Origin of the sequence: Nostoc sp. NMS7 (genome assembly GCF_017115085.1) — a bacterium.
In the GTDB taxonomy this organism is placed as follows: Bacteria; Cyanobacteriota; Cyanobacteriia; order Cyanobacteriales; family Nostocaceae; genus Nostoc.
In genome coordinates, this window is record NZ_JABXKJ010000238.1 from 1 (window position 1) to 57671 (window position 57671).

A 57671-nucleotide genomic window follows, 5' to 3' on the forward strand; every position below is an offset into this window, starting at 1 on the left:
GTCGCGTGTCAAGGCTGCGCCCTGCCCGCTATTTGTGCCAGTTGCGTAAGTCCTGTCTTATTGATGAAGTAGAATTTGATAGCTTTGACAAAATAATAGTTTATCCTGTGGGTTCATCACAAAATAATCTATCCCTAAATTCAATAAATGGATTGAGATTCATTCATAATAAGTACCAAAATTTGAAAAATTTTTGTGAGTATATATATAGTTATGCTTGGAATGAAGAAAATCGGCTTCAATTAATACGTAAAGTAATTGGAGAGGCGCAAACTGTTTATCAGGAAATAGATCCTAATAAAACTGAGCATCTTGCCCTTACTTTAGATGCTACAGGATTATTTGCTATTGGTTTAGCTGAGTGTGTGGGCATGATTTTTAACCAGTATTTACAACCTAAAACACTTAACGAACTTGACAACGCTCTAAAGATTATAATTTGGGGTGGAAAATCACAATACGACTTATTCGCTAAACTTAGGCACGAAATATTAATTACTAAAGGACGACAGCCAGGACCGGAAGGCGCACTTTCTCTTCCATTTTGGGATCGTTTTCTGAATCTTGTTAGAAATATGCTGGAAAATCCTCGTCTTTGTTTTTATATACCTCAAATAATGAGAGAAGCAGCACTTGATGTATATCATGGCAGAGATTTTTTAGCTAATAGAACAAAGGAAGATTTACTTCTTATAAAATTTGCTATGTTAGTATCTAATTATTTTTGTAAAGCAGTAAGTTTTCCTTCTCAAACAAATGAAATGCTTGAAAAAAAATTCATTAAAAAACAGTCAGATTTAATACACAAAGCTGATTAATAAAAACAATTATTACTTAATAATATTCCTTTTATTGCTGGAACTAGCATTGGCGCTCTTAACGGTGTTGTCTTGTCATCCTATCGCCCGTTTCCATATACAGTAGGTAGGGGTAGTAATATTCAGGCTATTGCACGATAATAGCATCAGGTAGAGTATACTCTACGTACCTCTGCGGTTAAAAAATTACTCTGTTTCCAAAATTGTCAAGTAGCGCTACCCTAATCTGGTAGCGATCGAGTTACGATCTTGTCATACCCTTTTTTTGATTTGAGAACTCCTATTCCAGAATTTTCTGGTTAAAATAGTATATCTGTTCTACTCAAACTCCCAAAGCAACACTCCTTAAAACCATATATTTAGAGGCATTAGAAGCAGGAATGGCTATCAACACCGATACTTCAGGCAAGCAAAAAGCGCTGACTATGGTGCTTAACCAGATTGAGCGCAGCTTTGGTAAAGGAGCAATCATGCGCCTGGGCGATGCTACCCGGATGCGGGTGGAGACAATTTCTAGTGGGGCGCTCACCTTGGATTTAGCATTGGGTGGTGGTTTACCCAAGGGGCGGGTAATTGAAATTTATGGGCCGGAAAGTTCCGGGAAGACTACAGTAGCGCTACATGCACTCGCCGAAGTGCAAAGAAATGGCGGAATTGCTGCCTTTGTTGATGCTGAACACGCCCTTGATCCCACCTATGCTGCGGCATTGGGTGTAGATATTGACAACTTGCTAATTTCCCAACCTGACACTGGCGAATCAGCTTTAGAAATTGTCGATCAGCTTGTTCGCTCTGCTGCGGTTGATATTGTAGTAATTGACTCAGTAGCAGCACTAGTTCCTCGTGCTGAAATTGAAGGCGATATGGGTGATATCCACGTTGGTCTTCAGGCGCGGTTGATGAGCCAAGCCCTACGTAAAATTACTGGTAACATTGGTAAATCTGGTTGTACAGTAATTTTCATCAACCAGTTGCGGCAAAAAATTGGTGTTACTTACGGTAGTCCAGAAACCACAACTGGCGGTAACGCATTGAAGTTCTACGCTTCGGTGCGCTTGGATATTCGCCGGATTCAAACCTTAAAAAAAGGTACAGAAGAATTTGGGAACCGCGTTAAAGTCAAAGTCGCCAAAAATAAAGTAGCTCCGCCTTTTAGGATTGCGGAATTTGACATTATTTTTGGCAAAGGAATTTCTACCTTGGGTTGTATTGTAGACTTGGCAGAAGAAACTGGCGTGCTTGTCCGCAAGGGAGCTTGGTACAGCTACAATGGCGACAACATTTCTCAAGGACGAGACAACGCCATTAAGTATCTAGAAGAAAAGCCTGAATTTGCGGAACAAATTAAGCAACTGGTGCGTGAAAAGCTAGATAAAGGCGCTGTTGTTTCTGCTAACTCTGTAGCTAAACCCAGTGAAGAAGATGAAGAAGAAGTGGATTTAGAGCCAGAAGAATAAGGAATGTGGATTTATTAATCTGCAACTTTTAATCTGTAGTGGGTTACAAAGACAGTTAACCCACCTTTTTCAAGGTATTGATGAAGTTACAGCAAGCCATAAAAATGATTGCTTCTGTATGACGAGCAATCATTTTTATGGCTTTTTTAGTTGGAATCAGATAATTTTCAATTTTTTAGCTGGGATTCTATTGTATTTGTCTGCTAAAAAAGTGGTCTAAAATTTCTGATTTCAGTTTTGAAGTGAAGTTGTGATAAATTTTAGCTTTAACTTGTCACGAATGATTGCCTAGACGGATGCGATCGCCATTTACAAACAAGCCAATAGTACTGTTGAAATCAAGATGTTGAATAGCATAGCTCCGAAATCCCAACTTTCAACTTACAACAAGCCTCGTTTACCATTGGGGCGGATGGTCATCCAATTTGTTTTTGCTAGCGCTAGCTGCTCATCAGAAATTTTGGCACTGGTGAGATTAGCACCACACAGATTAGCTCCTCGCAGGTTAGCATTGCTGAAATAAGCATTGCTAAGGTCTGCACCTCGCAGGTCTGCCCCTTCTAAATCAGCATGGTTAAAGTATGCTTTGGTTAAATTAGCATCCTTGAGATTTGCTCGAGTCAGACTGGCTCTGCCAAAGTCACTATTTTGGAGATTAGCTCCCTGGAGATTGGTTTTTTGCAATTGAGCGGAATGGAAATTTGTTTGCGATAAGTCAGCACCTTGCAGGTTCAGCAAATTTAAATTGTGTAGGGCAAAATCCCGTCTTCCTTTGAGATAGGCTGTTAATAAACCTTGGGTATCTAACTTCCTCTGAATTTGAGAATTTTGAACTTGGGAACTATTGCTGTTGCTGTTAGCTAGAATTGTTGATTTGGTCATCCCAGAACCTTGCTGTAATCCGGCAACTTCCGCTGCCTTGGCTCGTCTAGCGCGAATTGCTGCTGCTACCTGTGCCACTCCTACACCGGTAACACCAGTAGAAGGGTTGTTAGATAAAACAGCAGAATTTTCCCGGTGGTTGTGTGTTCGCTCTTTAGATCGACTATCAGATTTAGTCAGTAAACCCTTTGCTAAACTATCTAAATATGGTTCTATTTCCAATGCTCTGAGAACTTCTGCTGCTGATTGATAGCGATTACGTACAGACACCTCTAACATTTTTCGCAATACCTTGGTCAAGTGGTCACTCACTTGCACAAGCTGTTCCCACATCATCTCGCCAGTATTGGGATTGTAATCTAAATCTTTAGGAGTTTTGGTAGTCAATAAATAAATGCATGTCACCCCCAGTGCATAGATATCACTGGCGTAAACTGGACGCATAGCCATTTGCTCTGGAGGTGCAAAACCAGGAGTACCAATCGCATAGGCAGTTAATGCTGTCTGTCCTGATTGACTTGCCGCAGCTTGGCTTACTTGGTCTTTGACGGCACCAAAGTCGATGAGTACCATTCTGGCATCTTGAGTGCGGCGAATTAAGTTGGCTGGCTTGATATCACGGTGAATCACCTTTTGCTCATGGATGTATTGCAGCAATGGCAGAGTCTCGCTCAAAAATTGCTTGACTCCAGTTTCGCTCAAGATGCCGTTAAGTTTGACCTCCTCCTGCAAAGTATCACCACTGATGTATTCTTGAACTAAATAGAATTGTTCATGATCTTCAAAATAGTCTAACAATCTTGGTACTTGGGGATGATTGCCAATCTTACCTAAAGTTTTGGCTTCTCGCTCAAAGAGTTCTCTAGCCATCTTTAAAACTTGTGGGGTGCTTCCTGATGGCCGTAATTGCTTGATTACGCAACTCGGTTCTCCGGGTAAGCCTTGATCATTGGCTAAGAAGGTTGCTCCAAAGCCACCCTGACCTAATGGTTTGATCACCTGATAGCGATCGCGCAATAGTAGTTGGGAGCCACAAGACTGACACCTTTGGCTATTTACCAAATTTTCTGGATTGGGACAGATAGGATTTAAGCAGTAGCTCATGCACTCTCAACTCGCTGCACGAATAATCACCGGGAGTGTTATACTCTCTTTCTGTTATACTCTGTTTCAATTATTTAAATATTAATCAACTCTTGCAAGGTAATTTTTGCTGGAAATCTTTGAAGATTTTATAAAGTTTAACTGAGATTATGTCAAGCGATCGCCACAACAAGATGATTTATTATACTTAACATTCTCAAGTAGTATTTAGTTTACTTTATACCAATTCGTAATTCGTAATGACGCTATCTTAACCGAGGTTTGACTCTCACCCCCAGCCCCTCTCCCAATTTTGGGAGAGGGGAGCGAATTATCTAGTTCCCTGAATCCCAACTTGGGATTTGGGGTTAGGGGATGAGGGCAAAACGTCTTCTCAAAGCAGATTTTTTCTGAAGTTGACACCAATGATTGATGAATTGCCCCTACCGCGTGTAGTTTTGCGTAAGTCCTATGTAGTCTTATTTTGGAGAATTGGTATTTAAAAGTATTGGAGGGCAGTGCCCAACGCCAGTTGCTCTACTTGAGGTTTCCCTAAGTAGAGCAACTGGCTCCCCTACAGAAAATCGCTGTAGGATTTTGGATGCCCAAATTTGGAGGCAATTTAAAATCATCTCCATTACTCGTTAAGAGATTATTAGCTGGCTTTCATGTTCACACTAATCAGCTGTTCGATAAGTGCAACAACATCACTGCGGCTGAGTTTCTCTTTACCATTAGCAAGAGCATCAAGAGTGCCACTAGCTAAGGTTAAGGGAATTTGGCAAAAATCTAAGGCAGGTCCTGTAGGAAGGTCTTTGGTGTAAGCTTCTGCCAGGGCTAGATTGCGCCGCGCATACTCTTGCATATTTGCTGCACTCCAACCCTCTGGGAAAAAGTCTACCCCACGCCCTAAATCTTCAGTATGGTTACGCAGGATATTAACTGCTTGTAAACCCCGACCAAACCCAATTGCCTGGGTACGGTTAGTTTGGGTTCCATCATACCAAGTCCATAAGTCCGATAGTAACAATCCCACTGCACCTGCAACCCCAAAGGTATAACGATCCAAATCGGATTCTGTGTAAATTTTCCAGTTATTTTCTGCCCAGTAAGCCATCCGGTCTGCCATTGCAGCAGTGGCATCCCAAATTCGAGGTGCAATGGTCTCTGGTGCTAGCAGCGACCATTCTCTAATCCTCACAGTGACTTCTTCTAACGTATTCTCATACCCGCTAAATCCCGCAAAGAAAGCATCTACCGCGAAGCCATCAACTCCTGTCTGTAACGTCAGGCTAATCGCTCTTAACAGCTTTGCTTTGGTAGCGTTATCTAGTTCAGGATGATCTTCAATTTCATCAATGGCACGCATACACAAATATGCTGATGCTACTGCTTCTTGCAATCCTGGCGGTAAAAGACTAATTGGAATATAAAAAGTTCGGCTAGTTTCTTTGAGGATTTGCAATGCATCTCTACGTAAATTCATGTTTTCACTCCCCACTTGATTTTTGCACCACATGAAGTTTGCAGTTTTTTGATGATACTGGATATAGTTTTGACTAAACCTTAAAAACTATAGACCATAAGATACGCTAGTATTTCATCTAAAAATTAATAGTTTTTGGTGTTGCAATTAACAAAACTCTCAAATTTATCAAAGTCTAATCTAGTATATAGGTTTTTGGTTGCAAAAATGCGCCAGGTGTTGTTTGATATAGCTTTCATCAACTTTTAGTTTATATATAAAGACTTCTGCTAATATTTGGTTGATTACCGCGAAATTTTTCTCTGAGCAAACATCCATTTTCGGGATTTGAAAGCGTTTTAAGTCTGCGTTAATCTGACTAACAAAGTCTAATTATTGTATATATAATGACAATTTAGCAGAAGCTGGTAACGGATAACAGTAACTATACGCACCTTTAGATGCGAACGGCGGCTTGCCGAAGAGTTAAGGCCAGTTAAATTGGACATAGAGGGCTGCAATACTTGGGTTGGGTTACGCCGGAGCTTGAACGGTTACAGTGGAAGCCGGATTGCTGTTTCAGGTGACATAAAGTGACCATAACCTAGAACAAGAAGTTCCCGTATATTTACGAGATTGACAACTCAACAAAATATTTGTGAATATTTGACCTCTCACGGGTCTCAAGATATGGAAATTCAAGTAGTTGTTTCGAGCAGCTAAAGCTATAGTCTTCACTTTTTACTTGTTTTCCACTGATGTCAGCCCATTAATCACTGTGCTATTGATTACCTGTGCCTGCGTTATCAAACCGCGAACCGTGACAGGGGCAATTCCAGGTCTTTTCTGAGGAATTCCAGGCGACGATACAGTTGAGGTGAGTACAGATTGCAGAATATTCGTGCAGTGTGCCGTTTTCATCTCGGTAAGCTGCGACTTTTGTTAAACCACACTGCACCACTGCACCTCTACCGGGAGCAGCTTTTTCAACGGAATCAACATCTCCTGGTGTCACCCAATTTAATCAAATCTTTTGCTAGAGAGATATACAATATTACTAATCGCTACTGCTGCAGAAGCCGGATCTATTCAGGGCTTTCAACTAATCATTTGGTTGCTACTTTGGAAAGGAACATTTGGATTAATTGAAAACGGTATTTCTTTATTCGGATTAATTACTATGCATCAGATAATTTATTCTTTGGTATTTCTTTAGTGTGGTAAGAACAGCTTGTGCGTTCATAACCACAGAACTTGGTGTAGTAACGACAGCTTGTGCGTTCATAATGACAGAAATCTGTGTGGTAACGACAGCTTATGCGTTCATAATGACAGAAATCTGTGTGGTAACAACAGCTTGTGCATTACCAGAACTACTCTTGCTAAAAAAATATCTGCTAATCTTTCACCCAACTTCTAGCGAAAGAAAGAGTTTTAGGCTGAGTATCTCTGTAATCATGAATGCTGACAAGTGTTAACTGCTTAATAAATGATATGCCGCAATATTTCGGAAAATTACCCACTACTAACCAACCTTGGACAAGTGTTAGCAATGTAAAAGCTGTAACCTGGGACAATAATATTATTAATTTTGACTGTGGCGACTCACGCCTCATCATCAGTGTACTTGCTCCCAATTTAATCCGCGTGCGTTTTGCACCAACTGGGGAATTTATGCCTCGCCGTTCTTGGGCAGTGACACTGGATGATGCAGAATGGGCAATAACACCTTTTGCGGTGCGGGAAACTGAAGCAACGGTAGAAATTGAAACAGCACAGATTCGTGTATGTGTTCAGCGAGAAAAGTCTCGCATCGCCTGTTTTGACAAAGCTAATCGTCCTTTTGCCCAAGATGCAGAGATGGGGATGGGTTGGCGGATGGGCGCAGTTGCGGGGTGGAAGGAAATTGCAGCCGACGAACATTTCTATGGCTTTGGTGAACGCACAGGCTTTCTAGATAAACTCAGCGAGGTAAAAAGCAACTGGACAACGGATGCCTTAGATTATGATGCACTGACTGATGAAATGTACCAAGCAATTCCATTTTTTATGGCTTTGCGCCCAGAGGTAAGCTATGGCATCTTTTTCAATACCACTTTTTGGAGTCAGTTCGATATCGGTGCTGAACAACCGGGGGTTTGGAAGATGGAAACTCGCGGCGATGAATTAGATTATTACATTATCTATGGTTCCGAACCTGCCCAAATCCTGGAAACTTACACTCAGCTAACTGGGAGAATGCCATTACCGCCGAAATGGGCGCTAGGTTATCATCAATGTCGCTGGAGTTACGAATCAGAAACTGTTGTGCGGGAACTAGCAAAGGAATTTCGTCAGCGCCGCATTCCCTGCGATGTTATTCACCTCGATATTGACTATATGCGGGGTTATCGGGTGTTTACTTGGAGTCCTCAACGCTTCCCCAACCCGGCAAAACTTATAAGTGATTTAGCAGAAAATGGTTTCAAAACAGTCACGATCATTGATCCTGGTGTGAAGTATGAACCAGAAGCCAATTATGATGTTTTTGACCAAGGAATAGAAAACGACTATTTTGTGCGTAAAGCTGATGGTGCGTTGTTCCACGGTTATGTGTGGCCTGAGAAAGCTGTTTTTCCTGACTTTTTGCGTCCTGATGTGGGTGTTTGGTGGGCTGATTTACACAAAAGCTTAACTGATATTGGTGTGGCAGGAATTTGGAATGATATGAATGAACCTGCCATAAACGATCGCCCTTTCGGCGATGATGGTGAAAAGATTTGGTTTCCCCTAGATGCACCGCAGGGGTATGAGGGGGATGAGGGGGATATTCCTGCATCTTCTTCTACTCATAGAGAAGTGCATAATTTGTATGGGTTGATGATGGCTAAAGCTTGTTATGAAGGCTTGCAACGGCATCGAGGCTCAGAGCGATCGTTTGTGTTAACGCGATCGGGTTATGCTGGTGTGCAACGCTGGTCTTCTGTATGGATGGGAGATAACCAATCGTTGTGGGAGCATTTAGAAATGTCTCTGCCGATGCTTTGCAATATGGGACTTTCGGGTGTGGGGTTTGTGGGTTGCGATATTGGCGGGTTTGCTGGTAACGCCACAGCAGAATTATTTGCTCGCTGGATGCAGGTAGGAATGCTTTACCCGTTGATGCGCGGACATTCGGCAATGTCTACTGCTCGTCATGAACCTTGGGTATTTGGCGATCGCGTTGAAAATATCTGTCGAGAATATATTAACCTACGTTATCAACTACTTCCCTACATTTATAATCTTTTTTGGGAAGCGGCAACAACAGGCGCACCGATTTTAAGACCATTATTATACCATTTCCCCAACGATCCGAAAACTTACACTCTCTACGATCAAGTATTGCTAGGTGCGTCGCTGATGGCTGCACCAATTTACCGCCCTGGAGTTGAGCATCGATCTGTCTATTTACCGCTTGGCACTTGGTATGATTGGTGGAGTGGCGATCGCTATGAAGGCCCGATTCATATTCTGGCTCATGCACCATTGGAAAGAATGCCACTGTATGTCCGTAGTGGTGCGATCGTTCCGATGCAACCTGTCAGCCAATACGTTGATCAAGCCCCGCTCGACGAGATTCGATTACGGATTTGGCCTGGTAATAATAAATATCAGCTATTTGAAGATGATGGACACACAAACGAGTATCAAGATAAAAACTTTTCGTTAGTAAATATCAGCGTATTTACTGATAAAAATCAAACAGTAGTAGAAATTGAAGCAAGAGTTGGGGAATGGACACCTTCACCGCGTCAAGTGATTGTAGAACTTGTTGGTATTGGAGAGCAACGTTTCCAAGATGATGGTAAGCAACGTAGCCTGCAATTCTGAAATACTCACAAAGCTGGCTTATTGAGCCACCATTATCTATTACTCTAAATTGTGCAACAAAAAATATGCAGGGGGACAAGGGGGACAAGTCTCTCCTTTGTCTCCCCCATCTTCCTTGTCTCCCTTGTCTCTTCTTCATCGTAAATCAAAGGGTTTAAGACCCCTACCTATATAGGTAGCGCCAGTTTCAGTCCTTAGAAGGCGGGACGCTACGCGAACGACAGGCTCAGGAACCATCGGGGTTAAAATCGAACGTAGTTGCCACAACTCTTGGAAAATACGCAAGGCACTTCTCTTCTCTACGAGACGCTACGCGAAGGTCTGAAAATGTCTAAAATGTTTGAATTTTGTTAGCGTAGCGTTAGCGAGTCCGCGTACTCTGTAAGAGTTGCAAGCTACGCTTTTAGCGTCTCGTAGAGAGCGTCATTTTGAATTTTGAATTGTTAAGCCCCATGCCCTCGGATATTTTTATTTCAAGATGAATAATTATTGTGTATTGGGGCGATGTTTTAACTACCGGGACTCAGGAGTTTGTTGCAGACGTAATAGGCTATCGTAAACCTGCCGTTTTAACATATTGTTATTTTGTAGTTCTAGAGTAATTTTGTTGAACTGATCAAAGCTCAAACCATTATCTGCGACAATTTTTTGAGCGCGAGTACAGTAATTGACTGCAATATCTTGAGCTTTCTTTGGAAGACCATTAAAGCTGTTAGAATCGTTACAAACAATCTTGGGAATTTCTCCATTGCCAATAAGTTTTTTAATTTCTTCAAAAGCATTTTGACGTGCTGGCTCCATTGCTAGCACGGCTTGAGCGTAACTATCAATTTCAGTATTGTTAACTATTGGTAATGGAGTTTGACCATCAGCTTTTAAACTCAATGAAAAAGCGTTTAAAATCACACCTGCAGTAGCGATCGCGCCCAAAAAGAATGATTGGGAAAGGATTCGCTTTCGGCTATGTCGGGAAAATAAATCGGAAATTTTCTTCATATAGTGTGTGACACAAAACTACATCAGGATATTTATAAGAACTTTGAATTATTTTCAGAGTTGGAAGTTCCAGCAACTACTCAATACAACATCAAGCTTTTATATTTGATTGTCAATTGCCTCGACATACTTGACAAAGTTCGATTATTTTAGTCTGGAGTGTTGACATATCTGATGCTCCTTGCTTGAGGCTGACTTCCAACTCCAGTAGTAGGGGTAAGCAAGAGATTAACTGTTGCACAGAAAGCAGCCTGATTTCTTGTTGTAAGAAGTAGATCCGTTTAGGATTACCGATATCAGCAGCTTGAGCGATCGCTTGTTGATTGCGCTCACCACTTTCGATCATAATCTTTACCCATAGCCAGGTGCGAAATTGTCCAATCAGTGTGGCAACTATCCGTAATCCCGGCTCAGAAGCATTGATCAGATCCGCCAAGGTTGTCAAAGCTTTAGCTGTATCTCCTGTTCTGATTGCTGCTGCTAATTGTAAGCTATTTTGAGTAGTATTTCTGACTAACTTTGTAACAGTATCTATATCTAAAGGCTTATTGCTACCTTGGGCATATAGCCGCAATTTCTCTAACTCATTGTAGAGAAGCCGTGTATCATTTCCTACGGATTCTGCCAACAACTGGGCAGTATTGGCAGTCAGTTTTACGCCCACAGTCTGGGCTGCTTGATTAACAGATTGCACCAGCAATTCTGTTTTCCAAGGGGGAATGAGCGGAAATTCTTGGAACTCGGTAGCAAACTGTTTTAACAATTTCGTGGATTTAAGGCGTTCATCTGGCTTATTACGGCTGGTGAGCAATAAAAATGAGTTTTCGGGGGTGACAGGTAGCGATCGCACCAATTCTGCTAATACATTCTCTGGACAGTGCTGAAACAGAGTAGTATTTATCAGCCATACCAAGCGCCCACCAGCGCCAAAAGTGGGTGTCATCACCTGATTTAAGCCCTGAATCGCAGCATCAGCTTGATCTGGGGGGAATGAAGAGTAGTTAAAACTAATCCATTGGGGATCGAGGATGCGATCGCGCAGCATAGCGATCGCCTTTTCGATAGCAAAATCATCCTCACCCCAGTAAACATAGATTGGCATAGACAAACCTCTTACTGGGACATTGGGCATGGGGCATGAAGAAGAGACAAGGGAGACAAGGGAGACAAGGAAGAGGGGGGGAGACAAAGGAGAGACTTGTTCAATAATTCCCCCTTGTCCCCCCACTCCCCACTCCTAAAAACTAAATACTTTTGAAATCATTCTGTTAATCGGGATAATTTTCCCTAAAATCTATCAAGTGAGAGCGTGAGGCTATAAAGATTGGACGACAACTATCAAACTTACTTAAATCGGTTAGCACGACTAACGCTGCCAGAAGCCTACAGATCGCAAGTTCAGCATATTCAGGAATCTTCTAAATTTCAGCCAGATTCTGGGTTAATACAAGCAACAGCCTTTCCTGGCTATACGCTAATTACCCCGCCTGCGGCAGAAGAAGAATCACAAAACTCTGCTTTCTATGCCAAATTACAGACTTACCAACAGGAACTTTTACAGTTGCCTGTAAACCGTAATTTGATTGTACCTGTACCTCCTGCTAGCTTCCATCTAACTTTAGCGGATTTAATTTGGGACAATGCTTACCTTGATGCCTACGAAAAAAATCCCAAATTTGACGAGGAGTTACACTCTTGTTTAGCCGAAATGTTTCAGCAATATCAACAATTGATGACAAACAGGAGTCATCCGATTAAATGGCAAATCTTGGGACTAATACTGATGCCAAGAGCTGTAGCCGTTTGTTTAGTACCCAAGGATGAAAGCTGCTACGAGGAAATTAGTAAATTTCGCCGAACAATTTATCAGAACCCCAAGTTAATTGCTTTGGGTATTGAGCAGCATTATCACTTTACAGCCCATATTACATTAGCGTATTTTGGGGAGGTTTCATCTGACTTAGACCGCACAAGTTTCAGCACAATGCTTTCTCAATTGAATGAACAATGGCTGTTAGATTTGCCAGAAATTTTAATTCATCGCGTCGAATTACGGAAGTTTAATGACATGACCCGCTATTATCGTGAACCAGACTGGCCAGTTTTAGATTTTTGATCTGATCCGCATATCATTTGAGCAACATTAAATTTGGATTTGCTAATATAGCGGTTCTCAGTTGAGTCTAATATAGACCTAACCCCCAACCCCTTCCCTACAAGAGAAGGGGAGTAAAATTCAAAGCCTCTCTCCTTTTAGGAGAGAGGTCAAAGTCTATTCCATACTAACGAGAAGCGCTACCGAGAACGGCTACTTGGCAAGAACAATAAGATTTCCAACCTTTTAGAAAAATCGGTAATCTAAGCCTTTAATTTTTCACAAATCCAACAGGAATTTTATAGTTTATTTGCATTTAAAATTCCGGTTGTTGATAACCAAGGTAAACAGCTTCTAAAAATACATCAGGTGTAATACCTTCTGGCAACTTTTTTAAATTAATAATAGCTACAACTTGCTCGGCTAACTTTAAAGATAATGAGGCTTTTGCTTTTAAGGACATTGCACCACGTCGCTGCAAATACTCACGAATAACAGCAAAATCATCAGGCATCAATGGTGATAAATCGGTAATTTGGATTAACTGTTCATGAAGTACCTTAGCCTGTTCTGAAATTATTAATGTTGCTGATGCAGTCGGTGTTTGGGCTTGAATCACAATTGTCCCAGCTGCCAAATCACCTAAGCGCTTTTCTCGACGGCCAAACATAATTAAAAATGCGCCAATAAACAAAGTTTCATCAAAGGGTCGCAGTAAGGCACGTAGAGTTGCTTGTTGTAGCCCGATGAGTCTACCATCATCTCGAACTACGCGAATTTTAGCAACCCGTTTACCAGGGGTTTGCCCAAACCATAAGGTTTCAAAAAATACAAAATAGCCGATGTAAATTGCAAAAGCGATAATGAATAAAATTGCTATTAACCAAATTGCTAAATTCCGAGCCTCAAAAAAATTGAACAGTTGCGTCGAAAAGAGAGTCCAGCAAAGGAAAAACACAAGTAAGGTTACAGTCAAAACTGTATAGTCAATCAGCAGTGCCAAAGCTCGATTGCCGATTCCCGCTAGAGTAAATTCCAGTTCTACACTTTCTGGAGTCTGGAATGTGATGCGATTAAAAAAGCGCATATTTTAACTAATTCAAAATTAATAGAGTTAAATTAAGGTGTTGAGTTAACGAAAATCCTGCAAGGGAGGTTCTCGTAATTGCAAACCTAGACCTTCGCGCCGACTACGCAAGTCAAAATATAAAACAGCTTTTAGTGCTTGCCAGAATGGCATCACAAAAACTCCACCTACTAAGCCGCTGATCAAAGAAATAACATATACAATTCCGTAGATAGTAGAACCTCGCTCAAGCTTTATTAGGAATAGTTGGGGTATATAGTTAAATACAAATACTAACGGAAATGTAACGACACAGGCAACTAAAACAACGCCCTGAATGCGAAGTACTGAAGCTTTAGTTAAGTCCCAACTTCTGGCAACACTTTCGCCACCATTGATATTTTCCTCAACAGCTAGCGGTACCTCAGCTACTACCCAACGCGAGTAGAACCAAGTTAGTCCCAACAGCATAATAACTACCGTTACAATAATTGCCAATGTAGTTGCAACTATAACACCTGTAGTACCTAGTATCCCTCCTAATACTACTCCCAGCAAGCCACCCACGATACCACCCGCGATCGCTAGTCCCAAATAAATTACAAGTATAGATATTCCTACTTGGAAAGCAACTCTTAAAAATGACCAAAGACGTGGATTAATATGGCTACTAGCAGTTTGGACATTTTCAGGTTGGTAAACCAATTCTCCAAAAGCCAAGCGTGAAATTAGTCCAGAGATAGCTGCACATTTTGCCCAGCCGTAGATCGGAACTATAACCCACAAGTGAGCAATTAAAGCCAGTTTTAGATAAGTCTTCAGATGAGAACGATACAATCGTACCGCAGCACTGACAACATTCCCAACACTCAGTGGTTGTATGGAACTGGAAGATCCAAAGTTTTCAGACATAATAGTAAATTTCCCATGAAACTACGGAGATGAAGTTGAGGCTATCTTAAGCTAAGTTAAACTCAGTGTTCCCAAAATTCATGAATATTCAACGTTGGATTGCGCGACGAGAACCGAATTGGCAACGTCTGGATGCCCTATTAAGGCAGATAGAAAAAAAAGGGTTAAAATCCTTACGAGCAGCAGAAATTAGAGAGTTAGCGAGTTTGTATCGTTCAGTGGCGGCTGATTTAGCTCGTGCCCGCACACAACAAATCGGCAATACTTTAATCCAAAGTTTACAATCTTTAACAACTCGTGCTTATACGCAGATTTACCAAGGTTCGCGCCGACAGGAATGGCAGGCAATTCTGGAATTTTACCGATGGGGATTACCATCTGTAGTTCAGAAAACATTTGCATATATTGCTGCTGCAACGGCGCTGTTTCTACTGGGGGCGCTAGTGGCTTGGTGGTATTCCTGGCAAAATCCTAGTTTTATGTCCTTGATAGTACCTGAAAGTTTGATTACCAAGGTGCGAGATGAGCATAAATTGTGGATGGGGTCAATTGTCGGCGTTGAACCTCTGGCATCCAGCAGTATTATGATCAATAACCTGTCGGTGTGTTTTGGGGCTGTTGCTGGTGGCATGACGGCTGGAGCATATACAACTTATTTGATGGTATTTAATGGCTTATTGATTGGTGCTGTTGGTACTTTGGTGGGTCAAAATAATCTGGCTTATCCTTTTTGGGCGTTTGTGTTTGGGCATGGTTCTTTGGAATTACCCGCGATCTTTTTTGCTGGGGGTGCAGGATTTTTATTAGCAAGAGCAATTTTATTTCCTGGTAAATATCGCCGTGGGGATGCACTGAAATTGTATGGTTCGCAGGCGGTGCAGCTAGTATTTGGGATTGTACCAATGTTGATTATTGCTGGTGCGATCGAAGGCTTTTTTTCTCCTAATCCCAGCATACCTGAACCGATTAAATATCTGGTCGGAATGGCATTGTTTGTCCTTTTGGTGCTGTATTGTAGTCGCAAGCAAACATCAAATAATTTAGATGGCGGCTGATTGGTAAATTTAAAAAATATTTGTCCTTGGCTTACCTCACCTTCAATTCCTCTCCTTATAAAGGAGAGGGAAGCTAGATCAAGATGAAGTTTTGCATTTTATTTAACTCACGTTCCTTACTATTCTTACACTGAAGTATAATTTTGAAATTGGGTTATTTTTTCAATTTTAATTATTTAAATTTTTCATCAGCATATTTTTGCTAAAGTAATCTAGTTAATGAAATATCAATAAACAAAAGATTAAGGAATGTTTAAAAGCAAGATTTAATCAGCTATTAATCTTTTGTTTATTCATCCTTAACCATAAAAAATGTAAGTTATTTGAATGCTGAAATTACAGCATAAAAGTATTCCTTTAATTAGAGGTAATATGATTTTTTCGACTACCATTTTGAATCGTGTCATTGCTACTTCAGTGATGACAACTTCTGTTGCACTTAGTCCATTTTCTGGTGCGATCGCACATGCTGAAACTCTCAATGGTGCAGGAGCAACTTTTCCGGCTCCACTTTACGAACGCTATGCTCGTGAAGTGAAGAAGAAATATCCCGACTTAAAAATTAACTACCAAGCAATTGGTAGCGGCGGCGGTATTCGTCAAGTCATCGCTGGAACTGTTGACTTTGGTGGTAGTGATGCTGCAATGAAAGATGATGAAATTGCTAAAGTCAAGAACGGTGTAATCTTAGTACCTACAGCAGGCGGTGCCGTTTCTGTTGTTTACAATCTTCCTGGGGTTAATAATCTTAAATTGTCCCGCGCTACACTACCAGCAATTTTCTCAGGTCAAATTACCAAATGGGATGACCAAAAAATTAAAGCTGATAATCCGGGCGTAAATCTACCAAATCAATCAATTAAATTTGTTGTTCGCGCTGATGGTAGCGGTACAACTTTCATTTTCACCAATCACTTGAGTGCTACCAGTGGTTATTTTAAAGGCAGAGTTGGAACTAACACTGCTCCCAAATGGAATCTGCCAAACGTCCTCAAAGGTAAAGGCAATCCAGGTGTAGCTGCTTTAGTATCTCGTACTTCCGGTTCTATTGGTTATGTAGAATATAGCTACGCTGTCCAAAATAACCTGAAATCAGCACTGGTACAAAATAAGAAAGGAGAATTTGTTGCTCCTTCTTTAGAATCTGCAAATGCAGCTTTATCAACTGTGAATTTCCCCGAAAACTACCGCGTTTTCGTCGGAGAACCAGCACAGGGTTATCCAATTGTAGGTCTTACTTGGATGTTGGTTTACAAACAGTATGCTAATGCTTCCAAAGCTGATGCTGTCAAGAAATGGATCAATTGGGTATTGAAAGACGGGCAACAATATAACGATGACCTCAACTACACCAAAATTCCATCTGATGTGGTAAATCGGGTGCTTCAGACAGTAAATAGCTCTGTCAAGCCTTAATTTGCAATCTTATCGAAAGAGTGCTGAGTAAAAAACAATATAGCAGTTATCGAACCTTGTGATTGATGTACAAGAACCCCACCCCCAACCCCCTCCCCGCCTGCGAGGAGGGGGCTATGATATATCTCATGTGATTAGGAAAGGCTATTATAATTTCACTCAGCACTGATGAATACTTTCCTCTGATAATAGAGTGAGTTATTAATTCACTCTATTAGTAATAAAAAAATCTATTTTATTGATTTGTAATGGCAAATTCATCTGAACCAGCCGACAGAAATTCATCAGATAATTCAAATCTAGGCGATGAAAATTTCAATTTAACAGCTATCGGCGGCACAAATTTATGGTTTGACCAAGGTTTTACACGGCTAGTATACTTTTTTGCCGTGATTACTGTTGCAGTCCTATTTATGATGAGTTGGGTAATTTCACACGAAGCTCTGCCAGCCATTAAACAGTTTGGGCTGGGGTTTTTATGGGGTCAAGATTGGGATACAGGTAATCAGATTTTTGGTGCATTACCTTATATTTATGGAAGTTTGGTGAGTAGTGCGATCGCTATTTTATTCGCTGTCCCAGTGGGAATAGCAGTAGCCTTAGTCACGAGTGAAAATTTCTTACCTTCATCGCTACGAACAACTTTAGCATTTGTTGTTGAATTAATTGCAGCAATTCCCAGTGTGATTATTGGTTTATGGGCAATTTTTGTTTTTATTCCAGTTCTAGAACCTCTACAAAAGTTGCTCTCGAGCACATTGAAATGGATACCTCTGTTTAATACAGAAGACCCTTCGGGGACTAATATGTTGACTGCTGGAATTATTCTAGCGATCATGATTTTGCCGACAATGGCAGCAATTACTCGTGATGTCTTAATGGCTATTCCTAAAGAATTACGTAGCGCATCTATGGCTTTGGGTGGCACCCGTTGGGAAACAATTTTTCGAGTCTTGCTACCAGCTGGATTTTCTGGAATGGTGAGTGCAGCAATGCTAGCCTTAGGACGTGCTTTGGGCGAAACAATGGCTGTGACTATGGTAATTGGTAACTCGGCTCAAATCAGTGCTTCTTTACTCGATCCAGGTTATACAATTCCCTCTGTATTAGCTAATGAATTTGCTGAAGCTGAACCGGGATTGCATATAGGCGCTCTCAGCTATTTGGCATTGATTTTGTTTGGCGTAACTCTAGCTGTAAATATTGGCGCTGTACTCTTGGTGAGGTGGGTTGGCAGGAAAAATAAATAATCCTATTTCAGTTTAATGTTGCTACAAATATTTCCATCTCAATGTAGCAAGACGTTTATCAATCAAAATTTGTAAAAAATATGAGTGGTTCCATCCAGTCTGAAACTGATGAATTGGCGACAGAATTATGCAGTCCTCTGCCAAGAGAGCGAGTAATATTTACTTATGCAATGAATGCGATCGCCTTTGCTTTGACAGGTTTAGCATTGATTCCTTTATTATCAATTTTATGGGAAATTCTCGTCCGGGGAATATCTGGACTGAAATCAGATATGTTTGTCAAAGCAGTGATTGATAATGGCTTTGGCAATGCCATACTGGGAACCATAATCATGGTATTAATTGGTGCTATTTTAAGCATTCCCACAGGGATAATGACAGGAATTTTCTTGGCAGAATTTAGTCAAACCAACCCAATTACTGAGCTTGTTCGTTTTATCAGCAGTATTTTAACAGGCGTGCCTTCAATTGTTGTAGGCGTATTCGCTTACGGTGTGATAGTTTTGGTAACTAAAGGATTTAGTGCGATCGCAGGTGGTTTTGCTTTAGCCGTGATTATGCTACCTGTGATTATACTGACAACAGAAGAATCTTTAAAACTTATTCCCATATCTCAACGCCTTGCCTCGGCTGCTTTAGGTGGAACTCGCTTCCAAACTATTTTTCGCATCGTTGTAACTGCTGCAATTCCCGGAATTACTACAGGCATTTTATTAGCTGTAGCTCGTGCGGCTGGTGAAACAGCACCCTTAATTTTTACTGCTTTATTTAGTCTAGATTGGTCAGAAGAATTCTTAAGTCCAACAGCTTCCTTACCAGTATTAATTTTTAACCTCTACAACGACCCCGACCCGGAAAAAAGCCAATTAGTATGGACTACTTCTATAGTTCTACTCTGCTTAATTTTATGTGTCAGTATTCTGTCTCGCTTAGTTATTAGACAGAGAAGAATAAACTAAAAATAAATTTTTGTTTTGTTTCGCACCTTGGGCAAGTATGAATAACCTAATTCCAGCTATCAAAGTTAAAAATATCAGCTTTTACTATGGCACAATCAAGGCGATCGAAGGGGTATCAATAGATATTTGTCAGAATCAAGTAACCGCAATTATTGGCCCTAGTGGTTGTGGTAAATCTACCTTTATCAAAATTCTGAATCGGATTAGCGAATTAGAAGGGCCTGTGAAAGTTGAAGGAGATGTAGAATTTTTTGGTCAGAATATTTATGCTCCTCGTGTCAACATCAATCGCTTACGCCGCCAAATTGGTATGGTCTTTCAAAAACCGAATCCTTTTCCCCTGAGTATTTACGAAAATGTCGCCTACGGTATGAGGATAGCAGGCAGGTATTCCAAAGTAGAATTAGATGAAATTGTCGAATCTGCCCTCAAAGGTGCTGCTCTTTGGAATGAAGTCAAAGATAAGTTGGATAAATCCGGTTTAGGGCTTTCTGGTGGTCAACAACAAAGATTATGTATTGCCCGTGCTTTAGCAGTCAAGCCGAAAGTTCTGCTGATGGATGAGCCTTGCTCGGCTCTTGACCCGATCGCTACGATGAAAGTTGAGGAACTGCTCCATAGTTTGAAGTCTCAGTTGACAATTGCGATCGTTACCCACAATATGCAGCAAGCCGCTCGCGTTTCTGATTTTACGGCTTTCTTCAGCACAGATGAAAGTCGGATTGGTCAAATGGTTGAATTTGGCGCTACAGAGCAAATCTTTAACAACCCATTAGACCCCCGCACCCGCGACTACATTTCCGGGCGTTTCGGTTAAAGTATGTCCTAGCGTGAAGTCTTAATATCCTGTTTGCACAGGTTCCCAGATTCAATACGTTTGCTCTTACACGTTAATTGCGATCGCTATGTCCGCGTGCAAATGGCGCAGATGGATTACCAAGAGCGATCGCAAAAAGAACACTATCAACTCCTAGATGCTTTTTCACTCTGATAGTCATTACTCTCCATATTAGGGGCATGAATCGGTTAGTGATCTACTAGAACAGACTAAACGGGAAACTTATATTATTCTCTTTCTGAGAGAATAGGTATGGTCGTCTATGAAAAAACTGATCCAGCGTATTAAGGCATTGCTCCAACGTATCCTCAAGAGGTTTGCATCCAATTCTCAGCAGACATCGCCCTTAATAAATTTTCGCCGGTTAGACACATCTATTCCTAGTGTTTTTCCCCGATGGGAGTCTGGTTTGGTGCTTGTGTGTTCCCAATGTGCAAACGAGCAACCAAATAGTTTTCATCCAACTAGCAGAAGCTCAACAGCTTGCGAAGACTTAGAGAATTGGTTGAAATCGCGTTTAAAATTTGAGGGATTATGGGGTGAATTTCGGGTCGTTAGCACCAGTTGTTTAGGGGTTTGTCCACAGATGGGCATTACTGTTGTTGTTGTAAGTAATGGAAGTCACGGGAATAGTCCATGCTTAATTGTAAATCCTCAGAACGATCGCGAACTTCTCTACTCATACATCAAACAGAATAAAGGGTGACTTCAAAGCTTTGCTAACGCTTAGTACAGAATTTTATCGGAAATCAAAGGGTGTAAGACCCCAACTCTTGGAGACGCTGCGCGTAGCTTGCTTCCCTGTAAGGGTACAATTTTGAATTTTGAATTTTGAATTGTTATCAGTCGTCTTGAGACGACTTTAGCTATTAGCCTCAGAATTCATTCTGAGGCGGTTATTGGAACTGGTGTAAGATATTTAGTTGTAACAGAAACCAGTGGCTGAAACCCGACTGTAACTTTTACGCTAACCGCAGATAAGGACACTTTTCTAAAAACCCAGATGCCTTATTCTGTCCATCTAAATTATGAGTATGTGCTGGCGTAGGTCGAATAATGCCACCAAACAAGTCATCCAACCCATAGGGAGTGAAAAATTGCCATTGGCCTTGTGTATCTTGTCGAACTCCCACAGCAGTAGCAGTGTGCAGCCAATCTGCGATCGCATCCTCTGTACTAGTGTAAGGTCTGCTGCCAACACGCCAACGAGCAAAACTAGCTTGATTTTTGACATCAAATTGGTCATGAGGAAATTGTTCTGTGAGAGTCGCCTTTGCTGCTAGTTCTTGGGAACGGTTCCCCTCTATATCAAAGAATGCAATATCAAAATCTTTAATACCCAACCGACAATTCTCGCCAAAAATTGAATGCCAAACGGTGTTTCGGACTGCACCTCCGGCTAACCACCAGTTCGGTAGATTTAGTTGGGCGATCGCTCTTAATACTATATCAATACGTGTATCAGCTAAAATCATTTGTAAACGAGTGTTACTATTCATATCAAATTCCTGGGATTGTCAAGTAGAAGGTGAAAATATTATCATTCACATTTCATTAAGCTTAGGGTGTTGATAGTCCTGCGGTGACACTTGGCGGGTCGATGTTTTTTAGTTTTGCGGAAGGTTAAATTGTGAATTTAGAATTTAGAACTTTTATTTATGGAAGATTTATTTGCGCGGCTAGAACGCACACTCAATCCTGAACTGCCTTCCCTAACAGAGTCACAACAACAACTTTTACAAGAACTCAGTATTGATCAAAATCAACCCGGTACGATTGGGCATAACTTTCAAACTCTGATAGATTTTTTACAACCAAATGGAGTGGAAGTTAGTAGTGTTAATAACCTTCTACCCCTAAAAGTACTATCAGAACTTAATTCTCGGTTAAGTCATCCAATTGAAACTAAACTCAAACGCCCTGTACAGAAATCATACCCCTATATTAATGGGTTATATCTGTTATTACGCAGTTCTGGGATAGCCCAAATTAGATCCCAAGGTAAGAAGCAAATTTTAGTATTAGACGCAGCCACCTTAGAATCATGGTCAAATCTCAACCCAACAGAACGCTATTTCAACTTATTAGAAGCTTGGTTAATTTGGGGAAATAACGAAATTTTGGGTGAACATCAAGACTCATTCGGGAATTTATTTAGATGCATTCAACTTTGGACTCGCGTCCCAGATAAAGGTTTAAAATTTCCTAAATATGAAGACCAACACGATATTAGTTATTACCCTGGTCTACATAACGTTGCCCTATTAGAGTTATTTGGATTGTTATCTATCAAACATGGAAAACCACAAGAAGGCAAGGGCTGGCGCATTACTAGTTTACAACGCTTGCCCTTTGGTGATGCTCTGTTGCAATTACTCTTTCCATTGGGTATACGAGGAGAATTACAGGATGAGGTAAATGTGATTTTTGGAAAATTGCAGCCACATTTTCAACCATTTTTTCCAGAATGGGAGCATAATTTATTTGTTCCAAGCCAAGGCTTCACTGATGGTATTTATATTTTTAAAGTGTCCATTTCTCAGGCTTGGAGACGCATTGCCATACCAGCAAAAAAACCATTAGGCTGGCTAGCAGAGACAATTCTTGATGCTTTTGACTTTGATTACGATCACCTGTATGAGTTTAGTTATAAAGACCATTTTGGCCGCATAATCAAAATCGGTCATCCCTATATGGAAACACCCCCATTTGCAGACCAAGTGCAAATTGGTGATTTGTCTCTCAAACCGGGTACTAAAATGACTTATCTTTATGATTTTGGTGACAACTGGAAATTTGATGTGCAGTTAGAAGCAATTAATCCACCTGATAACAAAATCAAAAAAGCAAAAATTTTAGAAGTTCACGGAAATGCACCTCAACAGTATTGGAGTGAGGATGATGAATCGGAGGAAGATGAAGAATGAGGAAGATTTAGGGAGGCGTGGAGAATTAAAATGTCCTTATGTCCCCGTGTTTTTTGTTTGTGTCTGCGACAACCAGCTTTAAAATTGAGATAGCTTTAGTTACAATAAACCAACACAAATTATCAGGAGATAAAACCTGTGAGTCTTCCATATACTGGAGGTTGTCAATGTGGACAGATTCGTTATGAAATTCATGCCCAACCGTTAACCCTTTACTTATGCCACTGCAAAGAGTGTCAAAAACAATCGTCTAGTGCCTTTGGAATGTCTCTCACAGTCCTACGAGATGCTGTTGTAATTGTCCAGGGAAAACCGAAAGCTTGGACTCGGAAAAATGATAGCGGACGTGAAGTAAATAACCTATTCTGTGGCGACTGCGGAACGCGATTGTTCCATGAACGGACTTACAACTCAAATACTATCAATGTCAAAGCCGGAACCTTGGATGATACAAGTTGGTTACGCCCAGTAGGTAACATTTGGACACGCAGTGCCCAGTCATGGGTGATAATTTCAGACCAATTACTCAACTATGACGGGCAACCAGAGGATAGGCAGCCTTTATGGGAAAAATGGAAACAACAACATCCATAAATGCACAACTCCCGATATCAGACATCATACCTCTGGCACTTAAATCAACGCTCTCGGTTGGTAGTCTAACTCATAACTGTACCAAAGGAGATAATAATAAATTTTTACTGGTAAACTACTTTAATGAACATATTAAATTTTTTCAAACAGTAATAGTCAACCCAAATTATAAGTTCAGCTTGTGTATCATATATATTTCTACTTGTCTGCAAATCATTAATAAAGCTAACACACTATTAATATTTCACATGAAAACTTACTGGATATTTCCAATCAAGTGATTTAAGTGAAACTGGATAAGTAAGACGATTTTGGCTCATTCTCAACACTTTTAACAGTTATTTCTAGACAAAGTTGATGATAAACGACACACCGAAAGAATTGAACCCAGACCAAGAAATTGGGCGCTTGATTGATGAGGTAATGTCTTCATCTCTGACTGATGAACAGTACCGCAAAAAGATGCAGCGACGCAAAGAAGTCCAAGAGAAGCGCATCGCAGAAGCTGTACCAGAAAAAGGGTTAATTATTGTAAATACTGGTAACGGTAAGGGTAAAACTACTGCGGCTTTGGGGATGGTGTTACGATCGCTCGGTCACGGGTATAAAGTAGCGATCATCCAATTCATCAAAGGTAGCTGGGAACCTTCCGAAAAAAGGGTTTTCAGCTATTGGGAAGACCAGATAGAATTTCACGCAATGGGCGAAGGCTTTACCTGGGAAACTCAAGACCGCGATCGCGATCTCGACAAAGCTAGCGCCGCCTGGGAGAAATCATTAGAATATATCCGCAACCCAGACTTTCAGCTGGTCTTGTTAGACGAAATCAATATCGCCCTGAAAATGTCTTACTTACCAGTAGAAGAGGTTTTAGCAGGTTTGGCGCAAAAACCAGCTAACAAACACGTTATTCTCACAGGTAGAGGCGCACCGGCTGCTTTAATTGAGCGTGCTGACCTCGTAACCGAAATGACCTTAGTTAAGCACCCCTTCCGCGATCAAGGTGTGAAGGCGCAACCAGGAATTGAGTATTAAACAAAGAAGAATTCAGCAATGATTTCCATTGCAGGAGTAATGGAGGTGATTTTGTGCTGTCAAAAATTACTAAGCTAATCTTCATTCATTTTTCCAGAATGATTCGCTTGTAGTAAGGGCTTCAGCCCTGCTTTTATGCAACTTAAATGCTCATTAGCTTAATGAATTCAAAACAGACACTTTGCGATCGCTTCTACATTCTCTACATTTCGCGCATGACGTTGCAGTGCTAGCGGGAGTTCGTCGTCCGATGATGATTGGGTTTGAGTCTGATGAAATTCGGCGGATGGTGACAATGGATAACCTCACCGCAGTAGAGTGATAGCAATTTATGAGCAGAGCAGTATCTAAACTAACCTCTTCCACATAAAAGCAGAACTTACGCAAACAATAGCCAAAAGCGTGATTTTCTTCTTAGCGGCAATTCATGAATTGCCGCTACAGCGTGTACTTTTGCGTAAGTCCTAAAAAGTTGTATATTTAATTGTGTAGACCGTTCACAGTTAATAGTCGTTCTGAAATTATTTAAATTTTTAGTTGTAGAAACAAAAGAACGAACTCATGGCAAATTCAGTTTTCAACTTATCTAACCTCAACGGCACTAACGGCTTCGTCATCAACGGTATCAATGCATATGAGTTTTCAGGTAGTTCTGTAAGCAGTGCCGGAGACATCAACGGCGACGGCATCGCTGACCTGATTATCGGGGCAGATAATGCCTCCCCCAACGGTGACTCCTCAGGGCAGAGCTACGTGGTGTTTGGCAGCAAGTCCGGTTTTGGTGCCCAAGTCAACCTATCCACGCTCAACGGTACTAATGGCTTTGTCATCAACGGCATCAAAGCAAATGACCATTCAGGCTTCTCTGTCAGCAGTGCGGGAGACATCAACGGTGACGGCATTGACGACCTGATTATCGGGACAGATATTGAGGGCTCCGACGGCGAGCTTTCACAGCAGGGCTACGTGGTGTTTGGCAGTAAGTCCGGTTTTGGTGCCCAATTCAACCTCTCCACCCTCAACGGCACTAACGGCTTTGCCATCAACAGCATCAAAGCAGGCGACTTCTCAATGAACTCTGTCAGCAGTGCAGGAGACATCAACGGCGACGGCATCGCTGACCTGATTATCGGGGCAGAGATAGAGGGCTCCTTCGGCGAGCTTTCAGAGCAGGGCTACGTGGTGTTTGGCAGTAAGTCCGGTTTTGGTGCCCAATTCAACCTCTCCACCCTCAACGGCACTAACGGCTTTGCCATCAACAGCATCAAAGCAGGCGACTTCTCAATGAACTCTGTCAGCAGTGCAGGAGACATCAACGGCGACGGCATCGCTGACCTGATTATCGGGGCAGAGATAGAGGGCTCCTTCGGCGAGCTTTCAGAGCAGGGCTACGTGGTGTTTGGCAGTAAGTCCGGTTTTGGTGCCCAATTCAACGTCTCTACCCTCAACGGCACTAACGGCTTTGCCATCAACACCATCAGTAGTAATGAATATAACTTATTAGGCTTCTCTGTCAGCAGTGCGGGAGACATCAACAGCGACGGCATCGCTGACCTCATTATCGGGGCATATAGTGCCTCCCCCAACGGCGATAGATCAGGGCAGAGCTATGTGGTGTTTGGCAGCAAGGGGGGTTTTGATGCCAGCGTCAACGTCTCCACCCTCAACGGCACTAACGGCTTTGCCATCAACGGCATCAAGGCAGATGACGGCTCAGGCATCTCTGTCAGCAGTGCGGGAGACATCAACGGCGACGGCATCGCTGACCTGATTATCGGGGCACCAAATGCCTCCCCCAACGGTGACTTCTCAGGGCAGAGCTACGTGGTGTTTGGCAGCAAGTCCGGTTTTGGTGCCCAACTCAACCTCTCCACCCTCAACGGCACTAACGGCTTTGCCATCAACGGCATCAATGCAAAAGACGAATCAGGCACCTCTGTGAGCAGTGCGGGAGACATCAACGGCGACGGTTTTGACGACCTGATTATCGGGGCACCAGATGCCGGCACTTCTTCAGGGCAGAGCTACGTGCTGTTTGGGGGGAAGAATGTAGCTAGTGGCAGCACAATTATTAACCTGACGGGAACTGCTGGTATAGATACTCTTGTAGGCACAATTGGCAACAACATCATCGACGGCAAAGCTGGTAACGACAAGCTCACTGGTAACGGTGGTCAAGATAAATTTGTGATTCGCCCTGGCGATGGCATCGACACCATCACCGACTTTGTCGGCGTCGGCATTGGCACAAAACCTTCACCGTCGGTAATTGCCGAGGTGGATACCTTGGATTTTACAGGTTCGGGATTGACTGCTAAAAATCTGCAATTAACTCAAAATGGCAAGAATCTAGAAGTCACTTTTGAAGATACAAGCAACACCAAAGTCATCCTGCAAAACTTTCAACTAGAAAACTTGGATAATTTACCCGCATCGTATAGCAGACCACCTATCGGCAATATCCTGTTTGATGGACAGACCAGCATCGCTGACAGTTTTGATGTCTTCGATGCCAACTCCACTCAAACTAATTTGTTTAACAAGAACACTGTGACTTTCCTCAATGACCTTAACAATAACATCACGAGTTTTTACGACTCCAATGATGTGATTAATGGTCAGGGAGGTGATGACATCATCGACGGCAAGGATGGCAATGATTTGCTGCGGGGTGATACTGGTAATGATACCCTCATCGGTGGTACGGGTAATGATACTCTGGTTGGCGGTGCTGGTAATGACGTACTCACTGGTGGTGCGGGTGCTGACAGATTCCTTTACAACACCAGTGCTGCTTTTAACGGCGCTGCTATTGGTCTAGATACGATTAGTGACTTCAACAGTTCTGAAGCTGATAAGATTGTAGTGGATAAGACTACCTTTAGCGCGATCGCCTCTGTTGCGGGAAATGGTTTTAGTAATGTCAATGATTTTCAAGTCACTAATTTCGGCCAAGCCAGCACAGCGAAAATTGTCTACAACCCGGTGAGTGGGCAATTGTTCTACAACGAAAATGGCAGTGCGCCTGGTTTCGGGAGTGGCGGTTTGTTTGCGACTCTAACTGGTGCGCCAACTCTCACGGCATCAGATTTTATCATCCAAGCGTAATTCATTTGGAACAGCAAACTTTAATACCATTTTACACAAACCCTGATACATCCAGATTTATCGTCGGGGCACTTCAGGCAATAGATTAGGTAATGATAAATGACGATTTATGAAAACACTCAAAAATTCATGATTCATCATCAAGATTTGGAATTTATTTATATTTGACTAGCTTTGTGTAGATTAGTATTGGAGATTATTTGCACATTTGCAATGTGCGGCGATCGCTAGCAGTGATAGAATTTAATCGGTAAAAGTCTTGCAGAGCCACCGAGTAAGCATAACTACTTGATTCGTCTTCACCGACTTTAGGCAATCTACTGCTTGTAGCTACCTGATTCGACTGAGTAGAACTAGCTTCATTTGCTGAACCATTAACCGTCATTGCCAGCTCTCCTGATGGGTTGAGTGTACCCTGAAAACAATTAAACTCTGATTGCGGCATATACAATGCACCCGTTACCTTAGCCTGCTGCTTTTGAAATATGATGTAAGCTTGACCAAGCTGATTTGGTTTTGGGGATTGACCATAGAGATAAACCCCATCTTTTTCAGGAAAATTCGCTTGTTGCAAAACTCCCGCGCCTTTTGTCGCTCCCTGAGAACCTGGAACCAGCGCGGTGATTGTAGTTTGTGTTTTGCCGATCTTATGGCCAAAAAGCTCTCTATCTCCAGAATCCGCATTAAGTTGACTTCTCTGGTCTCGAACTCTTCTTAGCTGCGACAGAAGAGAGGGTTCGGAGCTTTTCTCAATTTGAGGCGATGATAATCGAGAATTTGTAACTGATACTACTTGAGTTTGCTTGCCTATAAAGCCCAAACCGAGAAGTAAGCCTAAGCCCGCGAGGGAAATTCCCCACTGACGGGGAGATAATAATTGATGAAGGTTGTTAAGCACCCTACTTCTCCTGTTAAAAAACTAACTAAGTTCTCTATAACCTACTTAAACTATAACCAAGTCTTAATTGTCAAAGACTCTGTTAACGACTTAATATTACTATTGTCCAAAAAAGAAAACTGTCAAAAAATAAAGTTTTCATTTAACTTACTTCAATAATCTTAGATTACCATCAGTTAGAGTATTTATTGTTCATCCAATAGATTCATCCCATTGGGTGAGGTTAATCACAAATTCAACCTTCTCAATTAACATTGAATTTTTGACATCTTGCATTTGAGATTTTTCTGGTAGGAAAAATACTGATATTTTTTCTCAGATTTGTCTCCGTAGAAGTGCAAGTCGCAGATCCCCGACTTCTCAAAGAAGTCGGGGATCTTGAAGTCGGTGATCTTAAAGCCTAACGCACCCTACCACGAATGACACCATTTTAGCCTTGTCACGCCACTACCTATATTTAAAAAATCAAATATGACTCCTATAGATGTGGTTTAAATACGCGACTTGACAAATTTCTCTAATCGATCCATTCCCTTTTCAATCGTCGCCATATCTGTGGCGTAGGAAAGGCGAATGTTGTCATCAGCACCAAAGGCAATTCCAGGAATGACTGCAACTTGATATTCTTCCAGCAAAGCGTCAGAAAATTCTAGGGATTTTAGACCGGTTTTGCTGATATCAGGGAACAGATAAAAAGCGCCATCTGGTGAGGCGGTACTCAATCCGGGAATGGCGTTGAGTCTTTCTAGCATTACCTGTCGGCGTTTGGCGAAGGCTTGGCGCATTTCTTCGACACAATCTTGAGGACTTTGTAGCGCCGCGATCGCACCATATTGGGCAAAGGTACACACGTTAGATGTACTATGTCCTTGGATGGTACTCGCAGCTTTAATAATTTCCACTGGCCCTGCTAAATAACCAAGTCTCCACCCAGTCATCGAATAAGCCTTGGCAAAACCATTACTAATCAAAGTGCGGTCAAAAATTTCCTTCCCTAGAGAACCGATGCTGATATGTTCTGCACCGTCGTAGAGAATCTTTTCGTAAATCTCATCAGAGACGACAAGGATATCTGTATCAACTATTACCTTCGCCAGTGCTTTGATTTCATCTGGCGTGTAAACCATTCCCGTAGGATTAGATGGGGAGTTGAGGATAAATAACTTCGTCTTAGGCGTGATTGCTTTACGGAGTTGTTCGGGCGTAATTTTATAACCAGTCGTGGCATCTGTGGGTACAATCACCGAAACTCCACCGGCTAAAGTCACCATTTCGGGATAACTTAGCCAGTAGGGAGCAGGGATAATTACCTGATCACCGGGATCGATTAGCGCCACTATTAAGTTGTACAGAGAATGCTTACCGCCATTGCTGACGAGGACATTTTCTGACTTGTAATCAAGACCGTTATCAATTTTAAGCTTATGGGCGATCGCTTCCCTTAACTTTGGTTCTCCGGCTGCTGCACCGTACTTGGTTTTGCCTTCATCCAAAGCCTTTACTGCTGCGGTTTTGATATGCGCTGGAGTATCAAAATCTGGTTCTCCAGCGCTAAAACTACAAACATCTATTCCTTCTGCCTTCAGAGCCTTAGCCTTGGCTGCGATCGCTAAGGTTAATGAAGGTGTTACCTGACTTACTCTTGCTGCCAGCTTCATTCTTACTTTTTTTTGGCAAATCTTTCACTGATCTAAGGATATCCTAGAATCTCTACCAAGATTTGTTCAACCAAATAAATGCCATGACTGACGAATTCTACAATAGAGGATTGGAAAAGGCTAGGCGAAAGGACTACGCTGGAGCAATTGAAGAATTTAACCATGCTTTAGAACTGACACCTTACTTTACTGAAGCTTACTTGCAACGGGGTTTGGCATATTATGACTCAGGGGCAATCGTTAACGCTGTTTCAGATTATACTGAAATCCTCAAGCTTAATCCTGAGAGTGTAGAGGCATATTATTGTCGTGGATTGGCAAGGGTGGCGCTGAAAAATTTACCGGGGGCGCTGGAGGATGTTGACCGTGCTATTCGTCTGAATCTGAATTATGCTGCTGCTTATAATCTGCGGGGGATAGTGCGGCGCAAACAGGGTTATATTCAAGATGCGATCGCTAATTTTAAAAAAGCTGCACAATTATATCTAGAGCAACAGGATAAAGAGAATTGCCGCCTTTGTCTGGAACTAATTAAACAGCTGCAACCCAAAGAATTACCTGTTGTACAGCAATCACATTCCACCAATGCGCCAATTTTATCCACAAATGAATATTTTACGCAATTATTAGAAAAAGCGGAAAAGGGAGATACCCAAGAGGCAGTGGCTGATTTAAACTGGCTATTAAAAGCCGATCCGCAAGATGCCCAAGCTTACTGCTGTCGTGGGGTTGTGCGTTGTAAAATGGGGAATTATCGAGAAGCGATCGCAGATTTTAATCAAGCATTGCGACTAAATTTTCCAGATGCGATTGTCTATCGCAACCGAGGCAAAGCCCGTTCTATATTGGGAGATCATCAAGGTGCGATCGCGGATTTTAACCAAGCACTCCAGATTCAACCTGAAGATGCCTTAGTTTATATTGCCAGAGGTAATGCCTATCGGTCAACGGGCAATTATCTCGGTGCAATTCCAGATTACACCAAAGCGCTGCAAATCAATCCCGATGATGCTCAAGCTTACTACAATCGCGGCATTGCTTATACTTGTTTAGAAGAAATCCAAAACGCCGTGGAAGATTATCAACGGGCGGCGAGTATCTTTTGTGAACAAGAAGACTGGGGAAATTATCAACAAGTCATAAGTAGCCTAGAAAAAATCCATAAATTTAGTCCAGAGACAAAAAAGCAAAAATATAATCTGCTACGTCAGCGACTTTTGCGAATGGTTGGGGGATATTGGGAAATTGCCGAACGATTGATTCAACAGAAGCAGGATTATCATCCTGGGATGTCAGACGAGTGGTATTTGCAAAAAGTTATTGATGATTTAGAACGCGATCGCGGGAGATAAAATATAAATGGTAGTATACACGAAAATTCACCTGTAGAAATGTACGGGTGAAAATGCGATTAATCACTTGCTATTTTCCAATGAACTAAACGCACCGGATATTAAGAAGGTTTCAAAGTTTAGTTAGAATTGCAAGTTTGAAGGCGACGGCGCAATCCAAACATGCTAACTGCTGCCACTGCAAACATTGACAGAGTAACAGATGGTTCAGGAATGCTAGTGCCCATTAGCGCTTTAACATTTGCCTCGCCGATATCAAGAACGACGACAAGATCATTAAAGTCACGGTCGCTTGCGGTTCCGTATACATCCTCAAATCCCAGGATGATGTAGTTGTTATAACTATAAGCGAGTACGTGGTTTAGTCCGTCACCATTCGAGGCAGTTTGAGTACCAAGGATCTTGCTAGCACCAGTTTTCAAAAAGAAGTCGAGTTGAGTACCTGCGGCAATATTACCAACTTTTACTTTATCACCTAACTGTAGTACAGCATCGCCGCCGCTCATCATACACCCAACTCCGCCACAAGAAGCATCCTTAAAAAGCAGCCCAGAATTGCTAGTAGTTGCTGTTGTGGCATTAAAGGCTAACTGGTTTCTAAAACTAGCGCCCTCATTGATGAAGAAAACAGATACGTCGGAGTCGTATTTTAGCTTTAATTTATTAGGGTCTAATTGAAGTTTTGCGCTGTCTAGGACTTTAAAGCCTTCTTTTTGGACAAATTGTTGAAAAGGAGTGTTGTTAAAACCAGTTGCAGATTCATGATATATCGTTGGTTGAGTCCAAGCATTATTCCAAGTAAAATCAGCAGCAGATGCAGTTTCTACTTTGGCAACTAATCCGGTCAAGGTAGCTGTAGCGGCAATCAAGGCAGTCAACAAAGTAGCTTTCATATCAGAATTCATTAAGTAGGGAAAACAATTTAGACAGTAATATTTTTAGCACCCCGTCCGTCTCGCTACTTAAGTTCTAACAGCTATGCTTTGGCAAAGTCAATCTTTATTTTGGCTTTTGTTTGTATATTTAAATAGCTCTTTATTTAAAGTATTTTTACTGAAAAAGGGACTGAATTAATCACCTCATGTACTGTCATTATGATTCAGTGTTTAAATTTAATAGATAATGAGACTTTTATCGAAAATAGACCTCTTGCAAAAGTCCCTAACACCCCACCCCCAGCCCCTCTCCGCCTGCGGGGAGGGGTTCTTTTTTTGATTTATGCAAGAAGTCTAATGTATATTTTTTATTAAAATTAGATGTGTAATGTTGATAGTTAAAGTCCAAAACCTAAAAAAGTTAGGGGTACTCACTAGTATCCCTAACTTTGTAGTACTACTGCTTTGTAACTCTCAAATCATGGGCTGTAATTATACCAATTCTTCAAAAAAGAGTTACAGAAAAGAGAAAATAGAGTCTTACTATTACCTATTAACCGTTACAACACCTAACTGACTACCGCTTCAGCTTTTTCTTCTACTTTTTCCTTCACTAGGACATAAGGCTTTTCTGCACCTTGCGCTAGATATTCTGCAAGCTGACTTTCGATTTGATCGCGCACGATTTGGCGATACTCTAGAAAATGCTCGTTGTGGGCACAAGCGGCAATATAATGCTCAACAACTCCAGGGTTACGCTTGATAATGCTGAACAAATGATGCCAGAACTTCCAACGGGTTTCTCGTTTGATGCCTTGTCGCCAAATTACAGTCAGCAGTGCTTTCACAACTACTAACTCTGGCATTTTTGCTGGCGCTTTCCAACTCGGCAAACCCATCATTAAGAAACAGCGATAGGTACGATCTAAGTACTGCACTGGGTCGTATAAAGTACAGAATGCCTCAATATATTCTCTGGCAAGTTCTTCTAGGGGACGGGTGGGGAGAAAGTTCATCAATGTTGTCTGGTTGATGTTGCCATCTTGATTTTCCCGTAGTCGTCCTTCTCTTTTCAGGCGATGCCAAAGCGCGGTATTTGGTAACGCTTGCAACATCGCAAAGGTTGTAGAGGGAATTGCTGCTTGTTCTGCAAAGCGGACAATGCGATCGCCTGCACCTGCTTTTTCGCCATCAAAGCCGATAATAAACCCAGCCATTGGGCGTAATCCGGCTTTGGTGATGGTTTGCACTGACTCAGTTAGGGAACTGCGAGTATTTTGAAACTTTTTGGTCATTTGCAAACTATCCTCATCCGGCGTTTCGATTCCCAAAAACACCGCCGCGAAACCACACTCAACCATCAACTCCAACATTTCTGCATCTTCTGCTAAGTCAATTGAAGCTTCAGTGTCAAACCGGAAGGGATATTTGTGTTCTGCCATCCAGACTTTTAACTCTTTCAGCAACAATTTCACATTTCGCTTGTTGCCAATAAAGTTATCATCTACCATGAACACACCCCGCCGCCAACCCAATTCATAGAGATAATCTAATTCTGCTAACAGTTGTGCTGGGGTTTTGGTGCGCGGTTTGCGCCCGTAGAGAACAATAATGTCGCAAAATTCGCATTGGAAGGGACACCCACGCGAAAACTGCACTGACATCATGTCATAGGCATTCAATTCTAATAAATCAAAACGGGGTATTGGTGTGCTTGTGACATCAGGTTTTTCTGTGGCGCGGAAAGTGCCAGATGTGTCTCCCCGTTGGATTGCCTCAATAAACATGGGTAGCGTAATTTCCCCTTCATCCAGAATTAGAAAATCTGCGCCCACATTTTCAACTTCATGAGGTACAGAGGTGGGGTAGGGTCCGCCAACTGCGACTAGCTTGCCACGTTTTTTTGCTTCCTGAATTTGGTCGAGTAAATCTTGTTTCTGGACAATCATCGCGGAGAGGATTACGACATCTGCCCATGCCCATTCTGCTTCTGTTGCTGGGCGGATGTTGCGATCGACTAGTTTGAATTCCCATTCTTGGGGCAGAATTGCGGCTACTGTTACTAAACCCAGAGGTGGTAATAAAACTTTGCGATCGACTAACTCTAAGATTTTTTCATAAGACCAAAAGGTTTTGGGAAATATCGGATACACTAACAAGATTCGCATGTAGTATCAATCCTCACACTTTGATTGTTATCCCACTCTAACGAAAATTAAGAGTTATTGACTTTTTATTCGCGTTTACTAAGTTTTGTATAAGGTTGTGGATTTTTTAAACGCAGAGGGACGCAAAGTAAAGCGCAGAGGGACGCAAAGTTTGAGGAGTGGAGTTTCTATAGAATACGTTATTTTGCTGGTAATTTTTTACAACTGTTGTCAAAAGCTACTGATTATATCCAGTTTTTAGTACGTTCAATGCCACTAATTTTTAAAACATCACTCATGGTTGCACAATAATTTGGCAAGCCGAAACTGCTAGGATTAATCGCCTTTTCATAGGTGAAATGCCGATAGTTCATGCAAAACCGATCCCAAGCGGCCATCTGAATGCGGAACAGAACGATAATTAAATTAGCCAATGCTAAAGATATGGGAATGCGAAAGGAAATCTTTTTGCCCAGATAAGCACAAACTTCTTCCACTGCTTGATTAGCTGTTAACTGTGCTTGACCTAAAACAAACCGACGTGATTGATTATTTTCGGGAGGATGATCAATTAAATATCGCACGACAGTGGCAATGTCTCGTCCGTGGATAAAGTGAAAACTGCCATCTGCTTCCAAAAAGCGAATCAAATTAATATATTTTGTAACTTCTGGAATGCCCGATGTGAGGTGAGAATAGGGTTTATTGGCATCACCGCCCACTACTAAAGTCGGAAATAGTGTGGTGATTTTGGGTGCGATCGCTAATTTTTCTTTTTGATGTAAGCACTCATATTTGGAACGGATGTAATCTGTACCAATTTCCCCGGCTTCTTTTAATGGTTGATTGTAGCGATCCAAAACGCTAGCTGTGGAAAAATAAATCACCTGCTGGCAGCGTTCTGGATCTAGCAGTTCGAGCAACTCTATAGTCTTGACGACATTAATATCAAATGTCTCATTACCACCCCAAGCTGTGGCTGTGAGTACCGCCGTATCAATCGTAGATAGTAAATCGGCAAACTGGTGAATATTTTGCATATCACCTTGTAAAACGTTGATGCCTGAACGTGCCTTGGTATCAACTTGCAGTTTACTTGGGTTCCTAACTAGTAGATACAGTTCGTAATCTGTTTCTTTAATTAAGGCTTCTGTTAAATAATGACCTATACAACCACTTGCACCAGTCACTAAAATCCGTTTCTGGCTCATAAATAATTTATCAAACGTTAGCAGTTAAAATTAAAGAGTTAAAAATAAAGTTAAAAGTTCCGAATCAGGAGTTATTAATAAAGTTAGGAGTTAGAAGTGAGAAGTTAAAAATAACTCTGCACCTCACAGCTGATAACTTCATAACTCATAACTCCTAACTCTTAACTCATAACCCATAACTCCTAACTCTTAACTCCTGCAAGATTAAGTTCCTTTGCGGTTTCAAAGAAGAAAGCGACATTTTCTTCTGGTGTTTCTGGTAAGACACCATGACCGAGATTGAGAATGTGACCCCAATTACCAGCTTTGCGAACGGTATCGAGAATGCGATCGCGGATAAACTGTTTAGAGCCGAATAGTACGCCTGGATCAAGATTTCCTTGAACTTTGACTTGTTTGCCTAATCTGGCTCGTGCGTCTGCCATATCCACTGCCCAGTCTACACTGACAATATCAGCGCCAGATTGTGCCATTCTTTCTAACACACCCGCACTACCGCTAACTAGCAAAATCAAAGGTGTATCGGGATGGGTTTGTTTGACTTGCTGGAAAACTCTCTGCTGATAGGGGAGAGCAAAGGTATCATAATCTTGAGGACTCAACTGACCCGCCCAAGAATCGAACATTTGCACAACTTGAGCGCCAGAATCGATTTGGTAACGGGCATAGATGGCGATCGCATCTGCTAATTTAGCTAATAATTGATGCAGTATCGTTGGTTCGGAAAATGCCAGATTTTTGATGATGGAGTAGGTTTTAGAACCTTTTCCTTCAACTGCATAAGCTGCTAACGTCCACGGTGCACCCACAAAACCCAACACCGTTGATTTATCGCCTACTTCCGAGCGCAACGTCTGCAAAATTGTTTTGATAAATGGTAGAGATGCTTCTGGTTCTAAAGGACGCAGGCGATCAATTTGTTCAATTGTGCGGAGGGGCGAGTGAATGATTGGCCCTTTACCTTCGGCGATGTCCATGTCAATGCCCAAACCAGGTAATGGGGTGACAATATCAGAAAATAAAATTACTCCATCTGGCTGGAAGGCTCTCCACGGTTGCAAGGAAACTTCAATTGCTACATCTGGAATTTCCGAGCGATCGCGAAATGAAGGATACTTCTCTCTTAAGTCTCGATATGCTTTCATATATCGTCCCGCTTGTCGCATCATCCATACAGGGGGACGATCTACTACTTCACCACGAGCAGCCCGTAAGAGATGAGGAGTCGTTGAAGAAACACCCATTTATTACTTCATCCTAAGTCACAATTTTTATGCCACTGTTTAGCTTATCATTCTGGGATTACGCTTTTTCAGCAAGTTGTCAGCAAAAGCCCTAGTCGCTTCACGGCAAGGGGGAGTCGGAACTCAAAAATGGGATAAAACAAGAATCAAGAAAGAAATTGGAATATAAAAGAATTTCGTTACTCTTGTCTGTTTTCCCTACTCTCCACTCTCCCAAGTTTATATGCAAACTGACTCTAACAGTCCCGATCATGTTGCATCTGCTAATAACGAGCCTAACCCAGGAAAGTTTTTGATTCCGCGATCGCAGCGACAGAGGTTCTTTATTCAGTTTACCTTAATGACTCTTATTGGATGGGTTGTGGGTGGCGTTGCCAGTATCGCCTTAGAGAAAATTATTCTCCTAAGTCTCTCAACTGGCGTTGCTATCCAACCACAAACATGGAGCATTTTGGTCAGAAGTCTGAGTAATGTTGTATTTGCCGTGATTTTCGCAGCTGACCAGAGCCTGATCCTTTACCGATATTTACCGGGTTGGCAGTGGATATTTGCTACTAGTGTAGGTTGGCTGATTGCCAACGGTGTTTCTACAGCTTGGATTAAGTATATTTCAACCATTGTCTCATCATCTCCTAAAGAAACTTTTATTTTGGGATTTTTATCTGCGATCGCATATATAATTTCTGGAATTTGGCTGGGGATTTGCCAATGGCTGGTATTGAGGCGATATACAGCTGGCGTTTGGTGGTGGAATTTTTTACCCTCAATCTCTTTTTTATTAATCACTATTTTGGTTTGGTTGCTTTTTGTTGTCCAAAACTTGATTCCAGAAGCAAACCGTAATTTTATCTTGTATTGGAGTGGACAATTATTTACAGCAATAATTCTGGGAATTGTACCAGCAATTGGCTTGTGTACCTTGAAAATAAATTCACATCGCCGTACATAAATTATGAATTTTTAATATTCCTTGGTCTGCATCGAGAGTTACTTCTACACCCACTGGTAAGGCTGCATTCGGGCTATCATGACCAAAAGGTAGATGAGAGACAACAGGAATCCCCAAATCACCTAAGCGATCGCGCAGAACTTCTTCCACACTAAAGCTAGGTACATTTGGCGGGGCTTGACAGCGAGTGAAACCCCCCAAAGCAATCCCCCGAAGTTTTGCTAAAGAACCACTTAAACGCCATTGTGTCAACATTCTGTCGATGCGGTAAGGTACTTCTGTGACATCCTCAAGTGCCAAAATCACACCATCGAAATTTGGTTGCATTGGTGTACTTAAAAGATGAGTTGCTACTGTGAGATTTCCTGGTAATAAAATGCCAGTAGCAATCCCGCCACCCCAACCATAACCTTTGAGAGGGTTGATATCTCGCCCTTCTACCCAATTGAACAATCGCTCGATTGACCAATCTGGCTCATCGGCGAGAGTTGTCATCACTGGGCCATGAACGCTGGAAATCCCGATGTTATAAAGACTCCACAAAAGGGCGGTGATGTCAGAAAAGCCAATCAACCACTTGGGAAGGTTTGAATTTTGTTGCCAATGCCAATTTTCTAAGATGCGGGTGCTACCAAAACCACCTCTGGCGCAAAGGATACCGCGACAATCTGGATCTTGCCATGCTGCTGCTAGCTGGTTACGGCGTTCCTCATCTGTGCCTGCTAAATATCCCCATTTGTCATCTATCTGCAGACTGATTTCTACTTGATAGCCGTGCGCTCGCCAAATTTCCACACTCCGTGCAAACGGCTCCAGTTCTCGTAAAGCACCACTGGGCGCAATAACTCGTAGCAAGTCACCAGGTTTCAGGGGTGGTGGTAGGATTTTAGATATCATCTAGATTGTAGAGAGTCCCAAATTGAGTCGAGGTTTGCTTGGGCTTGTTTGAGTGCTGTTTCTGGAGAAGCGCCTAACATCGTGGCTTCGATGGCTTTACCTAAACTGTCAGATAAACGACTATAGCCAGGAATGATTGGTCGATAACCTGATATAGACATTTGGTTAATAAAGACTTTCAAGACAGGTTTTTGCTGGATAAATTTCTGGTAAGCCTGACTTTGGGCAGATTTGAGGTTAACTGGTAAAAAACCTGTCCCCATACTCCATTCTGTTTGGAATTCTTCACTCAAGACATACTCTAAAAATTTGAGTGCAGCTTGCTCTCTTGCTGGTGTAGTCTTCATCAAATACATATTTCCAGTAGCTGTCACCGTCGTCAGCTTCAGATTTGCAGGTATAGAGAATGCGTTAAAGTCAACATTGGACTTCATTATATAAGTCCAAGGGCCTGTGATTTGCATCGCAACGCGACCTGCAATAAAAGCGTCTTCTTCATAACCTCGCTCTGGGGAAGAAAGAGTTGCTGAACCATCTTTTAATAGGTCTTGCCAAAATTGTAAGGCTGCGATCGCACCGCGATTGATCAAATTTGGGCGATTATTCGTCACAATCTCCCCGCCAGCGCTCAATAAAAAGGGGAACCAACTAAAGACAGTCCATTCCTCCTTTCCTAAAGGCAGTAATATTCCGTATTGTTCAGGTCGATTGTCGCCATTCCGGTCTATGGTTAATTTTTTAGCAACTTCCCTCAACTCTTCCCAAGTCTGAGGAATTTGGGTAATTCCCGCAGCTTGGAAAAGTTTAGGTCGGTAAAAAATGCCTAGATTGCTCGTATAAAGTGGGATTGACCAAAGATGACCATCTAATTTTAATTCCTCCCATAGGTTCGGGCTAATTTCCGACTTCAAGGGCAATTTGTCTACCCATTCTTCTAAAGGTCGAATTGCCCCTAATTCCATAAACTGACCTGTCAATTGAGGATCGAATGACAGAATATCTGGAGGCGCATTGCCCACAACTGCTGTTAATATTTTTGGTAATTGGGGTTGACCAATGAAGATAGATTCCACCTGAACATCAGGATGAGTCTGATTAAATTTATCTACTAGTTTGTTAAACACATCCCGATTACTAGGGGGATTGATTGATTGCCATAGACTCAGATGAATTACTCCGTCATTCTTCTGGACTGTCCCCTGACAACCAGATAAAAATATACTCAGAATAATTCCCATCAGCAAAAGCCGCCAAGCAGAATTGCTCAACTGGCGAGAAAAATTCAGAATTTGGGATTGCAAAAGGGTAACTTTCATGTCAAGTGTGTGCTTGATTATTAGGCAAAACGTGAAAACTCCACCCAGACGTAGACGACGGTCAAAATTAGCTCCACAAAAACTATACAGGATTTTATTCACTCAGTTTTTTGCCATCTTGCAAAAAAGGTTGTAAAATCTTAGGTTTGTTTTATGTCAATACTCGTAAATTTGCGAAGGTATTGTGTTTAATAATTCTCTTTCTCCCTGAATTGTTAAAAATACTAATTAGACAGTCTGGGCTTGCCAGTTAAAAATTCAGAGTCTTTACGAGTAAGTTCCTGTATCGAATCAGATTGCGATAAATTCATATTTATCATGTATAATTTCTCGCAAGTGCAAATAGAATACTAAATAGTTAGGGGTTTGGATATTGATGAAGCAAATAAAATGGCTATTTTAGAAATTTTATATTTACTTCTGCATCCTCAGAGGATGCTAGTTAATTCTGAAGATTTATATATAAACAGTAAAATCGAACTAAGAAAAATTCAAAAAAACTGGTGAAAATAAGATTATGCAAATACCAGCATATAAATTATTGTTTATTTCTACTCCTGTTGGTGCGATAGGTACAGGCATTGGAGGCGGTGTCGAACTGACACTATTTAACATTACCCAAGAGATGACGCGACGGGGACATAAGGTTGAAATTGTCGCACCGCAGGGGTCTGTTATGCAGCAATTTACTGTGAAAGAAATTGCTGGAAAATTACAGACACCAGCACAAAATCAGACCCGTAATAGCCCAATTACTATGCTAAAAAATTCTGTTTTAGCGAATATGTGGGATTATGCTCGCCAAGTCCAAGCAGATTATGATTTGATTGTGAATTTTGCTTATGATTGGTTGCCACTATATTTAACACCATTTTTTAACTGTGCGATCGCCCATTTTATCAGTATGGGTTCTTTGACAGATGCAATGGATCAGATTATTGAAAGTGTGGCAATTGAGTTTCCAAATACTATTGGTGTTTACACTCAATCACAGGCGGCCACCTTTTCATGTGCAGAACAATGTTACTGTCTGCTAAATGGTTTGGATTTATCTATTTATCAATTTTGTCCCAAACCAACTCAAAGCTTGGCCTGGGTAGGTAGGATAGCTCCTGAAAAAGGACTAGAAGATGCAGTAGCAGCAGCCGAAATCACCGGTATTACACTGAAAATATTCGGGTTAAAACAGGATGTATCTTACTGGGAAAAGATTTGTCAACAATACCCTGATGCTCCCATAGAATATGTCGGATTTTTACCAACAGTTGAGCTACAAAAAGAGTTAGGTAAATGTCGAGCAGTTTTAGTAACTCCTCGTTGGATAGAAGCATTTGGAAATGTCGCAATAGAAGCGCTTGCTTGTGGAGTGCCTTTAATTGCTTATCGTCGGGGTGGTTTAACAGAAATTGTTCAAGAAGGTAAAACTGGTTTTTTGGTGGAACCTGATAGTGTCCAAGGTTTAGTGGAAGCAATTAAGCATTTGGATGAAATTGATCGTCAAGCTTGTCGGCAGCAAGCAGAAACTTTATACTCTTTAGAAGCTATGGGCGATCGCACCGAAGCGTGGTTTCAAAAAATTTTGAGAAACTGATAGAGTACTGATCTCTTTAACTTAGGGACTTCCAATAAATAAATTATCCAATCTTGTGGGGTGGGCGACACGAGAGCCTTTGGCTATGAGCGGGCAAGATGCCCACCCCACAAGAAGTAGTTGAGTATTTTTTTATTTGTCAGTCCCTTAGATAAACTGAAAAGAAACATTTGCAGTCAAAGGCTCTGGTAGTGGTTTCCCTTGTGCTTGGTAATCTTCAATCAAAAGTTCCAGCACTTCCTCACCATTATTGAGAGCATCCGCGTAGGTATTTCCATGAGTGTGTGCATACGGGTCAAACTCAGGTAGGCTGACAATGTACTTTTTATCTTCCATCGACCACTGAATTACAATACTATATTGTGGTTTCATTCCTGTTCAGTGCTAGCTTTCTGCGGCAAAAGATAAATACCCCCAGAGATTAAAGTCAGGGCAACAGAAATCCAAAAGGCAATCAAAGATGGGATTTGCCACACTTCAGTCAGAGGTGCAATCAAAAGTGCGATCGCAACTATTTGACTAACAGTTTTGAGTTTACCCCAAATATTCGCCCCGGTAATTGTCGTTTGATTTACTCGCCAACCTGCGATCGCTAATTCTCGCGCTAAAATCAAAAACACTCCCCAAGCCGGCACTTTTCCTAGTTCAATAAAAACCAGCAACGGCGCAAGTACCAACAATTTATCGACTAAAGGATCAAGAAATTTACCCAAGTCAGTAATTTGGTTGAGTTTCCGCGCCAAATAGCCGTCTAACCAATCAGTCAATGCCGCAATCAGAAAAATCGTTAAACATATCCACTTAGCTTGAGGTGTGGGATTATATAAACCGTAAAGCAGAAATGGTATCCCTAATAAGCGAGAGAAAGTAATCCAGTTGGGTATGCTCATAGGGAATTCAAAAATCAAAGTTAACAAGTGTAAAGCAACAAGCAGCCAAGCAAATATGCAAAATATATGCAGATTAGTGTATCTGAGTGTGCCTGCGTGGGAAAATCTGTTTTCTGTAGCTCTCTTAAAATAATACTATGACTGAACAAACAGACTCCCAATTCCGTATCGAACGCGATTCGATGGGCGATCGCCAAATTTCTAGTAGCTTTTATTACGGCATTCAAACGCTGCGGGCAATCGAAAACTTCCCAATTAGCGGCATAAAGCCTCTAAATACTTACGTAGACGCTTGTCTAATAATTAAAAAAGCGACAGCAATTGTGAATGGTGAACTAAATTGCATTCCTCAAGATATTAGTCAGGCGATTATCCAAGCAACTGATGAAATATTGGCTGGGAAATTCCGCGATCAATTTGTCGTGGATGTTTATCAGGCGGGTGCAGGAACATCCCACCACATGAATGTCAACGAAGTTCTGGCAAATCGCGCCTTAGAAATTCTTGGTGAAGAAAAGGGCAATTACAAACGTGTTAGTCCCAATGATCACGTTAATTATGGGCAGTCTACCAATGATGTGATTCCTACGGCAATTCGCATTGGTGGTTTATTGGCATTATCCCAGACATTACACCCAGCAATAGATAGTGCGATCGCGTCTTTAGAAAACAAAGCTGGAGAATTTCAAGATATCGTTAAATCTGGCAGAACCCATTTACAAGACGCAGTACCCGTGCGTTTGGGTGAGAATTTTCAGGCTTGGGCGCAAATCCTTACAGAACATCAAAACCGGATTTACACCGCCTCTGGGGATTTGATGGTGCTGGGTTTGGGAGGTAGTGCAGCCGGAACAGGGTTAAATACTCATCCTCTATATCGCGCCCGTGTGGTAGAAATTCTCTCAGAATTGATTGACACTCCTTTAGAACCTGCACCCCATCTCATGGCAGCCATGCAAAGTATGGCAGCATTTGTAAATGTTTCTGGTGCCTTACGCAACTTAGCGCAGGATTTAGTTAAAATATCTCACGATTTACGGCTGATGGATTCGGGGCCAAAAACAGGTTTGAAAGAAATTCAACTGCCTCCAGTGCAACCCGGTTCCTCGATTATGCCAGGGAAATATAACCCAGTCATGGCAGAGATGACATCAATGGTATGTTTTCAGGTAATGGGTTATGACAGTGCGATCGCATTAGCCGCACAAGCCGGACAATTAGAATTAAATGTGATGATGCCGCTAATTGCCTATAACTTGATTCACAGTATCGAAATTCTGGGAAATACCATTGCCGCACTCACCGAACGCTGCATCCAGGGAATTACAGCTAACCGCGAACGTTGTTTAGCTTATGCCGAAGGCAGTTTAGCTTTAGTAACCGCACTAAATACCCACATCGGTTATTTAAACGCCGCAGCTGTCGCCAAAGAATCTTTAGAAACAGGTAAATCCCTGCGCCAAATTGTTTTAGAACGAGGATTTATGAGTGAAACAGACTTAGCCACAGTCTTAAATCTAGAACAAATGAGTGGTATCTTACCGCTCAGAACAGAATAATCGGTTATGGGGCACTTGTACTGAGCGAAGCCGAAGTATTGGGCATTGGGCATTGGGCATTGCTTGTCCCCCCTACTCCAAACTCCTGTACAGACGCGATTAATCGCGTCTCTCCAAACTCCTAACTCCAAACTCCTAACTCCCCTATCTATCCATGCAAACTCAAAAACCATCTGTTAGTCTCATTCGGGCTACATCCTACGAACGAGAGGCTTTACGAGAATCCTTAGCCACTCTCCTGGAACCTTTTGGAGGAATGGCAGCGTTTGTGAAAAAAGGCGATCGCGTTTTACTCAAACCGAATCTACTTACAGGGACGCGTCCTGGTAAAGAGTGTATCACCCGTGCCGAACTAGTTTACGAAGTTGCCCAGATGGTAATTGAGGTTGGCGGTAAGCCATTTTTAGGCGATAGTCCGGCTTTTGGCAGTGCCAAGGGCGTAGCAATGGCAAACGGCTATCTGCCTATTTTAGAAGAACTCAATCTTCCCATTATTGATTTTCACGGTCAGCGTTACCAAACCGTTAGTGATAATTTTAACCATCTGCGACTGTCAAAAGAAGCAATGGAAGCAGACGTAGTGATTAATTTACCTAAAGTGAAATCACATATGCAGTTGACATTAACATTGGGCGTAAAAAACTTGTTTGGTTGCGTCCCCGGCAAAATGAAAGCTTGGTGGCATATGGAAGCTGGAAAAGACGCCAATAGATTTGGTGAAATGTTAGTAGAAACTGCCAGAGCAATTAACCCTAATTTAACCATATTAGATGGCATAATTGGTCATGAAGGTAATGGCCCCAGCAACGGCGAACCTCGCCAACTAGGGATTTTAGCAGCCGCATCAGATATATTTGCTTTAGATCGGGCAATGGTAGAAATCCTCAATGTTCCTCCTGAACAAGTGCCTACAGTTGCAGCTTCCCAAAGACTAGGAGTTTGTCCAGAACTTGCTGAGATCGAGTTTCCGCATTTAAATCCTGACTTATTAAAAATAGAAGATTGGCGGCTACCAGACAAGTTGATGCCGATCGATTTTGGTATGCCCCGCGTAATTAAGTCTACGTTTAAGCATCTTTACACCCGATTTATCAAGGAACCAATGAGTGTTTACCGAAGAGAGTAAGAAGTCGGGAGAAATCAATTCAAAATTCAAGGTTCTTCAGTACTTGTTATGCTAAGTACATCTGTCAATAAGCTTAAAATCCTTGCTGGGCAATAATAACAGCCGTTAATCTTAGCATTTGAGATAAGATTTCTGAAATTGAAGCTATAACTCCCTGTAAGGCTTGATTTTCAAGGCAAGTGACGGATTTTATTTAACAGTCCAGCATAATATGTACTGAAGAACCAAATTCAAACAGGAGTGTCAATCTACCTATATATAGATTGACAAAATTTCTGTGATATTACCTAAACTGGAAGATTGAAATTCTGAAATATTTCTTTAGTGATATCACTGAATCCATGCTGCACAAGACAGTTGAGGTATCTGTATTTATGCGGTAGTTATGAGTGGTTATAAAAATCAATCCTACCAGTTTTTTTTGTGCCAAATATTTTTAAGTATAACTACTGTAGAAAAATCAAAAATACTGAATATCTATCAGTGCTTTTGCTAATTTGTGTTCTGTATCACAAATTAGCAATTTCAGTAAAATGACCTTCTCAAAGGCGTTGCAGGATGTTATAATTATAAAGTATCAAAGAAATACATTTTGCTAATTAATCTTTAATCAGCGAAAAAATGTAATTTCTGATGCTGTTAAACTTGGCTTTGCGTATGCGAACCATTACACCATACAGAGAAACATCTCAAAATATTAATCACAAAATAAAACATGATTTGTTGACTTGTAACTTTGTATTAACAATTCCCTCTATAAAAAGGCTATTATGACAGTTGTAAAACTGGTATAGCTGGTAAAATGCCAGACATTTTATCAGGTAAAGATAGCTAAAATAGTATCAAGACTCTCCATAAGAGAGTAGACCTACACAGTCTTACGAAGAACTTCAATTTTGTATGAATTCAAATAGCCAGTCTGCCAATGCCGACACATATTCCCAACGTTTGGCAGACATTGTGGGAACTGCGATCGCACTGTTAACTCTCACCCTACCTGTATTTGTCATCGCCCACTATTCTTCAAGTAATCTTGAAAATAACCAGCAACCCCTGATCCAAAACCTCCAAGGAAGTAAAGATTGATAAAGCTTTCCAGTAGCATTTCACCAACAGGAAAGCCACAAAAAATCAGAAAACTGATTTTGAGACAACCTCTGGAGATTTGGATGTAGTCCATCAAGAATAAGCTGAATCTGTATTGTGGGGTTACAGCTAGATTTCAGTTTTATTCACACAAGAGGGGCAGAAATGCCTCCAACAGCAATCAAAATCCGAGGATATCCATAATACCCTCTTATAAAAAGCGTTGCGAGGAAACTTGGCAACGCTTTTTCGCTTTTTTGGCTAATTCAAGGGGCTGAGGAGAAATAAATTCAATAATTCATGCATTCAAGAACTCCTGCCTACTGCCTCCTTTTTCCCAATGGTGTGGAATGAATACCTTGGGAAGAGATCCATATTGCACTAAAATTCTACACGGGGAGCGAAACTGACTGAGTGCCCCTATAATTCACTGTTATCAGAGGAGTTTTTTGTGGATTTATCTCGTATTCCTGCCCAACCGAAACCAGGCATAATCAACGTTTTGATCGAAATTACAGGCGGAAGTAAAAATAAATACGAATACGACAAGCAACTAGAAGCTTTTGCTCTAGACCGAGTACTTTATTCCTCGGTACAATATCCCTATGACTACGGCTTTGTACCTAATACTTTGGCTGACGATGGCGATCCCCTAGATGGTATGGTGATAATTGACGAGCCAACCTTTCCAGGCTGTGTGATTGCTGCACGACCGATAGGCTTTTTGGAGATGATTGACGGTGGCGATCGCGATGAAAAAATCCTTTGTGTTCCTGACAAAGATCCGCGCTACACTCAAGTAAAATCACTCAAAGACTTAGCACCACACCGTTTAGATGAAATTGCCGAATTTTTCCGTAGTTATAAAAATTTGGAAAAAAAGGTGACTGAAATTCTCGGTTGGCAAGATGTAGACAAGGTTGCAGCTTTAGTAGAAAAATCCGTCAAAGCTTATAGAGGATAATAGGAGAGTTAAGAGTAGAGACGCGATTAATCGCGTCTCTACAGGAGTTAAGAGTTAGGAGTTATGAATTTTTATTCCTAACTCCTAACTTTAATAACTTTCGCTTGTTACGGATCGGAAAAACTGCCACTAATCCCCAACCAAAAATGCAGCGCACTCTCCTTTTGGCAAAAATTCATAACTGCACCCTCACAGGAGCGAATATCAACTACGTGGGTAGTATCAGCATCGATGAAATCCTTTTAGAAAAAGCTGGTATCTTACCTTATGAGCAGGTGCAAGTAGTTAATAGTGCCAACGGTCAGCGCTTTATTACTTATGTGATCGCAGCTCCAGCCCATTCAGGAATCATTGAGTTAAATGGGGGTGCGGCACGTCTGGGCATTATTGGCGATCGCTTGATTATAATGACTTACGGGCAGTTCACTCCAGAAGAGTTAAAAAGTTACTCTCCGACGGTAGTCATTGTGGACGAAAAAAACAGGTTGTTGGAAGTACGACGCTACGATGACCTGCTCAGTAAGGTCTAATTTCAAGGAAAATGTCAAATTTTGAGTTATCGGGTTCCCAAAGCTACATAAGAGAAAAGTCAGCTACCCTGCCAAGTAGTTCAGCAGGTGAATTTCTCGTGCAATTCTGGGGTGTACGGGGTTTGATCCCCACCCCAAGTAGCAACACCAACCGTTATGGTAGTAATACTGCTTGTGTTGAAATGCGTGTAGCTGGGAAACGCTTGATTTTTGATGGCGGCACTGGCTTACGCATACTGGGTAAAACTTGGCAAGAACTGCAACAGCCACTAGAAGCGCATTTATTTTTTACCAACTGCCAAGCAAATCGAATTCAAGGGTTTCCCTTTTTCGCTCCCGCATTTATTGGTGAAAATTGTTTTCACATTTACGGCACAGCTGCCTCAAATGGAGCCTCAATCAAACAATGCCTGTATGATCAGATGCTCCAGCCACACTTTCCTTACCCTTTACAGGTAATGCAGTCGGAATTGCAGTTTTATAATCTGACTCCAGACACTGAGGTAAAGCTAGATGATGTCACCATTACAACTGCATTAATTAATCAAACTCAGAAGTCAGTTGGCTACCGTGTTACTTGGCAAGAGTATAGTGTTGCTTATGTCACGGATTTGCACCAGAATGCAGATCAAGTGGAGCGAGAGCGGATTTTACAATTTATTAAAGGCGTTGACTTGCTGATTGCCAATGCCACTTACAGTCCCCCTACGTCTCACAATCATGACTCGGCTGATTTACTCTGGCAAGTTGCGGTGAATGCAGCTGTGAATGCTGGCGTTCAACGGTTAGCCATTTCTGATCATCACCCAGATGACCATGATGATTTTCTTGAGCAAGTTCAAGTCGATGTTAAATCTGCTTTTCCTCAAGCAATACTAGCTCATGAAGGTCTAGTTTTAACTGTTGGGAAGTGATTTAGACACGATCAAGTTTCTCAGAGCAGTTGATAGTCTAATTCGATCATGAGTACTCTCGAACAAGTGCTGAAAGACGCTTTGCAACTTTCCTCCGAGCAGCATTTCTTGCTGCTCAAGATTCTCCAAAACCGCCACCACGAAAATCGTCGTGCAGAAATAGCGGCGGATGCCCAACAAACCCTAGCTGATTTCCATACAGGGAAGTTTCGGCATCAGTCAGCCCAAGATGTTATTTCAGCATTACGCCAGTCTTTAAACGAACCGGAGAAATGAGACTGCTAGTTTTGACCCCAAAATTCAAACGAGCATTCCGTAAGTTTGTGAAGCGAAATGCTGAACTCCAGCAACGCATTGAAGACACGCTTCAAGAAATTGGAAGCAGACGTATTTGCCCCAGCCTTGGGCACCCACAAACTGAGCGGCAAACTCGACGGTCTTCAGTCCTGCTCTTGCGGCTATGATTGTCGTGTTGTCTTCTCCATTGAACTGGATGCAGAAACGAATAGTGAAGCCATTGTTCTGCTCGACATCGGGACGCATGATGAAGTTTATTAACTGTGTCGTGATATGACTAGGCGGATCTCGTTTTGATAAGCTGTTCCACATTTAACTTGCATAATTAGGGCGGGTAAGACTTTGGCGTAACACTTCGACAAGATCAGTCGCTCAGTCCTTCCCTGCGGGACGCTACGCGTATCTTGCTTCTACGTTCGCGTAGCGTCCCATAGGCAAGTGGTACGACAAGGCTCAGGAACAATCGAACCCTGCTCACCCCACAAGAGTTATCTTTTATTAGGTTATGCAAATTAGATGTTTTATCAGCTTACAACATGTGGTAAGGGCACAGAAAAAGCTCATTGGTGTCAACTTAAGCTAGAAATCGCTTGTTGACTTCCACGCCCGCCCAGAAATAAATTTCTTTGGCTTTTAGCTAAAGTCTACTCAAGTAGACTAAAGATTTTTCAGATTATTTAGTCATCTTGAGATGACTTTCGCTAAAAGCCAAGGAACTTCAGTTCCTTGTGGGACATGGGTTTTACGTTAAGTTGACACGCATGAGCATTGCTGTGCCCCTACTATTCCACACAATTAAAATTGGCTATGTTGCCTCTACGAAGCATTTTGCAACTCAGCTGTGCGTATTGAAAGCTGCTGTGTCTGATTACCCCGTTGGACTTTCACCTGTAATACTTGACCAAGACGGCTGTCTTCCACAAAGTTCTGCAATTGTTCAGCACTGGTAATAGCTTTACCATCAACTTGAAGAATTACATCCCCGCGCCGGATACCCGCAGATGCAGCTGGAGAATTGGGGACAACTCGCATGACAAAAACACCATTAATTTCTGGTATTTGAATCGGAGAGTTGGGATCGGTGTTATTTTGCTTGGCAAGATCGGGTGTCAAAGTTAGCATTTGTACGCCCAAATAAGGGTGAGCAACTTTGCCATCACGTTGCAGTTGCATGGCGATCGCTTTGGCTTTATCGATAGGAATCGCAAACCCAATACCCATTGCATCAGGACGAATGGCTGTGTTAATGCCAATCACTTCACCTTGCCCATTTAATAGTGGCCCGCCAGAGTTACCAGGGTTAATCGCGGCGTCTGTTTGAATGAAGTCCAAACGTTTGTCACTAATGCCAACTTGGGCGCTGGAACGTTTGAGGGTACTGACAATTCCCAAGGTAACGGTGTTATCAAATCCCAAAGGATTACCAACTGCGATCGCCCAGTCTCCGACTTGAACATTACTGGAAGAACCCAAGGGCGCAACTGGCAAATCGTTACCAGCATTAATCTTGACTACTGCCAAATCTGTGACTTCATCAATACCTTGAACTTTCCCTTCAAAGGTGCGGCCATCTTTGAGTCGGACTGTTACTTTATCAGCCTTATCGACCACATGAGCATTAGTCAGAACTAACCCGCTTTTGTCAATAATGAAACCTGAACCTAAACCGCGCAACTGCTGCTCAGAAGGCATCTGTTGGGAAAAACCGTCACCAAAAAACCGCCGGAAAAAGGGGTCTTCCGAAAATGGATCAACGCGACGAGTAATTGTCCGCTCAGTATCAATGCGGACAACTGCTGTGCCTACACGATTCACTGCTGCTGTGACAAAGCTAGTGCCACCGATCGCAGCAGTGGTTGGTGATTGCCGTTGGTCAATTAGTTTTGAAGTATCTCCAGGAATTACACTGGGTGCTGATTTGGCTTGGGAAGGTAACACTTGAAATGTACTAACTATTAGCACAACTCCGAGCGCGATCGCGAACACATCAGTAGTAAGTTGACGTAGAGATCGGTATATTTTGGGAAATCGCATAATCACAGCCAACATTCTTATAAGCTTAATTGTTGCTTAGTTGTGACAAATCTATATACAGTTATTTTTACCTAACTTTTAAACAAGATTTCATTCCGACTAGTTGCGCCTAGCTGGGGTAAAGAGTTGATCGCTGAGTGGGGAGTAATGGCAGCAGGAACGGCCAAAGGTAGTTGTAATTGTTTGACAAGACTTTGCAATAGTTGGTCTTGTCCAGTCCGCAAACCCCAGACATTTGTCCCCCGGTTGATAATCGCAAACCAAACCAAACCGCGATCGCGTGTGGGCATCACTCCCGCTAAAGAGCTTACATCCCGCAGGGTACCAGTTTTGATCACAGTCGCCAAGGGAATGTGTCTGGCGTGTAGTGTCCCTCGGTGATCAAATCCAGACATGAGGAACAAGTCAGCTACATTTAGTTGATGGCTAGATGCCTCAATTTGAATCGCCATCAGCATGGCACAGATAGCCCTGGGGGAAATGCGATTTTCCGGGCCTAGTCCAGAACCATTGATTAATTGAATTTCCTGTTGTGGCACCCTAGCAAGGCTGGCGGCGGTTGATTGCACCACAGTTGCTCCCCCTAGTGAGTCTGCCAGCATCTCTGCCATATCATTGTTACTGTAAACGTTCATTTCCTTGATTAATTGCTTCAAGGGCAACGAGCGATGACGTAGTAATAAAGTTTGTTGAGGATTTGGTTGGGACTCAACTTTTACCCCACCTGTAATCACAACTTGAGGTTTGGGTGTTCCCTTGGGCATAATTGAGTAGGTGTAAATAGCAGGGCGACCCCAAGTTGCACGATTTAGTATTTGCTTGAGCATCATACCCGCCAGCATCGGCTGACGTTGGAAATTCATGGCAAAACTGCCATTAATGATCAAATTTCCCTTTACCTGCTTGATGCCCATTTTATTGAGAGTATTACCAAGAGCGATCGCTTCTTCCCAAACAAACAAAGGATCGCCACGGCCTGTAATCACCAAATCGCCCTGCACAACTCCATTTATCACTGGCCCAGTGACGCTGACCAAAGTATCAAATTGGTAATCTGGCCCCCAAGTTTTCAAAGCAACTAATGTCGTGGCAATTTTGGTTAAAGAAGCAGCAGGCAGAGGTGTTGTACCTTGGTGATTTGCCATCAGCATCGGTCCCGACTGCATCCAAATTCCCTGATTCTCAACCAGATTTGGCGTTACCACTTTTGATGTTATCAGCTTTTTCAAATATTCCTGCACCGTATTCGCCCCAGCTGGATTGGGATCAGGAGCAAGAACCAAGCCAGGGCTACTTTGCCAAGTCAAAGCATCTAAGGCATCTAGATGCTTGATTTGTACCCCGGCCATTTCCAGCCAAAGCGACACCAAACCTGAACCCAATAATTCCAGCATATTTTATTCCTCTGTTAGGATTCTGAGATGTTCTTTCCTGTGCTAATATACAAGCTTTTTTAGGATAATCAGTCTTGAGTTATAATAACTGGTGTTTTTCTGATGTGTAAGTAGGGTATAGCAGTGAATTTATTTATCAGTAATCAAAAACCTAACCGCCCAGACTAGGCTGGGCGGTTAGGTTTTTCTATGTAGCCGCAAGCAGCCAATCGTTTCTCAGAATTAAGCACTTTTAAATTAGCCAGGACTTACGCATCAAGTACGAAATGTAGGGGCAATTCATGAATTGCCACTACGGTAAATCAAGCCTTTCACTGCCTTTTTGCGTAAGTCCTGTTAGCTTTGATCCAAACGCAATACTGCCATAAAAGCTTCCTGGGGTACGTCCACGGTACCTACAGATTTCATCCGCTTTTTGCCTTTTGCTTGCTTCTGTAAGAGTTTCTTCTTCCGGCTGATGTCACCACCGTAGCACTTGGCTAGCACATCTTTCCGCAAGGCGGGAATGTGTTCGCTGGCGATAACTTTACTGCCAATAGATGCTTGAATTGGCACCTTAAATTGATGGCGGGGAATTAGTTCCTTGAGTTTTTCTGCCATTGCCCGCCCAACGTTGTAAGCTTTATCTCGATGGACAATCATCGCCAAGGAATCCACCGGATCGCCATTAATCATGATATCCAGCTTCACTAGAGGATTTTCACGGTAGCCGATCAAGTGATATTCCATGCTGGCATAACCGCGCGATCGCGACTTCATCTGATCAAAAAAGTCAGTCACAACTTCCGCCAAAGGTAGCTCATAGGTAAGTGTAGTTCGTCCTTGGGCGAGATATTTCATATCCTTAAAGATACCACGGCGATTTTGTGACAACTCCATCAAGCTGCCCACATAGGTTTCCGGCGTAATCATCTCTACTTGGACGTAGGGTTCTTCAATTTTTTCGCGATCGTTGGGAGAAGGTAAGCGACTAGGATTATCGATGTACAGTTCCTCACCTTTGAGGGTAATCACCTTATAAACCACCGAGGGGGCTGTAATGATTAAATCTAGGTTATATTCTCGCTCTAGACGTTCCTGGACAATTTCCATGTGCAGCAAACCCAAGAACCCGCAACGGAAACCAAACCCCATCGCGCTCGAAGTTTCTGGTTCGTAGTGCAGCGCTGCATCGTTGAGTTCGAGCTTTTCTAGGGCTTCCCGCAAATCTTCAAATTGGTCAGCATCAATGGGGAACATCCCACAATAAACCATCGGCTTTGCTTCTGCATAGCCTGGTAAGGGTGACTCTGCTTTCGCCTTACTTAGAGTAATTGTGTCTCCTACCCGTGCATCGGCTACAGCTCTAATTGACGCTCCCAAATAGCCTACTTCCCCAGCGTGCAGTTCTTCGACTTGCTTTTGAGTAGGAGAAAGGACACCTAACTCATCAATTTCAAACTCTTTACCGGATGCCATTAAATGGATGCGATCGCCTTTTCTCACGGTGCCATCCATCACCCGGAAATACACAATTACTCCCCGGTAACTATCGTAATAGCTATCAAATATTAACGCTCGTAAACGTTCATTTATCGTATTGGGCGGTGGCGGTATCCGCTCGACAACTGCTTCTAAAATCTCAGCAATACCAATTCCTTCTTTAGCAGAGGCCAGAATCGCCCCACTACAATCTAGACCGATAATTTCTTCAATTTCGCCAATTACCCGTTCTGGTTCAGCCCCAGGCAAATCGATTTTATTCAAAACCGGGATAATTTCCAGGTTACTCTCTAAGGCTAAATATACATTTGCCAAAGTTTGCGCCTCCACACCTTGGGACGCATCCACTACTAACAACGCTCCTTCACAAGCAACAAGAGAGCGGGAGACTTCATAAGAAAAATCCACATGTCCAGGAGTATCAATTAAATTCAGCACATACTGCTGACCATCTTTAGCTGTGTAGTTCATCCGGGCAGCTTGCAGCTTAATTGTAATGCCACGCTCCCGTTCTAAGTCCATATTGTCGAGAAACTGTTCCTTCATCTGCCGGTCTGCAACAGTGCCAGTAGCTTGCAGCAAGCGATCGGCGAGGGTTGATTTCCCGTGGTCGATGTGAGCAATAATACAAAAATTGCGAATGCGAACTGCGGGAACGTCAGTCATATACTATCTTTGCCTTAGCAGCAACCAAAGTTAAAAGAGCAATTTACTTAATGTATTTTAATGCTTTCTTAGCCAAGACGCTCCTAGCTTTTAGTGGGGAGTTAGGAGTTTGGAGTTTGAAGTAGAGACGCGATTAATCGCGGCTGTAACAGGAGTTATTATTTCCCGACAATACCCAATGCCCAATACTTCTCTTCTTAGGCTACGCCAACGACTTCTCTACCAGACGCTGTTCGCGTTCGCTCAGTACAAGTGCCCAATGCCCCTCTTTGCCGATCTTTAACTTTTGATCTAAATAGGTGGACTTTTAAGAATATTATGAAAGTCTATTTGTCTGTGCTGGTATTGATCAGCTAGGAGCGTACAATAAATGTAAATAAGTACATCTAGGGATCATCTAGGGATCATCGGCAATTACCACCCGTAATCGTCCAGAATCACTGATTTACCGACAAAACTTCTAAAGCCATTGTCTAGTCAGTTATATGAAAAATGCGATTTGAAACTTAAAGCTGTTAGTTTGGTGCTATTTCGGGGAACTATATAACTGTTCCCTTAAATATTTTTCAGTGAATTAGCCCAAATGATCAACATAACTACTTTACAAAGCTTTAAACAAAACCAATTCAGAGTATATCAAACCTATGAATATGCAAGAGAAAACTACCGAAGCGGAAAACACACGAGCGGATAAGGTAGAAATTGCTGTCCGCCTAGATTCCAAGTTACTAGAGCAAATCCAGCATCTTACCAATGACCCAAGTAAAGTGATTGAGGTGGCGATTCGCCAGTGGTTGCGGGGTGAAATCCTCAGAGATGATGAATTGACGCGCACCCCTGTACGTACTTCCGTTCCTCCTCGTGGTGAATGGAACGATTGACACCATCATTCAGCTGTGAATGCAAGTTAAAAAAGTAAAGTTTGCCAATCTGCATTTCAAAACACCAAGAAATACTCAACAAAAAACGAAAAAGCTGTAAAAATTTATGCCAAAATTTGAGCAGTTTTAGTAAAATTACGGTCGGATACCCTTTGCTTATCCAACTCAATTAATGATTATTACTGCCAATTCCCAATTGCCAAATGTATTTTCCCAAAAACTGGAATCTATTACCAGTAAGACTGATGACTCATTACCAACTCTAGGAGCGGAGTTGGTATATACGCAAGATGTGGCAGGGCGCTATCTGACCTTTTGTTGGCAGCATAGCGAACTCCTGGGGTTAAATACCGAAAAAATAGTTGACGAATTGAACCAAACCCAAACCTTTGCCCCGGTGGATAAGGTTACTTATTTGGAACGATTGCAGCGAATTTTGATCAGTTTGGTGCCAGAAAGGTTTCAGTGTTGGTTTAGCTACCATCAGGAATTATTTGAGTTGGACTTAGTGATTAGTCCGATTATGCCGAGTTTGGGAACGGCTGCCACTACAGTTTTAGTAATGGGACGATTAGTACAAGCGACACTTAACAAAAAACAAGTGCGTGTTGTATGTAAAACGCCCACACAAATAGAGTTGGCAATACGTTCACAGCAACACCAAAAACTGATAAATCGGATTACCAGAAATATTCGGCGGACATTGGATTTAGATATTATTTGGCAGCAAACAGTTGACAGTTTGGGGAAAGCACTGCGGCTAGAGCGCTGCATTATTTGTCCTTATCAGCCCTCTAGCTCAAAAGTGGAGGTGAAGGCTGAGTATCGCCAGCCAGAACTCAAATCAATGCTTGGCTGTGAAATAGATATAGCTTCTGAGCCTGCCTTTGTTCAGGTGTTGGCAACCCTAGAACCAGTTGTGATGGAAGTCGCTGGATACAAAGAGTCTGGGCGGGAGAAAACTTTGGTGATTGCGACTTGCTATCAAGACCAGGCGAATGGATTGGTTGCCTTGAATTGGCAGGATGAATGCTATACATTAACAGAATCGGAATTAGAACTGGCAAAAGAAGCCGCAGATCAATTGGGAACTGCGATCGCCCATGCTACTTTATATAAAGAATTAGAAGCAGCGCGTCAAAAAGCCGAAGAAGCTTCCCGGCTCAAAAGCGAGTTTCTGGCTAATGTATCCCATGAAATTCGTACCCCCCTCAACGGCATGATTGGCTTCTTGAAGCTGATTTTGGAAGGGATGGCAGATGACCCAGAAGAACAAAACCAATTTTTGGCAGAAGCTCATCACTTATCGATACATCTGCTAAATATCATCAACGATATTTTGGACATTGCCAAAATCGAAGCTGGTAAAATGGAGCTAGTTTACGCTCCAGTCAAGCTAGATGAGCTATTCAGTGCTGTGGAAAATTTCATGCGTCCCCAAGCAGAAATGAGAAACCTCAGCTTTCGGATGCAAATGCCTGCTATCTCCGATGAAATCATTGTCCAAAGCAACTACCAACGGTTGCTACAAGTTATGCTCAATTTGGTAGGTAATGCCATCAAATTTACCCATGAGGGCGGCATCACCGTCAGCGCCGATTTAGTAATCAAAAAAGCAAAGCCGAATTTTCAAGGTCAGGAATTTCCTGGCATGGTGAGAGTCCGGGTGGCAGACACTGGCATCGGTGTTTCCTTAGACAAACAAGATAAACTGTTTCAATTATTCTCTCAGGTGGATGGCTCTCGCACTCGCCACTACGGCGGTACAGGTTTAGGACTGGCAATATCCCAGAAGCTAGTGGAAGCAATGGGCGGCGAGGTACATTTTTATAGTCTGGGCGAAGGACTTGGCTCAACAGTCACATTTACAGTGCCACTATATCAACAACCAGTTATGGTTTC

At 42.1% G+C, this 57671-nt stretch carries 47 protein-coding genes and 1 pseudogene (1 of these 48 running past the window's edge); 27 read left to right on the forward strand and 21 right to left on the reverse strand.

What is annotated here, in order from left to right; genetic code table 11:
• Together HWQ38_RS31620 and recA are read left to right on the forward strand one after the other, a co-directional pair.
• On the forward strand, positions 1-818 hold an 818-nt coding region (locus HWQ38_RS31620; protein WP_292801749.1), incomplete at its 5' end, for a hypothetical protein.
• A 380-nt stretch (positions 819-1198) separates the two neighbouring features.
• The gene (recA, locus tag HWQ38_RS31625) at positions 1199-2275 is read left to right on the forward strand and encodes a recombinase RecA (RefSeq protein WP_292801752.1); all 1077 of its coding nucleotides are present in this window, start codon (positions 1199-1201) and stop codon (positions 2273-2275) included.
• Positions 2276-2656: 381 nt separating this feature from the next.
• Here recA and HWQ38_RS31630 read toward each other — a convergent pair whose 3' ends face one another.
• The 3 genes and pseudogenes from HWQ38_RS31630 to HWQ38_RS31640 all read right to left on the reverse strand — a co-directional run.
• Positions 2657-4261, reverse strand: coding sequence for a serine/threonine-protein kinase (locus tag HWQ38_RS31630; RefSeq protein WP_292801754.1), 1605 nt, complete (start codon positions 4259-4261; stop codon positions 2657-2659).
• A 634-nt stretch (positions 4262-4895) separates the two neighbouring features.
• Positions 4896-5726, reverse strand: coding sequence for a phytoene/squalene synthase family protein (locus HWQ38_RS31635; RefSeq protein ID WP_292801756.1), 831 nt, complete (start codon positions 5724-5726; stop codon positions 4896-4898).
• 720 nt (positions 5727-6446) lie between these two features.
• A pseudogene (locus HWQ38_RS31640) lies at positions 6447-6645 on the reverse strand (Rieske 2Fe-2S domain-containing protein); the annotation flags it as partial.
• 554 nt (positions 6646-7199) lie between these two features.
• On the opposite strand from HWQ38_RS31640, the gene HWQ38_RS31645 reads away from it, so the two are divergent.
• Positions 7200-9557, forward strand: a complete 2358-nt coding sequence (locus tag HWQ38_RS31645; protein ID WP_292801758.1) for a glycoside hydrolase family 31 protein — start codon at positions 7200-7202, stop codon at positions 9555-9557.
• A 513-nt stretch (positions 9558-10070) separates the two neighbouring features.
• Here HWQ38_RS31645 and HWQ38_RS31650 read toward each other — a convergent pair.
• Positions 10071-10553, reverse strand: a complete 483-nt coding sequence (locus tag HWQ38_RS31650; RefSeq protein ID WP_292801760.1) for a DUF4168 domain-containing protein — start codon at positions 10551-10553, stop codon at positions 10071-10073.
• A gap of 112 nt (positions 10554-10665) precedes the next feature.
• Positions 10666-11655, reverse strand: coding sequence for a DNA polymerase III subunit delta (holA, locus tag HWQ38_RS31655; RefSeq protein WP_292801762.1), 990 nt, complete (start codon positions 11653-11655; stop codon positions 10666-10668).
• Positions 11656-11877: 222 nt separating this feature from the next.
• Between holA and HWQ38_RS31660 the strand changes: the two genes are divergently transcribed.
• Positions 11878-12669, forward strand: coding sequence for a DUF1868 domain-containing protein (locus HWQ38_RS31660; protein WP_292801764.1), 792 nt, complete (start codon positions 11878-11880; stop codon positions 12667-12669).
• Positions 12670-12964: 295 nt separating this feature from the next.
• On the opposite strand, the gene HWQ38_RS31665 is transcribed toward HWQ38_RS31660, so the two are convergent.
• Together HWQ38_RS31665 and HWQ38_RS31670 are read right to left on the reverse strand one after the other, a co-directional pair.
• The gene (locus tag HWQ38_RS31665; RefSeq protein ID WP_292801766.1) at positions 12965-13735 is read right to left on the reverse strand and encodes an RDD family protein; all 771 of its coding nucleotides are present in this window, start codon (positions 13733-13735) and stop codon (positions 12965-12967) included.
• A 45-nt stretch (positions 13736-13780) separates the two neighbouring features.
• Positions 13781-14626 (reverse strand): hypothetical protein, encoded by an 846-nt coding sequence (locus HWQ38_RS31670; protein ID WP_292801768.1) that lies wholly within the window; start codon positions 14624-14626, stop codon positions 13781-13783.
• An 80-nt stretch (positions 14627-14706) separates the two neighbouring features.
• On the opposite strand from HWQ38_RS31670, the gene HWQ38_RS31675 reads away from it, so the two are divergent.
• The 6 genes from HWQ38_RS31675 (at position 14707) to HWQ38_RS31700 (ending at position 20850) form a co-directional block, all read left to right on the forward strand.
• Positions 14707-15681 carry a stage II sporulation protein M gene (locus tag HWQ38_RS31675; protein ID WP_292801770.1) on the forward strand — a complete coding sequence of 325 codons (975 nt, stop codon included), beginning with the start codon at positions 14707-14709 and terminating at the stop codon, positions 15679-15681.
• 372 nt (positions 15682-16053) lie between these two features.
• Positions 16054-17097 carry a phosphate ABC transporter substrate-binding protein PstS gene (pstS, locus tag HWQ38_RS31680; RefSeq protein ID WP_292801772.1) on the forward strand — a complete coding sequence of 348 codons (1044 nt, stop codon included), beginning with the start codon at positions 16054-16056 and terminating at the stop codon, positions 17095-17097.
• 248 nt (positions 17098-17345) lie between these two features.
• On the forward strand, positions 17346-18347 hold the full coding sequence (gene pstC, locus HWQ38_RS31685) for a phosphate ABC transporter permease subunit PstC (RefSeq protein WP_292801774.1): 1002 nt from the start codon (positions 17346-17348) through the stop codon (positions 18345-18347).
• Positions 18348-18427: 80 nt separating this feature from the next.
• The gene (gene pstA, locus HWQ38_RS31690) at positions 18428-19306 is read left to right on the forward strand and encodes a phosphate ABC transporter permease PstA (protein WP_292801776.1); all 879 of its coding nucleotides are present in this window, start codon (positions 18428-18430) and stop codon (positions 19304-19306) included.
• A 37-nt stretch (positions 19307-19343) separates the two neighbouring features.
• The gene (pstB, locus tag HWQ38_RS31695) at positions 19344-20123 is read left to right on the forward strand and encodes a phosphate ABC transporter ATP-binding protein PstB (protein WP_292801778.1); all 780 of its coding nucleotides are present in this window, start codon (positions 19344-19346) and stop codon (positions 20121-20123) included.
• A gap of 283 nt (positions 20124-20406) precedes the next feature.
• Positions 20407-20850 (forward strand): (2Fe-2S) ferredoxin domain-containing protein, encoded by a 444-nt coding sequence (locus HWQ38_RS31700; protein ID WP_292801780.1) that lies wholly within the window; start codon positions 20407-20409, stop codon positions 20848-20850.
• A gap of 256 nt (positions 20851-21106) precedes the next feature.
• Here HWQ38_RS31700 and HWQ38_RS31705 read toward each other — a convergent pair whose 3' ends face one another.
• Complete coding sequence (locus HWQ38_RS31705) at positions 21107-21643, reverse strand: nucleotidyltransferase family protein (protein WP_292801782.1); 537 nt, start codon at positions 21641-21643, stop codon at positions 21107-21109.
• 159 nt (positions 21644-21802) lie between these two features.
• Between HWQ38_RS31705 and HWQ38_RS31710 the strand changes: the two genes are divergently transcribed.
• From HWQ38_RS31710 to HWQ38_RS31725, 4 genes are all read left to right on the forward strand, one after another.
• Positions 21803-23071, forward strand: a complete 1269-nt coding sequence (locus HWQ38_RS31710) for a plasmid pRiA4b ORF-3 family protein (protein WP_292801784.1) — start codon at positions 21803-21805, stop codon at positions 23069-23071.
• Between the two features lie 138 nt (positions 23072-23209).
• Complete coding sequence (locus HWQ38_RS31715; protein WP_292801786.1) at positions 23210-23665, forward strand: GFA family protein; 456 nt, start codon at positions 23210-23212, stop codon at positions 23663-23665.
• A gap of 357 nt (positions 23666-24022) precedes the next feature.
• On the forward strand, positions 24023-24700 hold the full coding sequence (cobO, locus tag HWQ38_RS31720; RefSeq protein ID WP_292801788.1) for a cob(I)yrinic acid a,c-diamide adenosyltransferase: 678 nt from the start codon (positions 24023-24025) through the stop codon (positions 24698-24700).
• 561 nt (positions 24701-25261) lie between these two features.
• On the forward strand, positions 25262-27808 hold the full coding sequence (locus HWQ38_RS31725) for a hypothetical protein (protein WP_292801790.1): 2547 nt from the start codon (positions 25262-25264) through the stop codon (positions 27806-27808).
• Between the two features lie 196 nt (positions 27809-28004).
• On the opposite strand, the gene HWQ38_RS31730 is transcribed toward HWQ38_RS31725, so the two are convergent.
• Entirely contained in the window at positions 28005-28706 is a 702-nt protein-coding gene (locus HWQ38_RS31730) for a hypothetical protein (RefSeq protein WP_292801792.1), read from the reverse strand.
• 491 nt (positions 28707-29197) lie between these two features.
• Positions 29198-30364, reverse strand: a complete 1167-nt coding sequence (locus HWQ38_RS31735; protein WP_292801793.1) for a pyridoxal phosphate-dependent aminotransferase — start codon at positions 30362-30364, stop codon at positions 29198-29200.
• 83 nt (positions 30365-30447) lie between these two features.
• On the opposite strand from HWQ38_RS31735, the gene HWQ38_RS31740 reads away from it, so the two are divergent.
• On the forward strand, positions 30448-31716 hold the full coding sequence (locus HWQ38_RS31740) for a tetratricopeptide repeat protein (RefSeq protein ID WP_292801794.1): 1269 nt from the start codon (positions 30448-30450) through the stop codon (positions 31714-31716).
• Positions 31717-31835: 119 nt separating this feature from the next.
• Here the strand turns inward: HWQ38_RS31740 and HWQ38_RS31745 are convergent, their stop codons facing one another.
• From HWQ38_RS31745 to hemE, 4 genes are all read right to left on the reverse strand, one after another.
• Entirely contained in the window at positions 31836-32609 is a 774-nt protein-coding gene (locus HWQ38_RS31745; protein ID WP_292801796.1) for a DUF4114 domain-containing protein, read from the reverse strand.
• 551 nt (positions 32610-33160) lie between these two features.
• Positions 33161-34759, reverse strand: a complete 1599-nt coding sequence (locus HWQ38_RS31750) for a B12-binding domain-containing radical SAM protein (protein ID WP_292801798.1) — start codon at positions 34757-34759, stop codon at positions 33161-33163.
• Between the two features lie 224 nt (positions 34760-34983).
• Positions 34984-35949: an NAD(P)-dependent oxidoreductase gene (locus HWQ38_RS31755; protein ID WP_292801800.1), complete on the reverse strand. Its 966-nt coding sequence runs from the start codon at positions 35947-35949 to the stop codon at positions 34984-34986.
• A 182-nt stretch (positions 35950-36131) separates the two neighbouring features.
• The gene (hemE, locus tag HWQ38_RS31760) at positions 36132-37193 is read right to left on the reverse strand and encodes a uroporphyrinogen decarboxylase (RefSeq protein WP_292801802.1); all 1062 of its coding nucleotides are present in this window, start codon (positions 37191-37193) and stop codon (positions 36132-36134) included.
• A 223-nt stretch (positions 37194-37416) separates the two neighbouring features.
• Here hemE and HWQ38_RS31765 point away from each other — a divergent pair, with 223 nt between their 5' ends.
• Positions 37417-38142 carry a hypothetical protein gene (locus HWQ38_RS31765; RefSeq protein ID WP_292801804.1) on the forward strand — a complete coding sequence of 242 codons (726 nt, stop codon included), beginning with the start codon at positions 37417-37419 and terminating at the stop codon, positions 38140-38142.
• On the opposite strand, the gene HWQ38_RS31770 is transcribed toward HWQ38_RS31765, so the two are convergent.
• Positions 38125-39039, reverse strand: coding sequence for an LD-carboxypeptidase (locus HWQ38_RS31770; protein ID WP_292801806.1), 915 nt, complete (start codon positions 39037-39039; stop codon positions 38125-38127). The two genes, HWQ38_RS31765 and HWQ38_RS31770, sit on opposite strands and share 18 nt — an antisense overlap.
• On the reverse strand, positions 39036-40355 hold the full coding sequence (locus HWQ38_RS31775) for an ABC transporter substrate-binding protein (protein ID WP_292801808.1): 1320 nt from the start codon (positions 40353-40355) through the stop codon (positions 39036-39038). The genes HWQ38_RS31770 and HWQ38_RS31775 overlap by 4 nt, the downstream gene beginning before the upstream one ends.
• Before the next feature lie 517 nt (positions 40356-40872).
• Here HWQ38_RS31775 and HWQ38_RS31780 point away from each other — a divergent pair.
• Positions 40873-41946, forward strand: a complete 1074-nt coding sequence (locus HWQ38_RS31780) for a glycosyltransferase family 4 protein (protein ID WP_292801810.1) — start codon at positions 40873-40875, stop codon at positions 41944-41946.
• A 147-nt stretch (positions 41947-42093) separates the two neighbouring features.
• Here HWQ38_RS31780 and HWQ38_RS31785 read toward each other — a convergent pair whose 3' ends face one another.
• Together HWQ38_RS31785 and pgsA are read right to left on the reverse strand one after the other, a co-directional pair.
• Positions 42094-42318 carry a type II toxin-antitoxin system HicB family antitoxin gene (locus HWQ38_RS31785; RefSeq protein ID WP_292801812.1) on the reverse strand — a complete coding sequence of 75 codons (225 nt, stop codon included), beginning with the start codon at positions 42316-42318 and terminating at the stop codon, positions 42094-42096.
• Entirely contained in the window at positions 42315-42836 is a 522-nt protein-coding gene (gene pgsA / locus HWQ38_RS31790; RefSeq protein WP_292801814.1) for a CDP-diacylglycerol--glycerol-3-phosphate 3-phosphatidyltransferase, read from the reverse strand. The genes HWQ38_RS31785 and pgsA overlap by 4 nt, the downstream gene beginning before the upstream one ends.
• A gap of 137 nt (positions 42837-42973) precedes the next feature.
• Here pgsA and HWQ38_RS31795 point away from each other — a divergent pair, with 137 nt between their 5' ends.
• From HWQ38_RS31795 to HWQ38_RS31830, 8 genes are all read left to right on the forward strand, one after another.
• Positions 42974-44395 (forward strand): aspartate ammonia-lyase, encoded by a 1422-nt coding sequence (locus tag HWQ38_RS31795; protein ID WP_292801816.1) that lies wholly within the window; start codon positions 42974-42976, stop codon positions 44393-44395.
• A 154-nt stretch (positions 44396-44549) separates the two neighbouring features.
• Complete coding sequence (locus HWQ38_RS31800) at positions 44550-45521, forward strand: DUF362 domain-containing protein (protein WP_292801818.1); 972 nt, start codon at positions 44550-44552, stop codon at positions 45519-45521.
• 900 nt (positions 45522-46421) lie between these two features.
• The gene (locus HWQ38_RS31805) at positions 46422-46607 is read left to right on the forward strand and encodes a hypothetical protein (protein WP_292801820.1); all 186 of its coding nucleotides are present in this window, start codon (positions 46422-46424) and stop codon (positions 46605-46607) included.
• Between the two features lie 451 nt (positions 46608-47058).
• Positions 47059-47571: an inorganic diphosphatase gene (locus tag HWQ38_RS31810; RefSeq protein WP_292801822.1), complete on the forward strand. Its 513-nt coding sequence runs from the start codon at positions 47059-47061 to the stop codon at positions 47569-47571.
• Between the two features lie 146 nt (positions 47572-47717).
• Positions 47718-48101 (forward strand): aspartate 1-decarboxylase, encoded by a 384-nt coding sequence (gene panD, locus HWQ38_RS31815; RefSeq protein WP_292801824.1) that lies wholly within the window; start codon positions 47718-47720, stop codon positions 48099-48101.
• Positions 48102-48112: 11 nt separating this feature from the next.
• Positions 48113-49015 (forward strand): MBL fold metallo-hydrolase, encoded by a 903-nt coding sequence (locus HWQ38_RS31820; RefSeq protein WP_292801826.1) that lies wholly within the window; start codon positions 48113-48115, stop codon positions 49013-49015.
• A gap of 48 nt (positions 49016-49063) precedes the next feature.
• Complete coding sequence (locus tag HWQ38_RS31825) at positions 49064-49291, forward strand: hypothetical protein (protein ID WP_292801828.1); 228 nt, start codon at positions 49064-49066, stop codon at positions 49289-49291.
• A gap of 57 nt (positions 49292-49348) precedes the next feature.
• Positions 49349-49573, forward strand: coding sequence for a type II toxin-antitoxin system mRNA interferase toxin, RelE/StbE family (locus tag HWQ38_RS31830; protein ID WP_292801830.1), 225 nt, complete (start codon positions 49349-49351; stop codon positions 49571-49573).
• Between the two features lie 555 nt (positions 49574-50128).
• On the opposite strand, the gene HWQ38_RS31835 is transcribed toward HWQ38_RS31830, so the two are convergent.
• The 3 genes from HWQ38_RS31835 to lepA all read right to left on the reverse strand — a co-directional run bounded on the left by HWQ38_RS31835 (position 50129) and on the right by lepA (position 54888).
• Positions 50129-51346, reverse strand: coding sequence for an HhoA/HhoB/HtrA family serine endopeptidase (locus HWQ38_RS31835; RefSeq protein WP_292801832.1), 1218 nt, complete (start codon positions 51344-51346; stop codon positions 50129-50131).
• Between the two features lie 71 nt (positions 51347-51417).
• Positions 51418-52740 (reverse strand): D-alanyl-D-alanine carboxypeptidase, encoded by a 1323-nt coding sequence (locus tag HWQ38_RS31840; RefSeq protein WP_292801834.1) that lies wholly within the window; start codon positions 52738-52740, stop codon positions 51418-51420.
• Between the two features lie 336 nt (positions 52741-53076).
• On the reverse strand, positions 53077-54888 hold the full coding sequence (gene lepA, locus HWQ38_RS31845) for a translation elongation factor 4 (protein WP_292801836.1): 1812 nt from the start codon (positions 54886-54888) through the stop codon (positions 53077-53079).
• A gap of 644 nt (positions 54889-55532) precedes the next feature.
• Between lepA and HWQ38_RS31850 the strand changes: the two genes are divergently transcribed.
• Together HWQ38_RS31850 and HWQ38_RS31855 are read left to right on the forward strand one after the other, a co-directional pair.
• Entirely contained in the window at positions 55533-55769 is a 237-nt protein-coding gene (locus HWQ38_RS31850; protein WP_292801838.1) for a hypothetical protein, read from the forward strand.
• A 172-nt stretch (positions 55770-55941) separates the two neighbouring features.
• Positions 55942-57671: the 5' portion of an ATP-binding protein gene (locus HWQ38_RS31855; RefSeq protein WP_292801840.1), read on the forward strand. It continues 34 nt past the right edge of the window; only the first 1730 of its 1764 coding nucleotides appear in the window; the start codon lies at positions 55942-55944; the stop codon falls past the right edge of the window.

Coding starts and splice junctions, on each gene's coding strand:
- recA (WP_292801752.1), top strand. CDS start 1,199: ATGGCTATCAACACCGATACTTCAGGCAAGCAAAAAGCGCTGACTATG.
- HWQ38_RS31630 (WP_292801754.1), bottom strand. CDS start 4,261: ATGAGCTACTGCTTAAATCCTATCTGTCCCAATCCAGAAAATTTGGTA.
- HWQ38_RS31635 (WP_292801756.1), bottom strand. CDS start 5,726: ATGAATTTACGTAGAGATGCATTGCAAATCCTCAAAGAAACTAGCCGA.
- HWQ38_RS31645 (WP_292801758.1), top strand. CDS start 7,200: ATGCCGCAATATTTCGGAAAATTACCCACTACTAACCAACCTTGGACA.
- HWQ38_RS31650 (WP_292801760.1), bottom strand. CDS start 10,553: ATGAAGAAAATTTCCGATTTATTTTCCCGACATAGCCGAAAGCGAATC.
- holA (WP_292801762.1), bottom strand. CDS start 11,655: ATGCCAATCTATGTTTACTGGGGTGAGGATGATTTTGCTATCGAAAAG.
- HWQ38_RS31665 (WP_292801766.1), bottom strand. CDS start 13,735: ATGCGCTTTTTTAATCGCATCACATTCCAGACTCCAGAAAGTGTAGAA.
- HWQ38_RS31670 (WP_292801768.1), bottom strand. CDS start 14,626: ATGTCTGAAAACTTTGGATCTTCCAGTTCCATACAACCACTGAGTGTT.
- HWQ38_RS31675 (WP_292801770.1), top strand. CDS start 14,707: ATGAATATTCAACGTTGGATTGCGCGACGAGAACCGAATTGGCAACGT.
- pstS (WP_292801772.1), top strand. CDS start 16,054: ATGATTTTTTCGACTACCATTTTGAATCGTGTCATTGCTACTTCAGTG.
- pstC (WP_292801774.1), top strand. CDS start 17,346: ATGGCAAATTCATCTGAACCAGCCGACAGAAATTCATCAGATAATTCA.
- pstA (WP_292801776.1), top strand. CDS start 18,428: ATGAGTGGTTCCATCCAGTCTGAAACTGATGAATTGGCGACAGAATTA.
- pstB (WP_292801778.1), top strand. CDS start 19,344: ATGAATAACCTAATTCCAGCTATCAAAGTTAAAAATATCAGCTTTTAC.
- HWQ38_RS31700 (WP_292801780.1), top strand. CDS start 20,407: ATGAAAAAACTGATCCAGCGTATTAAGGCATTGCTCCAACGTATCCTC.
- HWQ38_RS31705 (WP_292801782.1), bottom strand. CDS start 21,643: ATGAATAGTAACACTCGTTTACAAATGATTTTAGCTGATACACGTATT.
- HWQ38_RS31710 (WP_292801784.1), top strand. CDS start 21,803: ATGGAAGATTTATTTGCGCGGCTAGAACGCACACTCAATCCTGAACTG.
- cobO (WP_292801788.1), top strand. CDS start 24,023: ATGATAAACGACACACCGAAAGAATTGAACCCAGACCAAGAAATTGGG.
- HWQ38_RS31725 (WP_292801790.1), top strand. CDS start 25,262: ATGGCAAATTCAGTTTTCAACTTATCTAACCTCAACGGCACTAACGGC.
- HWQ38_RS31735 (WP_292801793.1), bottom strand. CDS start 30,364: ATGAAGCTGGCAGCAAGAGTAAGTCAGGTAACACCTTCATTAACCTTA.
- HWQ38_RS31740 (WP_292801794.1), top strand. CDS start 30,448: ATGACTGACGAATTCTACAATAGAGGATTGGAAAAGGCTAGGCGAAAG.
- HWQ38_RS31745 (WP_292801796.1), bottom strand. CDS start 32,609: ATGAAAGCTACTTTGTTGACTGCCTTGATTGCCGCTACAGCTACCTTG.
- HWQ38_RS31750 (WP_292801798.1), bottom strand. CDS start 34,759: ATGCGAATCTTGTTAGTGTATCCGATATTTCCCAAAACCTTTTGGTCT.
- HWQ38_RS31755 (WP_292801800.1), bottom strand. CDS start 35,949: ATGAGCCAGAAACGGATTTTAGTGACTGGTGCAAGTGGTTGTATAGGT.
- hemE (WP_292801802.1), bottom strand. CDS start 37,193: ATGGGTGTTTCTTCAACGACTCCTCATCTCTTACGGGCTGCTCGTGGT.
- HWQ38_RS31765 (WP_292801804.1), top strand. CDS start 37,417: ATGCAAACTGACTCTAACAGTCCCGATCATGTTGCATCTGCTAATAAC.
- HWQ38_RS31770 (WP_292801806.1), bottom strand. CDS start 39,039: ATGATATCTAAAATCCTACCACCACCCCTGAAACCTGGTGACTTGCTA.
- HWQ38_RS31775 (WP_292801808.1), bottom strand. CDS start 40,355: ATGAAAGTTACCCTTTTGCAATCCCAAATTCTGAATTTTTCTCGCCAG.
- HWQ38_RS31780 (WP_292801810.1), top strand. CDS start 40,873: ATGCAAATACCAGCATATAAATTATTGTTTATTTCTACTCCTGTTGGT.
- HWQ38_RS31785 (WP_292801812.1), bottom strand. CDS start 42,318: ATGAAACCACAATATAGTATTGTAATTCAGTGGTCGATGGAAGATAAA.
- pgsA (WP_292801814.1), bottom strand. CDS start 42,836: ATGAGCATACCCAACTGGATTACTTTCTCTCGCTTATTAGGGATACCA.
- HWQ38_RS31795 (WP_292801816.1), top strand. CDS start 42,974: ATGACTGAACAAACAGACTCCCAATTCCGTATCGAACGCGATTCGATG.
- HWQ38_RS31800 (WP_292801818.1), top strand. CDS start 44,550: ATGCAAACTCAAAAACCATCTGTTAGTCTCATTCGGGCTACATCCTAC.
- HWQ38_RS31805 (WP_292801820.1), top strand. CDS start 46,422: ATGAATTCAAATAGCCAGTCTGCCAATGCCGACACATATTCCCAACGT.
- panD (WP_292801824.1), top strand. CDS start 47,718: ATGCAGCGCACTCTCCTTTTGGCAAAAATTCATAACTGCACCCTCACA.
- HWQ38_RS31820 (WP_292801826.1), top strand. CDS start 48,113: ATGTCAAATTTTGAGTTATCGGGTTCCCAAAGCTACATAAGAGAAAAG.
- HWQ38_RS31825 (WP_292801828.1), top strand. CDS start 49,064: ATGAGTACTCTCGAACAAGTGCTGAAAGACGCTTTGCAACTTTCCTCC.
- HWQ38_RS31830 (WP_292801830.1), top strand. CDS start 49,349: ATGCTGAACTCCAGCAACGCATTGAAGACACGCTTCAAGAAATTGGAA.
- HWQ38_RS31835 (WP_292801832.1), bottom strand. CDS start 51,346: ATGCGATTTCCCAAAATATACCGATCTCTACGTCAACTTACTACTGAT.
- HWQ38_RS31840 (WP_292801834.1), bottom strand. CDS start 52,740: ATGCTGGAATTATTGGGTTCAGGTTTGGTGTCGCTTTGGCTGGAAATG.
- lepA (WP_292801836.1), bottom strand. CDS start 54,888: ATGACTGACGTTCCCGCAGTTCGCATTCGCAATTTTTGTATTATTGCT.
- HWQ38_RS31850 (WP_292801838.1), top strand. CDS start 55,533: ATGAATATGCAAGAGAAAACTACCGAAGCGGAAAACACACGAGCGGAT.